Here is a 55,432-nt window from a genome sequence, read left to right as displayed (position 1 = left end):
GCGGGGGCTCTGGCGGCCAGCTCCAATTCCGAGGCGTGCGACTCGAGGATGACGCGGCGCTGATGCTGGCCGCCGAACCGACCACCAACGGTGGCTACGTCGCGTTCAACGACGGCGTCACCTACACCGTCACACCCGCCGCACTCACCGTGGCGTCGGGTGCGGACACCGTGATCCGGCAGCCGATGGTCGACTACCGCGGCGCCGGCGAGGCCGATTAGCAGCAGCCTGCCCGTTCATCGATCTCGATCGACATCCGGTCTGGTGTGGCGCCCCGTCGTTATGTAGGTTTACATACATAGCGGCGGAAGGAGCCGGTGTGACGAGTCCTCGCGAACGCATGGTGGCCTCCGCGGCGCTGCTGATCCGGGAGCGGGGCGCGCACCCGACGGCCATCGCCGACGTGCTCGCCCACAGCGGCGCGCCCCGCGGCTCGGCCTACCATTACTTCCCCGGCGGGCGGAATCAACTGCTCTGCGAGGCGGTCGACCACGCCGGTCAGTACATGGCGGACCGGATGTCCCGCGCCACCAGCGCGGTGCAGATGCTCGACGCCCTGATCGCCGGATACCGCAGACAACTCGTCGACAGCGACTACCGCGCCGGATGTCCGGTCGTCGCGGTCACCGTCGAGGCGGGCGACCCCGAGCAGCCGGGTCCGCAGCGGGCGGTCATCGAGCGCGCCGCGGCGGCGTTCACCCGCTGGGCCGACCTCATCAGGGCTCGGCTGGAACAGGACGGCGTGCCTGCGGCGCAGTCGGAGGAACTGGCGATGCTGGTCCTCACCGCCTTTGAAGGCGCCATCGTCGTCGCCCGCGCCGGCCGCGACGTCACACCGCTGGACATGGTGCACCGCCGGCTGCGGGCACTGCTGGAGACCGCGACAGGAGACCACCGTGACGACGACTGAATGGCAACCGACCGCCTGCATCCTCTGCGAATGCAACTGCGGCATCGTGGTGCACACCGAAGACCGCACACTGGCCAAGATCCGGGGCGACAAAGACCACCCCGCATCACAGGGCTACACCTGCAACAAGGCGCTGCGCCTTGACCACTACCAGAACAACGCCGGCCGGCTGACGTCGCCGATGCGACGGCGCGCCGACGGCAGCTACGAGGAGATCGACTGGGACACCGCGATCTCGGAGATCGCGGACGGTTTCCGGCGAGTCCGGGACGCCTACGGCGGCGAGAAGATCTTCTACTACGGCGGCGGTGGGCAGGGCAACCACCTCGGCGGCGCCTACAGCGGCGCGTTCCTCAAGGCCCTCGGGTCGCGTTACCGCTCGAACGCACTGGCACAGGAAAAGACCGGCGAACACTGGGTCGACGCGCAGCTCTACGGCGGGCACACCCGCGGGGAGTTCGAGCACGCCGAGGTGGCGGTGTTCGTCGGGAAGAATCCGTGGATGTCGCAGAGCTTCCCACGGGCGCGTGTGGTGCTCAACGAGATCGCCAAGGATCCCGGCCGCGCCATGATCGTCATCGATCCCGTGGTCACCGACACCGCGAAGATGGCCGAGTTCCACCTACGCGTCCGGCCCGGCACCGACGCCTGGTGCCTTGCTGCGATGGCCGCCGTGCTGGTGCAGGAGAATCTCTGCGACCAAGCATTTCTCGCCGAGCACGTCGCCGGAGCGGATCCGGTGATCGCGGTGCTGCGCGATGTTCCGGTGACGGAGTACGCCGCCCGCTGCGGTGTCGCCGAAGAATTGTTGCGCGAGGCGGTGCGGCGCATCGCCGCAGCCGACAGCGTCTCGGTGTTCGAGGACCTCGGCATCCAGCAGGCGCCCAACAGCACGCTGTGCTCCTACCTCAACAAGATGCTCTGGATACTCACCGGCAACTTCGCCAAGCGCGGTGCCCAGCATCTTCACTCGTCGTTCGCGCCGCTGTTCGCCGCAGGCGGTGTCGGCCGCACGCCGGTCACCGGTGCGCCGGTGATCGCCGGGCTGGTACCCAGCAACGTCGTGCCGCAGGAGATCCTGACCGATCATCCGGACCGCTTCCGCGCGATGGTCGTCGAGAGCAGCAACCCGGCCCACTCGGTGGCCGACTCCGCTTCCTGCCGTGCTGCTTTCGAGGCACTCGAATTGCTCGTGGTGATCGACGTGGCGATGACGGAGACGGCCCGGCTGGCGCACTACGTGCTGCCCGCCGCCACCCAGTTCGAGAAGCCGGAAGCCACCTTTTTCAATCTCGAGTTCCCGCACAACACCTTTCACCTCCGTCATCCACTCTTCCCGCCGCTGCCCGGCACGCTGCCCGAACCGGAGATCTGGGCGCGCCTGGTACGCGCGCTGGACATCGTCGGCGAAGACGACCTGCGACCGCTGCGGCGCGCAGCCGAACAGGGGCTCGAACCCTATAGCGAGGCGTTCCTGGCGGCCGTCGGCGCCAACCCGGCGTTGAGCCGGGTGCTGCCGTTCGTGCTCTACGAGACGCTCGGGCCGACGCTGCCCGACGGCCTCGCCGGCGCCGCCGCCCTGTGGGGACTGGCACAGAAGACGGCGATGGCCTACCCGGAGGCGGTCCGGCGCGCCGGTCACGCCGACGGCAATGCGCTGTTCCGTGCGATCCTGTCCGGCCGATCGGGTGTCACCTTCACGGTGCACGAGTACCCCGACGATTTCGCCCTGATCGGTCACCCTGATCACCGGATCGCCCTCCAGATCCCGGAACTGCTCGACGAGATCCGGGGTCTGCGTCCCGACCGGAGCCCGCTGACGTCGGTCGACTTCCCGGTCGTGCTGTCCGCCGGGGAGCGCCGCGCCTACACCGCCAACGACATCCTGCGCGACCCCGCGTGGCGCAAACGCGACGCCGACGGGGCGCTGCGCATCAGCCCGCAGGACGCCGAGGCGTTCGGCCTCGCCGACGGCGGACGGGCGAGGATCACCACGGCGGCAGGCACCGCCGAGGCCGGTGTCGAGGTGACCGACATGATGCTGCCGGGGCACGTGTCGCTGCCGAACGGCTACGGCGTCGACTACCGCGACGAGGGTGGCGTCCGGGTCCCCGGCGTCGCGCCCAACGCCCTGACCTCCACCGACTGGCGCGACGCGTTCGCAGGCACGCCATGGCACAAGCACGTCCCGGCCCGGATCGAGCCGGTAGCCGAAGCGGTCGCCGCGGCCGAGTAGGCGTCTTGAGGGTCAGGGCAGCGGCGGCGGCACGGGTGCTGGAGCGGGCGGCGGCGGGGCCGGCGCCGGCGGTTGCGGACCGGCGGGCAGGTTCGGCGGTGGTACCGCGTTGGGATCGAGCGGGCGCTGGGTCAGCAGGAGCAGTGCGTCACGGCCGCTGACCTCCTGCGTCTGCATGGCATGCCACAGGTCCTGGAGGTAGGACAACCCGCGCCCCGGCGCCGGGCCGGCGGGGACGTCGGACGTGCCCGGCGGCAGGTTCTCGGGACTCGGCAGGTGCGGTACGCCCGCGGCGGGCGGGGCCCCGGCCGCCGCCACCGGCTGTGCCTCGACGCCCGGCGGCGGTGGCCCGGGCGGCGCCGGCGGACCCGGTTCGGCCGTCGCCGGCGCCGACATCAGGATGGCGAACGCCGCACCGGCCGCGGCGAGCACTGCCCCACGCTCGAAAAGACCCATACCGACCGCCCTTTCCCTGCGTCCCGGTGTTATCCCATTGTCTTCCTTCCCCGTGATTTTGTTACCAAAGTGGCCGATGTTCTCCGACGGACCGCGGGAGCACCCGTACGCGGTGGGTGCCCGCCGGATTCCCGGAACCACGGGCGACCGCCGCATGCGTGGTGTAGCAATGGATTACCGGCCTGCAGACGATGTCGTTTCCGAGGGAGCCGCCCGTGACCATCAGCGTTCCCGTCCCCGGCCTGCCCCCCGGGTTCGACTTCACCGATCCCGACCTCAACCGCGATCGACTCCCGGAGCAGGAGCTGGCGGCGTTGCGGCGCACCGCGCCCATCTGGTGGAACGCGCAGCCCGACGGGATCGGCGGATTCGACGACGGCGGTTACTGGGTGGTGACCAAACACCGGGACGTCAAGGAGATCTCCAAACGCAGCGACGTGTTCTCCAGTCTCGAGAACACGGCGCTGCCCCGGTATCCGGCGGGGTCGACCGGCGAGCAGCGCGAGACCGGCAAATTCGTGCTGCTGAACATGGACGCACCGCACCACACCCATCTGCGCAAGATCATCTCGCGTGGCTTCACCCCGCGCGCCGTCGAACGACTCCGCGAGGACCTCGCCCAGCGGGCTCAGAACATCGCCAAGAACGCCACCGCCCAAGGCACGGGCGACTTCGTCGAGCAGGTGTCCTGCGAGCTTCCGCTGCAGGCCATCGCGGGTCTTCTCGGCGTACCGCTGGACGACCGCAAGAAGCTGTTCGACTGGTCCAACCAGATGGTCAGTGACTACGATCCCGAGTTCGCCCACCACGACAATCGCAATGCCGCGGTCGAACTCATCATGTATGCCATGCAACTGGCCGCCATGCGCGCGGAACAACCCGGCGAGGACATCGTCACCAAGCTCATCGAGGCCGACGTCGACGGGCACAAGCTCACCGATGACGAGTTCGGGTTCTTCGTGGTGCTGCTGGCGGTCGCGGGCAACGAGACCACCCGCAACTCGATCACCCACGGCATGATCGCGTTCACCGAGTTCCCCGAACAGTGGGAGCGCTACAAGAAGGAGCGCCCCGCCACCGCGGTGGACGAGATCGTCCGGTGGGCCACGCCCGTGACGTCGTTCCAGCGCACCGCCCTGGTGGACTACGAGCTGTCCGGCGTCCGGATCCAGAAGGGCCAGCGGGTCGTGATGTCCTACCGGTCGGCGAATTTCGACGAAGAGGTGTTCGACGACCCCTTCTCCTTCGACATCTTCCGCGATCCCAATCCGCACGTCGGGTTCGGTGGCACGGGCGCGCACTACTGCATCGGCGCCAACCTGGCCAGGATGACCATCGACCTGATGTTCAACGCGATCGCCGACCACCTGCCCGACCTCCGGCCGGTCTCACCGCCGGAACGGCTGCGGTCCGGATGGCTCAACGGCATCAAGCACTGGCAGGTGGACTACACCGGGGGCAACGCCGGCGTCCGCTGACGAGCCGGCGCGGCCGCGGGGTAGTCGATGATCGACCGCCAGTACTCCTCGGGGATCTCGGTGTTCGACCGCAGCACCATCGCCAGGCCGGTGGCCATCGCGATGCCGAGCAGTCCGAGCCACAGGCCCGCGAGACCGATGACCACCCACAGCGCCGTCGTGACCGCAGGCCACGGCGACACCAGCGTGAGTGCGGGCGCGAAGAAGAAGCCGGCGCCGATGTACCACGCGGAACCCGCGCGGTCGCAGGCCAGCACGAAGCGCAGCCACCGCGGGATGGGTCGGCGGGCGTCGGTGGGCTGGGGCGTCAGATCTCGCATCGGTGCTCCTCGGCTCGACGGGGACACTGTCAACGGTGCCGCTTCGGGGTAAGCGGGGCAATTACCTCCGAGGTAGTCGCGGCCGACCGGTTCTGCGGCGACACTGTGGTGATGACGAGCGCGCACACCTCGACACCGCCGTTCGGGACGCTGCTGCGAAGCTGGCGTGAGAGGCGCCGGCTGAGCCAGCTGGATCTGGCCATTCACGCCGACGTGTCGGCACGGCACGTCAGCTTCGTCGAGACGGGCCGTTCGGCGCCCAGCCGGGCGATGGTGCTGAGACTGGCCGACGCCCTCGACGTCCCGCGCCGCGAGCAGAACCAGCTGCTGACCGCGGCCGGCCTGGCGCCGGTGTACACCGAGCGCGCGCTCGACGACCCCGACATGTCGGCGGTCCGCGCAGGCATCACCCGGGTGCTTGACGCCTATGACCCCTTCCCGTGCGTGGTGGTCGACCGCGGGTGGAACATCCTCCAGGCCAACGCGGGCGCCGGTGTACTGCTCGACGGGGTGGCGCCACACCTGCTCGCCGAACCGAACGCATTGCGGATCGCCCTGCACCCCGACGGGCTGGCGCCCAGGATCCGCAACCTGGGTCAGTGGCGGCACCACCTGGTGTCCCGGCTGCGCCGGGAGGTGGCCGCAGGCGGCTCCGCCGGCCTGGCCGCGCTGCTCACCGAAATCGAGTCCTACGGCGCGGATTCGGCGCAGGCAACCGATCTCGGCGGCGTCGCGGTGCCGTTCGAGCTGACCACGCCGAAGGGCCTGCCGCTGACTTTTCTGAGCATGGTCACCACCTTCGGCACCGCCCTGGACCTCACCGCCGCCGAACTGAGCATCGAGGCGTTCCTGCCCGCCGACGAGCAGACGGCCGCCGCTTTGCGCTGACCGAGGGGTTTGTGCGGCGACTGTGCCGGGAAAGCGCCCGTGCGAACGGGACGACGTGGATAAGGTGACGACGTGGACAGCCGGATCATCGCAGTTGCTGGAGCAGTACTGGTCGCCGGAGTCGGCGCGTGCTCGACGCCGCCGGCGGCGGTGGGCACACACACCGCGCGGGTGAGCATCAACGGCAAGAACATCAATCCCCCGCCGGCCATCCGGTGCATCCAGCAGGGCTGGAACTGGCTCGTCGAGACCCCCGGCAAGGAATCCGGTTTCCGAGCCGCGATCTCGACCGGTGACAAGGTCACCGCGCAGTCGGTGGAGATCCGCGGCCTCGAAGGTTTCACCGGCGCGTTCTGGGAAGGCACGAACGGCGACGGCAAGGCGACCGTCGACAACGGCCGCATCAAGATCACCGGCACCGCACAGGGCGAGTTCGAGGGCAACTCGGACGAGGCGACCGCGACGTTCGACATCGAGACGAAATGCTAACTGGTCTGACCACTTGACCTCTGGCCAATAGCCGTGTCAGGCTGACAGCATGCCGCTGCAGCCTGTTCACCGCCGATCCGTCCCCGAGGACGTGTTCGACCAGATCATGTCGGGTGTGCTCACCGGCGAGATGGCGCCAGGAGACGCCCTGCCGAGCGAACGGCGGCTCGCCGAGGTACTCGGCGTGTCCCGGCCGGCCATCCGCGAAGCGCTCAAACGCCTCGCCGCGACCGGCCTCGTCGAAGTGCGGCAGGGCGACACCACCACTGTGCGCGACTACCGCAGACACGCCGGCCTGGACCTGCTCCCCCGGCTCCTGCTGCATGGCGGCGACCTCGACGTCGCCGTGGTGCGCAGCATCATCGAGACCCGTCTGCACAACGGCCCGAAGGTGGCCGAACTGGCCGCCCGGCGCCGGCCCGACGACCTTCCGGACCGGCTCGACCAGGCGGTCCGGACGCTGGACGCCGAGCAGGACCCGGTCGACCGGCAGCGCCACGCGCTGAGCTTCTGGGACCTGGTGGTCGACGGCGCGGACTCGATCGTCTTCCGGCTGATGTACAACACGCTGCGCGCCACGTACGAACCGGCACTGCCCGCGCTCGCCACCCTGATGGCCGAAGAAGTCGGCCGTCCCGACGCCTATCGCGCCGTCGCCGACGCCGTCCGCCTGCGCGACCCGGCCGCCGCCGAGGAGGCGGCGCAACGGCTCCTCGAACCGGCTTCCACCGCCCTGCTGACCGCCCTCGACGCCCTGGAGGAGACACGATGAGCACCGCCACCGACCGCCGCCCGCGCAAGGGCTTCACCCTGTCCGACGCCGGGCAGGAGTTCATCCGACATCCCTCGCCGTGGATGATCTCGGCGCTGCTGCTGAGCGCCGCCGTCGCCCGCGTCGTGGCCGGCGACTGGCAGGTCACCGACGCGGTCGTGCCGGTGGTGATGCTCGCGCTCTTCCCGTTTCTGGAGTGGGTGATCCACGTCTGCGTGCTGCACTGGCGGCCAAGGCGCGTCGGCCGGCTCGTCGTCGATCCGCTGCTGGCGCGCAAACACCGTGAGCACCATGTCGATCCACGCGACATCCCGGCCGTCTTCATCCCCTGGCCTGCGCTGCTGTGGGTGCTGCCGGTCGCCGTCGCCGTCGCCCTGCTGGCCTTCCCGCGGCTCGCGATGGGGCTGACGTTCCTGGTCTGCCTCGCGGTGCTGGGCATCTGCTACGAGTGGTGCCACTACCTCATCCACAGCGATTACAAGCCGAGAAGCGCCGCCTACCGGGCGGTCTGGCGCAACCACCGCCAGCACCACTTCAAGAACGAGCACTACTGGTTCACGGTCACCAGCACCGGCACCGCTGATCGCCTACTGGGAACGTACCCCGATCCGGCGGGCGTGCCGGCGTCGCCGACGGCGAAGAACCTGCACGCACAGCTTCCCGCGTGAGCGGGATCGTCAGGACTGCACGATGATCGGGTCGCCCACGCGAACCATGTCGAAGTACCATGCCGCGTTGTCCGGGCTGAGGTTGATGCAGCCGTGACTTACGTTGCTGTAGCCCTGCGATCCGACCGACCACGGAGCGGAGTGCACGTACACCCCGCCCCAGGTGACCCGGACGCCGTACTCACCCTTGATCAGGTAGCCCTCGGGATCGTCGAGCGGGATGCCGATCGTGCGTGAGTCGAACGTGACGTTGCGCTGCTTCTCCAGAGCTGTGAACGAACCGACGGGCGTTGCGAATCCGTACTTGCCCATCGACGCCGGCATCTCCCGCAGCACCTCGTCGTCCATGCTCACGGTGAACGTGTGCGCGTTGATGTCGGCCACTGCGACCACCTCGGCCGCCGTCTCGAAGCTCGTCGGCGCACCACCGACGGACAGCGAGATGGTGGAGTGTGCCGGCCAGAAGCCCTCCGGCTCCCAGGACACCACGCTGTTGCTCCGCCAGACGAATTCGCCCGCAGGTGTGCCGGGAGAGTCGAAGGTGATGGCGCGCTCCGCGGCGCGGCGGTCGGTGACCGGGGCGCTGAAGGACACGACCACCGGATGCGCCACGCCGACGACGGCGCCGGCAGCGGGTTCCACCTTCGCCACCCGCAACGAGGTGTCGACCGCCGCCGAAGCGACGGACACCGACCCCGCCAGGGCGGTGACCGCGATGCCGGCAATCACTGCGAATCGTCGGACCGCTCTGCGCACCGTCATGCGGCCAGTGTAGTTCGTCACGGTCGCACCGGCCGAGAAGCGCTGGCCCGCACGTGGGTACACGCCCGCGGCGCCGACGTCAGATTCATCCACGTCTCCTTCATCGGACGGCGCCGGCGAATCGTTTCACCCGGACCGCAACCGTGGCGGCGCAGACGTGCGTCCGAGCGCCATCACGCCGTACCCGAGTGCCAGGAAAACGGCGGCGAGCAGCGCGATGTTGGCGGCCACGGTGGGCAGCCCCACGCTCTGCGGGTCCAGGAAGTAATAGGGCGCGCGACGGCCTGCGTGGTTGAGCACCGCGAGGGCGACCACCACGTAGACCGCGGGATAGCCCAGCCAGAGCAGTGGCTGCCACCACCGGATGCCCGACCGGCGTGCCAGCAGCCATTCGGCGAGGACCAGCACCGGCACCACCACGTGCAACAGGAAGTTCGCCGGCGTGTAGCCCATGCTGTGATCGGTCAGCACGAGATTCCAGACCAGCCCTGCGACCACCACGTACACCACGACGGCACCGCGCAATCCGGCGCGCGCGTCGGCACGCGGGGACACCAGGGTGCAGAGGTAGAAGCCGGCGGCCAGCAGATTGGCCTGGTAGGTGAACGTGATCAACCGCCACAGCACACCCGAGCGCGACGACAGTTCGACGATGACCACCGCGGCCACCACCGCCGCCACGATGACCACCCGCAGGGCCAGCCGCAGCGCCTGCGCACTCCGTGTCCCGGTGTCCTTCACCCCAGCCAGGTTAGCGGCAGCCCGGCGCCACCCGGCGCCGCCCGGATACGGCCTCGATTACGGCGCCCGCCGGCGGACGTCGTGGCAGGGTGTCGGGATGACAGCGGTGGACGAGGCACAGGAGCGACCCGCCGGACGGACGCTCTTCGGGCATCCCGTCGGCCTGGCCAACCTGTTCGGGGTGGAACTGTGGGAGCGGTTCTCCTACTACGGGATGGTCACCATCCTGGGCTACTACCTGTACTACGAGGTGACCAAGGGCGGGTTGGGGCTGCCGCAGGCCACCGCGACCGGCATCGTCGGGGCCTACGGCGGGCTGGTGTATCTGTCCACTGTGCTCGGCGGCTGGGTCGCCGACCGGCTGCTGGGCATGGAGCGCACCGTGTTCTACGGCGGTGTGGTGGTGATGCTGGGGCACATCGCGCTGGCGCTGCTGCCCGGTCTCGCCGGGGTCGGGACCGGTCTGGTCCTGGTCGCACTCGGGTCGGGTGCGCTCAAGGCCAACGCCTCGTCGCTGCTCGGCACGCTGTACGCGAAGGGCGATCCGCGCGCCGACGGCGGGTTCACCCTCTTCTATCTGGGCATCAACCTCGGCGCGTTCATCGGCCCGCTCATCACCGGCCTCCTGCAGAACAGCCTCGGTTTCCACTACGGCTTCGGAGCCGCGGCGATCGGGATGGCCCTCGGGTTGATCCAGTACGTCGTCTTCCGCCGCAACCTGGGCACGCACGGACGTGACGTTCCGAACCCATTGCCACGCAGTAAGATCGGCGTCTTCGTCGGATTGTTCGTCGCGGCGGCGGCCGTCGTCGCGGTCGCCCTCGGCACCGGACTGGTGACGCTGGCGAATCTGTCCCAGGTCACCACGGTGGTGATCGTGGCTGCATCCATCCTGTACTTCGTGGTGATGCTGACCAGTAAGAAGGTCGAGCCCATCGAGAAGACCCGGGTCCGGGCCTTCATTCCGCTGTTCATCGCCAATGCGGTGTTCTGGTCGCTGTTCCAGCAGATCTTCACCGTGCTCGCGGTGTACTCCGACGAACGCATGAACTGGTCGATCTTCGGGTGGACCGCACCGTCGAGTTGGATCGGCTCCATCGAGCCGGTGTGGATCATCCTGCTCTCACCGGTGTTCGCGGTGATGTGGACCCGGTTGGGCACCCGCGCGCCGACCACCCCGCGCAAGTTCGCCTACGGCGTGATGGGGATGGGCCTGGCGTTCCTGTGTTTCCTGCCGATGGCAGGCACCACGGGCCGGACGGTCCCGGCGCTGTTCGTGGCCGGAGTCCTCGCCGTGTTCGCCGTGTCGGAGTTGCTGCTCTCGCCGATCGGCCTGTCGGTCACCACAAAGCTTGCGCCTGAGGCGTTCCGGGCGCAGATGATGGCGCTGTACTTCTTCTCCGTCGGGCTCGGCACCGCGATGTCCGGCGTGCTCGCGGGATACTACGATCCGGCACGCGAGTTCGCGTACTTCGGGATCCTGGGTGTCGTGGCGATCGCGATCGGAGCCGTCGTGTTCGCGGTCTCAGGACCGATCAGCCGACTGATGGAAGGTGTGCACTAGCGGTCAGCCGGCCAGGATCCGTTGCAGCGCAGCCGGTTCGATGTTGCCGCCCGACACGATCACGACCGTCCGGCCCGGCGGTGTCACGCGGCGGCGATACGCGGCCAGGCCCACCGCCCCGCTCGGCTCGGCCACCAGGTGTGCCCGGAACGTCAGTTCCCGCACGGCGTCGGCGATCTCGTCCTCGGTGACGGTGTACACGTCGTCGAGCACCTGCTGCAGGTGGGCGAAGGTGAGTTCGGAGGGCTGAGAGCGCAACCCGTCGGCGATCGTGCGGTTGCGTCGCTCGATGGGCCAGTCGACACGGTGGCCGAGTCGCAGCGCCTCGGCCGTGTCGGCGGCCAGTTCCGGTTCCACGCCGAACACCTTGGCGTGCGGGCAGAGTGCCTTGATCGCGGTGCCGATGCCCGACGCCAGTCCGCCGCCGCTGACCGGGACGAGCACGTTGTCGACGTCGGGCAGGTCCTCGGCGATCTCCAGCCCGATGGTGCCCTGGCCGGCGATGATGTCCGGGTGGTCGAACGGCGGCACCAGCACGCCGCCGGTGCGCTCGACCAGTTCGGCGGCGACCGCTTCGCGCCGGCCCGGCCCGCACAGCACCACCTCGGCACCGTGGCCGCGGGTCGCCTCGACCTTCACCGCCGGTGTCTCCTCCGGCATGACGATGTGCGCAGGGCAACCGAATCGGGCCGCGGCGAACGCGACCGCCTGGGCGTGGTTGCCGCTCGAGTAGGCCACCACACCACGGGCCCGCACGTCGGGATCGAGGCGGCCGATGGCGTGGAAGGCGCCGCGGACCTTGAACGCCCCCACGGACTGCAGGCTCTCGGGTTTGAGCCACAGTGGGCGGTCCGGATCGCCGGCCCAGCCGGCCGCCACCAGCGGGGTACGCAGGACGGCGTCACGGATCCGGTCGGCCGCGGCGCGGATGTCGTCGATGGTGACCAGTTGCACCCGCCCAGTGTGCCCTGTGACCCGGGTCAGGCGGTGCGGCGGGCGCTGAAGCCAGTCGGACCACGCGGTTAGGGTGAGCACGTGTCGACCGATCCTTCGCCACCGAGCTTCTCGTTGCCGATCGTCCCGCGCTACGCGGAGGTGGACCAGCAGGGCGTGGTGTTCAACGGTCACTACCTCACCTGGTTCGACGAAGCCTGTACCGGCTTCCTCGACCACCTCGACGCGACGGACTCCGCGTTGTTCGGGACGGGTCACGACCTACAGGTCGTGCACAGCGAGATCGACTACCTCGCGCCGGTCCGGTGGCGCGACCACGTCCGGGTCGCGGTGCGCTGTGATCGCATCGGGACGACGAGTTTCACGCTGGCCTTCACGGTGTTGCACAGCCGCCCGGGTCTGGCCGAGCAGCCCGCCGTGCAGGGCCGCACGGTCTATGTCGTGGTGGCGAAGGAGGATTGGGCCAAGCGGCCGGTGCCCGACGAACTGCGTGTCGCGCTGACGGGATCGGGCGCAGGCGCGCCGTCGTAGCGGTACCGTCGTCGAATGGGTGATGCCGGTTCGGATGACGGGCCACGGCGCGAGTTGCCGCCGGGGATGGTCGAACAACTCGAACTCGCCTACGCGGGCATGGTGTCCTTCGGTCAGCGGCCGGTGCTCACCGAGACCGGTCAACTCGACTCGTGGCAACCCGACGTGGCCATCGTCGGGGCGCCCTTCGACATCGGCACCACCAACCGGCCCGGTGCCCGGTTCGGCCCGCGCGCCATCCGCTCCACCGCCTACGAACCCGGCACCTACCATCTGGATCTCGGGCTGGAGATCTTCGACTGGCTCGAGGTGGTGGACTTCGGGGACGCGTACTGTCCGCACGGCCAGACCGAGGTGTCGCACAACAACATTCGGGAACGGGTGCACGCCGTCGCGTCCCGCGGGATCGTACCGGTGGTGCTCGGCGGCGACCATTCGATCACCTGGCCGGCGGCCACCGCGGTGGCCGACGTGCACGGCTACGGCAACGTCGGCATCGTGCACTTCGACGCCCACGCCGACACCGCCGACGACATCGAGGGCAACCTCGCGAGTCACGGCACGCCGATGCGCCGCCTGATCGAGTCCGGCGCGGTGCCGGGCACGCACTTCGTCCAGGTGGGCCTACGCGGCTACTGGCCGCCGCAGGACACCTTCGAGTGGATGCTCGAGCAGGGCATGACGTGGCACACCATGCAGGAGATCTGGGAACGGGGGTTCAAGGACGTCATGCGCACGGCGGTCGGCGAGGCACTGGCCAAGGCCGACAAGCTGTACGTGTCGGTCGACATCGACGTCCTGGACCCGGCACACGCGCCCGGCACAGGGACTCCTGAACCGGGCGGCATCACCAGTGCCGACCTGCTGCGGATGGTGCGGCAGCTCTGCCGCGAGCACGACGTGGCGGGTGTCGACGTGGTCGAGGTCGCGCCCGCCCACGACCATGCCGAACTCACCGTCAACGCGGCCCATCGGGTGGTCTTCGAGGCACTCGCCGGAATGGCGGCCCGCCGCCGTGACGCCGCCGGCGCGACGCCGGGCCCGCCGTCGAGGTGAACCGGTGGTGACCGTGCGTCCGGCGGTCGAATCCGACCTCGCCGCCATCGCCGGGATCTACGCCCACCACGTCCGCACCGGCGTCGCGACGTTCGAGCTGAAACCACCCGACAGCGCCGAATGGCGCCGTCGGCTGGAGGCGGTGCGCTCCGCCGGCCTGCCCTTCCTGGTGGCCACAGTTTACGGCGAGGTCATCGGCTACGCCTATTGCGCTCCGTGGAAACCGCGTCCGGCCTACCGGCACACCGTCGAGGACTCCGTCTACCTCGCGCCGGACGCGACCGGCCGCGGCGCCGGCGGCCTACTGCTCGACCAGCTCCTCGCCGGATGTGCCGACGCGGGTGTCCGCCAGGTGATCGCCGTCATCGCCGACGCCGACGCAGCGGCTTCGCTTGCACTGCACCGGAAGCGGGGCTTCGTCGAAGCCGGCAGGTTGGCCGCGGTGGGCTACAAGCACGGCCGATGGCTCGACACCCTGCTGCTGCAGCGCAGTCTCGACTAGCCCTTGGTCAGCGTGAACTGGCAGACGTCGGTGTAGCCCTCGCGGAACAGGTCGGCGCACCCGGTGAGGTACTTCATGTAGCGCTCGTAAACCTCTTCGGACTGGATGGCGATCGCCTCGTCCTTGCGGGACTCGAGTGCGGCCGACCAGATGTCCAGTGTGCGGGCGTAGTGCAGCCGCAGCGGCTGCACCAGCTTGACGTCGAAGCCGGCCTTGCGGGCCCGCTCCTCGACGGCGCTGACCTGCGGCAGGTCCCCACCCGGGAAGATCTCGTCCATGATGAACTTGAAGAACCGCAGCTTGTTCATCGTGATCGGCAACCCGCGCTCGGCGAATTCCTCGTTGCTCGGCTTGACGATGGTGTGCAGCATCATCACGCCGTCGGCGGGCAGCGCCTCGTAGGCCATCTTGAAGAACTCGTCGTAGCGGTCGCGGCCGAAGTGCTCGAACGCGCCGATGGAGACGATCCGGTCCACCGGCTCGTGGAACTGCTCCCAGCCCTGCAGCAGCACGCGCCGGTTCCTGGGGGTGTCGAGACCGTCGAGCACCTTCTGCACGTGGGCCTGCTGGTTCTTGCTCAGCGTCAGCCCGACGACGTTCACGTCGTAGCGCTCGATGGCGCGTTTGATGGTGGTGCCCCAGCCGCAGCCGACGTCGAGCAGCGTCATGCCGGGCTCCAGCCCGAGCTTGCCCAGCGAGAGGTCGATCTTCGCGAGCTGCGCCTCTTCCAGCGTCATGTCGTCGCGCTCGAAGTAGGCGCAGCTGTAGGTCTGGGTCGGGTCGAGGAACAGCCGGTAGAACTCGTCGGACAGGTCGTAATGGTGCTGGACGTCCTCGAAGTGCGGCTTCAGGTCCTGAGTCTCACTCGGTGTTTCTGGCAAGGTCCAACCTCTGAACGTATTGGTCTTCGTGATGTTGTCCGGCGCTCCACTTGTCTCGAGAGCCGCCCCCGTTGACAGCGCAGTCTACGCACAGCACCCGCGGCGACCTGCATCGGTGAGTCGTCACACTATCGTGGAGACACGTCAGAGCAGACCGTTCGCAAGGTGAAGGGGGAACTGACCATGACCGATCCCGCATTCGACCGCGACGCCGCCGAAGCCGACGTCGCTGAGCAGCTGATCTCGGTCGAGGTGAGCGAGGACGATCCCGATCTGGCAGAAGCGCGGACGGCGATCTCCAGGGACCACGACGGCAGCGAGGCCGATCTGCTGGATCAGGCCATCGCGGTCCCCCTCACCGACGACGAACCGGACTTCGACCGCTGACCGGCATCCCGGGCGCAGGTCGCGCCGTCCGGTCGGCCCTGTATGCGGTCACCGCCCTGACGGCGGTCTGCGGACTGCCCGTCGCCGGGGCATCGGCGGACCCCACGTCGCCGCTTACCGCCCTGGTGGACACCGCGGCGCAGCGGCTGGCGGTCGCCGAGCCGGTGGCCGCGAACAAGTGGCACACCGGTGGGCCGATCACCGACCCCGCCCGCGCGCAGCAGGTGCTCGACCAGGTCGCCGCCGACGCCGCCGGCCGGGGCATCGACGCCGAGCGGGTCCGCCGCATCTTCACCGACCAGATCGACGCCACCGAGGCGATCGAGTACAGCCGCTTCGTCCAGTGGAAGCTCGACCCAGTCGCCGCGCCCGCGCACAGCCCCGACCTGGCGGCGTCGCGCGCCACGATCGACGGCTTCAACCGCACGATGGTCGCCGAACTGGCCACGCACTGGACGTTGCTGCGCTCCCCGGACTGCGCCGCCCGGCTCAACGAGGCCAGGTCCGGAGTCGGGGAAGCCCGCGCGCTCGACGTGATGTACCGGCAGGCGCTCGACGCCGCCACCCGGTCGTACTGCGACCGCTGACGGCCTGGAGGCCGCTCAGCTCAGCGAGCGGGTGCCCGTGACGTCGTACTCGGCCACCGACGCGGACAGGATCGCCGCGCCCTGCTCGTCGCTCGGGCCGCTGCCGCGGAACGCCTCGACCGCGCCCTGCGACTCCCAGCGTTCGTAGACGTTCACCCGGCCCTCGTCGACCAGGTCCGCCGAGATGACGAAATCCAGGCAGCCCGGCGCGCCGCGCGCCTGGCGGACCACCTCGACGCAACCGGCCAGGTAGGCGTCGCGCTGCGCGGGCTGCACCGCCAGCTGTCCTGCCACGATGACCATGGGTCCTCCTGTGTTGTCGTTGCATGTGCTGACCACGCCGCCGCGGCCGACTCATCGGTGCCAGGATGATCTCCGACAACGAGGTCGACACGGCGAGGAGCGGGCAGATGCCGTCAGCGGAGAAGTCGATATTCATCACCGGCGCCGGTAGCGGGATGGGCAGGGAAGGCGCGAAGCTCTTCCACGGCAGGGGCTGGCGGGTGGCCGCGGTGGACCGCAACGAGGCCGGTCTGGACTCGCTGCGCGACGACCTGGGCGGTGACCGGCTCTGGACCGCTCGGGTGGACGTCACCGACCGGTCGTCCCTGGACGCGGCGCTGGCCGAGTTCTGCGGCGGCAATACCGGCGGCGGGCTCGACATGATGTGGAACAACGCCGGGATCGGCGAGTCCGGGTGGTTCGAGGACGTGCCCTACGACGCCGCGATGCGGGTGGTCGACGTCAACTTCAAGGCCGTCCTCACCGGCGCCTACGGCGCACTGCCGTATCTGCGGAGACGACCGGGCAGCCTGATGTTCTCGACGTCCTCGTCGTCGGCCACCTACGGCATGCCCCAGATCGCCGTCTACTCGGCGACCAAGCACGCGGTCAAGGGCCTGACCGAAGCCCTCAGCGTCGAGTGGCAGCGCCACGGTGTCCGGGTCGCCGACGTCCTGCCCGGGCTCATCGACACCGCGATCCTCACCGAGACCCCCAACCACTCCGCCGACGGCCGGACATCGACTTCGACGGACATCACGGCTGCGGCGCCGAAGAAGGGCCTGTTCCGGCTGATGCCGGCGTCCAGCGTCGCCGACGCGGCATGGGCGGCCTACCGGCATCCGCGGCGGTTGCACTGGTACGTGCCCGACAGCATCCGTTGGATCGACCGCCTGAAGGGCCTCAGCCCGGAATGGGTGCGCGGCCGGATCGTCAAGGAACTGCCCACGATCACCGAACGCTGAGTGTCGCGTGACCCTGCAGGCCCGGCTGTCCGCGGTGTTCGGGCTGCGCGGGCCGGACTCGTGGCGCAGACATGCCAACCCGTGGAGCGTCTACACCAGGATCCCCATCACCGTCGCGCTCGCGCTCGCGGTGTGGAGCCGGGTGTGGCTCGGCTTGTGGGCGCTCGTCCCCATCGCCGCCGTGGTGGTGTGGACGGCGGTCAACCCGCGGGTGTTCCCGGCGCCACGGACGTTCGACAGCTGGGCGTCGCGGGCGGTACTCGGCGAAACATACTGGGGCGAGCGAAAAGTCGGGCCGGTGCCGCGCAGGCACCGGACGGCGCCGCTGGTGCTCGGTGCGCTCAGCGCCGCCGGGGTGCCGTTCCTGGTGTGGGGGCTGGTGGTGTACGACCCGTGGCTGACGGCCTTCGGCGTCGCCGTCCAGACCGCAGGCAAGCTGTGGTTCATGGACCGGATGGCGCTGCTGTGCGACGACATGGCAGACACCGACCCCGACCGATGACGTCGCTCAGTTCTGCCGGGGCAGCAGCTCGGCGGCGAACCGGTCGACGAACGACGCGAGGTCACCGCCGCCCGTGGGCCGGATCACGAACTTGCTCAGCCCGGCCGCCACGTAGTCGTCGAGCTGGCGGTGCAGCTGCGGCCAGTCCGCGGCGATGAGCTCGGCGGGGTCGACGTCGGGCCTGCGCCTGCGCACCACCGCCGCCACGTCGTCGGGGATCGCGCCGTCGCACACCGCCAGGCTGATGCCGAAGTGGTCGGATTCGACCTCACGGCCGGCTTCGGCAGCGGCCCGCTCGATCTGTTCGCGGGCTCCGCGCGCCTCGGACGCGGTCACGAAGCTGCCCAGCCAGCCGTCGGCGAGCCGGCCGATGCGCCGGAAGGCCGCCGGGGCCGAGCCGCCCAGCCAGATGTCGAGCGGCGGGTCCGGTCGGGGCGCCACCGCCAGTGCGCGCACCTTGTAGTGCTCGCCGTGGAAGGCGCCGTCTCCTTCGAGCGCAGCGCGCAGCAGCCGCAGCGCCTCGTCGAACACCTCGGCCCGCTTGCCCTCGGGCACGACGAACAGGTCGCGCTCGGCGGGAATGGCCGACGTGAGGCCGAACACCGGCAGCACCCGCTTCGGCGCCACGGCCGCCAGCGACGCCAACTGCTTGGCGACGAGCACCGGGTGACGGCCGGGAAGGATGGCCACCGACGTGCCGACCTTGAGCCGTGTGGTCCGCCCCAACGCGTAGGCCATCCCGACGAACGGGTCGACGGCCGGGGTGTAGACGAGTTCGGAGAACCACAGGGAGTCGATCCCGACGGCCTCCAGGTGGTCGACGACGCCGGCGAGCCGGTCGGGGCCGGTGTCGGCACCCAGCCCGACGCCGAAGCGGATCTTCACAGCCACCTCGCCGATGCTACGGAGACGGCACTGGGTCGTCTGGCACGCTGACCTCAGAACCGTTGACGAAGCGACTGGGGGAAGTCATGCACGCTGCCGTGACCGTGACGATGTCCGCACCTGCCGACCGGATCTGGGAACTGGTCGCCGATGTCCGCAACACCGGCCGCTTCTCCCCCGAGGTGATGGAGGCCGAGTGGCTCGACGGGGCCACCGGCCCGGCACTGGGGGCACGCTTCCGCGGGCACGTCAAGCGCAACGAGATCGGCCCGGTGTACTGGACCGTCTGCCGCGTCACCGCGTGTGAACCGGGCCGCGAGTTCGGTTTCGAGGTGCTCATCGGCGACCGGCCGGTCAACAACTGGCACTACCGGTTCGACCCGGTCGACGGCGGCACCGACGTCACCGAGTCGTTCCGGATGACCGAGGGACTGCTGGCGACGGTGTTCGGCATCTTCGGCGGCCAGCTCCGCACCCGGCGCAACAAGCGCGACATGCGCAAGACGCTGGAACGGATCAAGGCCGTCGTCGAAGAGCCCGCCGGCTGACGCGATTAGCGGATGCGCTCACGGGTACCTGTGACCCTGTGAGCGAGCAGAACGACACCCCCGCAGACATCGACCGCAGGCCGTCCGGGGTCAGCGACGACACGATCGAAGCGGTCGGGTCGGTTTCTGAGGCTTTGGAATGGGTCGAACGGGCGCGCGGACATCTCTATGAGTTCCACCAGTTGATGGGGCGCGCGGACCTGCTGCTCGGCGAGGCGTGCGACAAGCTGCGCGACGCCGGGCACGACGAGGTGGCCGACCGGCTGGGCACCGACATGGTGGGCCGCAACGTGCTCTACGGCAGGTGGACGTTCCAGATCGTCGAGGACTTCGACGACAACTACTGGTCGGTGTTGCGAGACCACGAGCGCCGGGTCCGCGACGAACTCCAGCAGGGCATGCGGCACGTCTTCGAGGCCAGGATGAAGGAGGAGCGGCGCACCCACGGCAGATCCGGTCACGAGGGCCGTCCGCAGGACTAGGCTCGGTGCGGCACTCCTTCATCGAGCGGCGGACGATGTGAAACTGGGCGAAGCGCGGGTACCGGAGCGGGTGAACGGCGCGGCGCCACCGGACATCCCGCTGGCCGACGTCGACCTCGGCTCATGGGATTTCTGGTCCTACGACGACGATATTCGTGACGGCGCCTTCGCTACGCTGCGCCGCGAAGCACCGATCTCGTTCCATCCGTCCTTCATCCTGCAGAACGCCGACCCGATCGCCGGTCACTGGGCGTTCACCCGCCACGACGACGTGTTCCACGCGAGCAGGCACCCCGAGATCTTCAGTTCTGCGCGGGGCATCACCGTCGGCGACCAGTCGCCGGAACTCGCCGAGTACTTCGGTTCGATGATCGCGATGGACGACCCGCGTCATACCCGGCTGCGCAACATCGTGCGCAGCGCGTTCACCCCGCGGGTGCTCACCCTGATCGAGGACGCGGTGCGCGACCGTGCGCGCCGGCTGGTCGAAGAAATGGTCGCGGCCCATCCCGATGGCGAGGCCGATCTGGTCACCGCGTTCGCCGGTCCCCTGCCGCTGCAGATCATCTGCGACATGATGGGCATCCCGGAGACCGATCACCAGCGGGTCTTCCACTGGACCAACGTGATTCTCGGGTTCGGTGACCCCGACATCACCAATGACTTCGACGAGTTCGTCCGCGTGGCGATGGACATCGGCGCCTACGCCACCGCACTGGCCGACGACCGGCGCGGTCATCCTGGAGACGACCTGACCACCAGCCTGGTGCAGGCCGAGGTCGACGGCGAGCGGCTGACGTCGAGTGAGATCGCGTCGTTCTTCATCCTGTTGGTCGTCGCGGGCAACGAGACCACCCGCAACGCCATCAGTCACGGCGTTCTGGCGCTGAGCCGGTATCCCGAACAGCGCCGGATTTGGTGGGACGACTACGAATCGGTGGCGCCGACGGCGGTCGAGGAGGTGGTGCGGTGGGCATCGCCGGTGGCCTACATGCGGCGGACACTCACCCAGGACGTGGAGATGCGCGGTGTGCGCATGGCCGCCGGGGACAAGGTCACGCTCTGGTACGGCTCGGCCAACCGCGACGAGTCAAAGTTCGCCGACCCGTTCCTGTTCGACGTGCGCCGCCATCCCAACCCGCACGTCGGCTTCGGCGGTGGCGGCGCCCACTTCTGTCTTGGCGCCAATCTCGCGCGGCGTGAGATCACCGTCGCGTTCGAGGAGTTGCACCGTCAGGTCCCCGACCTCATCGCCATAGCCGAACCGGACCGCCTGCACTCGGCATTCATCCACGGCATCAAGCGGTTACCGGTGTCCTGGACGCCCAGCCGCTGACAGAGTTCGGCGAGTTCGGTCTGCGTCGGCCCGTCCGGGACGTCGGGGCGCCAGCCTGCGGCGAAGATCTCCCTGGCGCGCGGCTCCACCCGCGTCAGCGTCGCGGGCAGCGCGCGCATCGACTGATACGGCACGACCACGTCGCGCAGCCGCGGGTCGGCGTCGGCGGCGGCGGCGATCAGATCCGACGGCAGCGGGCTACCCAGATCGACGTCGCCGCTCCTCCAGCGGCGCACCCGGGCGGCGTCGCAGTGCCGGTGGTCCTCGAACCACGGCCTGATGTGCTCGGTGCACCAGCTATCGAAGTCGACTGTGGCGGAATCGATGTCATCACCGTGCCGGTCGATCGAGGCGGCCAGGCGCCGAGCCTGCAGCATCGCCAGGGCGACACCGCGCCCGGCCAGCGGCGTGGTGGTGCACACCGCGTCGCCCACCGAGACGAGGCCGGGCAGGACCGGACGGCCGGCGTCGTCGAGCTGGCCGCGATAGGCGTTGTACAGCCGGCCGCCCGCCAGTGCCGGTGAAATGGGTTGTGCACGTTCTTCGTCGATCCACTCTGCGAGTAGAGGGATGGCGCGCACCCCGCGTTCGAACACGGCGTCGTGGCGGAGCAGCCGCAGCCGCCGGTCGCCACCGTCGTGGGTGACGGTCACCGAGAACGTGCGGTCGTCGTGGACGAAGGCGATGGCGAAATGGGTCGGGAAGCTCAGCGACAGCCCGATCGGCGAGTTCGTCGGGCCGGGCGGGGCCCCGTCGCGCAGCCGGTACTGCCGGGTGACGTAGACGGCGCCGCAGTCCTCCCCCTCGGCGGGTGGGCGGATGCCTTCGGTGACGCGACTCGTCCGACCCGACGCGTCGATCACCACGTCGGCGGGCATTGGGCGACCGTCCACGACGGCCCCGGCGGCGCGGCCCGCGGGGCGCCACACGGTGTCGACGTGCCCGGTGCGCACCGTCACGGCCGGCTCGGCGACGGCGTGGCGGCGCAGTGCCCGCTCGAAGGTCGAGCGTCGGCATCGCAGTGCGGCCGGACGGCCGTCGGCGTCTCCGGGCACCGAGGCGCCGGCCGTCAGGAGGGTGGTGAGCACGTCCGGTGACTCGGCCGAGAGCGCCTCGACGACCTGGGGCCGGAAGGTGTGCGCGTGGTCGAACTGCATCACTCCGCGGCGGCGCCACGGTCCCGAGGCCGGCGGCCCGGGATCACGGTCGACGACCGTCACCTCATGGCCCCTTCGGGCCAGCGCCAGGGCGGTGAACAGACCGGTGGGCCCGGCCCCGATCACGAGGGCGTGCATGGCGCCTCCTATTGAGGTAACGTCTGGTGTAATGAATACACATAGAGTCACCTGAAATGGACGGTGCTGTCAAGCGCGGCTATCGCTCGGAGGTCCGCGCTGCCCAGGCCCGGGACACCCGCCGCGCCGTGATCGCCGCCGCTGAACGGCTCTTCGTCGAGCGTGGCTACGGGGCCACCCCCGTCGACGCCGTCGCCGCGGCGGCCGGGGTCAGCCGCAAGACCGTGTTCACCGCCGTCGGAGGCAAGCTCGACCTGCTCAGGACGGCGATCGAGTGGGCGGTCGCCGGGGACGACCTGCCAGTGGCCGTCGCCGACCGCGCCGGTCTGCGCGATGTGTTGAACCAGGCCGATCCCGTTGCGCTGCTGCGCGGGTGCGCGCGGGCGAGCGCACAGATCAACGGCCGGGTGGCCGCGCTGAGCCTGGTGCTCGACGGCGCGGCAGGGGTCGACCAGGAGGCGCGGGCACTCGTCGACGAGGGCCGCGCACATCGCCTGCAGGAGGCACGGACCATCGTCGAACGGCTGCGGACGCTCGGCGCGCTGACGGGACGCCTGGAACCCGACGAAGCGGTCGACGTCGTGTGGCTGGCGATCGATCCCGCCCTGTTCGACCGGCTGGTACGGCTTCGCGGCTGGGCGCCCGACCGGTTCGAGAGTTGGCTGGCCGACAGTCTTGTGGCAGCCCTGCTCGACCGTTGACGGTTTGCCGCACGGCGTCGCGGGCACCCCAGATCCGGAACGAACAGGACGGAGGACCATGCACGCCGAGAGTTTTCGCACACTGACAGAGTCGAAGGGCCCGTTCGCGTCGGTCTACTACGACGACTCGCACGACACCGAGGACGCAGCCGCACAGCGTGAGCTGAAGTGGCGCGCGATCCACGGTGAGCTCGAACAGCAGGGCGCGTCGCCCGACGTGATCGATGTGCTGCAGCGCGCCATCCTCGACACGCCGCCCGCCGTGGGCCGCAGCGGCAGAGGTCTGGTGGCCAGCGCCGACGGGGTGCTGCTCAACGAGCACCTGATCCGCCCGGTCGAGACACCGGCGGTGAGGGTGTCGACGCTGCCCTACGTGGTGCCCGTGGTGGAGCACGGGGCGCTGCACCCGACCTACGTCATCGTCGCGGTCGACCACGCAGGCGCCGACATCGCCGTGCACCGCGATCGGAAGGTGCAGTCGGACTCCGTCGACGGCGGTGGGTACCCGATCCACAAGGCGTCCGGCGCCGAGACGCCCGGATACGGGGACCCGCAGCGACGGAGCATGGAGGCCGGGCGCAAGAACCTGCGCGCGGTGGCCGAGCGGCTGGCCACTCTCGTCGACGAGCTGTCCCCCGACGTGGTCTTCGTGGTCGGTGAGGTGCAGTCCCGCTCCGACCTCACGCCGACCCTCGAGCAGCGGGTCGCCGACCGGATCGTCGAACTCGAGATCGGCGCCCGGCACAGCGGCTTCGACGATGCCGAGCTGCACCGTGCCATCGACCAGGAGTTCCTCAAGCGCCGCGTCGAGGTCATCGACCATGCGGCGCAGCAGTTCTCACAGGCCACCGGACAGCAGTCCGGCCTGGCCGTCGAAGGACTTGCGGGGGTGTGCGCCGCGCTGCGGGCCGGTGCGGTGGAGACCTTGATCATCGGCGATCTCGGCGACGTCACCGTCGTCGCCGGAGAGGAACTGCTCACCGTCGCACCGAACGAGAACGTGTTGTCCGAATTGGGCACCGCGCCGACCCAGACGCTGCGCGCGGACGAGGCACTGCCGATGGCGGCTATCAGCACCGGAGCGGCGCTGATCCGCACCGACGAACGGATCACACCGGACGACGGCGTCGGCGCGGTACTGCGCTACCCGCTGCCCTGATCCGTCAGTGCGGCGATCGGGCTCCGGCCGATCTGCGCGAGCAGGTCGGCCGGATTCTCGAAAACGGCACTGGCGCCGGAGTTCTCGAGTTCCTCCCTGGAAACCCCACCACTGAGCAGGCCGATCGCGGTCACCCCCGCACGTTCGCACGCCACGATGTCCCACACCGAGTCGCCCACGAACACCGCACGGTCGGCGTGGACGCCTGCCCGCTCGAGCGCCACCGCCACGATGTCGGGCTTGGGCTTCGCGGTCTCGACGTCCTCCGAGGACGTCACCGCGGACACCACATCCTCGCTGTCGAGGACGTCGCGCAGGATCTCCAGTTCGTCCTCGGGCGCCGACGTCGCCAGCACGACCTGCAGCCCGAGCGCTTCCACCTGGTCGAGCAGGTCGCGGGTGCCGGGCAGCATCCGCAGTAGCCCGGTGGTCTCCTTGTAGTACTTGGAATGCAATTCCTTCGCGCGCTTGCGCGTGTCGTCGTCCTCATCGCCGGCCAGGGACTCGAGCAGTGTCGACCCGTCCATGCCGATGCACCGGTGGATCCGCCACGCCTCCACCTCCACCCCGGCTTCGGTGAAGGCGCGAATCCACGCGTGGACGTGCAGGTAGTTGGAATCGATCAGCGTGCCGTCGATGTCGAAGAGCACCGCAGGCGCGTTGCCTCCCGCCGTCACCGGGGACGGTGTTCCGCGGGAGCGCGGCCCTGGTCGGGCTGCGCGAACCGGTCCCCGTGGGTGGGCCCGTCATGGTGCGGGCCCGCGGTCGTCGGATCCGCCTGGTTCCAGGTGTCGGGCTGCTTCTCGCCGGCCGGGGCGTCGGGCTGCATGTCCTCGGCCTTGGGGGTGTGCGGGTCGAGCGCGTCGGCGTGTTCGCGGCGGGCGTCGAGCTCCTCGCGTGACGTCGTCACAGCATCGCGGTGCGACGAGGCGACGTCGCGCAGACGGGCGGCTTCCGCGGCCTTGGCCTCGGCTTCGGCGGCGGCCGCACGGGCCTTCGCCTCGGCCTCGTCGGCGACGATGGCGCGCTTCTCCACGCGCTGGCTCTTCTCCGCGACCTCCTCGCGGATCTGTTCCGCCTGCAGATGCCGCCGTTTGTGACTTTGCTTGCGGGCCAGGACCGCGAGCAGCGCGATGATCGCCACGGCGACCACCACGGCGACGACGATCCAGATGACGGTGTTGGTGGCCACCACGGGCTCCTTCGTTCGGTGCGGGCGTGGTCACCAGTTTTGACGATCCCGCTATTTCGCCGGAATGCCCTCCGCGGGGGCTGACTAAACCGGCGCGGCCGTCAGGAGACGATCAGAGAGCCCGTCATGTTCGGGTGGTAGGTGCAGAAGAACTCGTAGGTTCCCGGCTCGGTCGGCGCGGTCAAGGTCGCCTTCTGGTTGCCGTCGACATGCACGTCGAACAGGGCCGGCGTGCGGGAGGTCACCGAGTGCTCGGCCCGGTCGGTGTTCGCCACGGAGATCAGCGCACCGGGCGGGACGGTGATCGGGTCGCCGAACTCCATGCTGCTGATGGTGATCGTCGGCGCGGTGCCTGCGCTGGCCTCGCTGGTCGCCGTCGCACTCGCCGTTCCCGGGTCGCGTTCCGCGGTGGAGGTGTTGCTAGGGCTCTCGGACTGCCCGCACGCCGCGGTCAGTGCAATCAGGCACCCGATCAGCAGGATCTTGATGGTCTTCATCTTCATGGTCCGCCCCTCACTCGTGGGCACTGATTGTCCTCGTCGTGGAGGGAGCCCGGGCGGATTCGGCCGATCAGCCCCGTGCGCCGAGCGCGTCGAGCATCCCCGCCGCGGCCCGCGGCCAGGTGAACTGCTCGGCGCGTCGCCGGGCGTTGGTGCGGCGCAACGGTTCCGGTGTGTCGATCACCGAGGAGACCGCGGCGGCGATGGCATCCGGGTCGTTGTCGGCGGTGGCGCCACTGTCGGAGGTGAGGATTTCGGCGAGTGCGGAGGTGCGCGACACCACGGCGGGGGTTCCGCACGCCAGCGCCTCGAGTGCGGCGAGCCCGAACGTCTCGTGCGGTCCGGGCGCCAGCGCGACGTCGGCGGAGGCCAGGATCGCGGCGACGGTGTCGCGGCAGCCGATGTAGCCGGTGAAGGCGACCGGTAGCCGCGCGGCCTGGCGTTCGAGCCGCGCCCGCATCGGTCCCTCCCCCACGACGACCAGCCTGGCGTCCACGCCGGAACTCCGCAGCGACGCGACAGTGTCGATGCTGCGGTGGGCGTGCTTCTCCACCGACAGGCGCCCGCAGTGCACCAGCAGAGTCTGCTGCGGATCCGCCCACTGCCGGCGGACCTGCAGCGATCTGCGGCTCGGGTGGAACTGGTCGAGATCGACGCCAAGGGGAACCGTGACGACATTGCGGGCGTCGATGCGGTCGAACTCTTTGCGCGCGAACGCCGTCGTGCACACCACCGCGTCGTAGCTCGCGGCCGTCCGGCGGTTGGCGATGTTCGCGACGGCGCGGGCCATCGGGCCGGGCAACAGCTGGCCGACGAGCCGGTCGAGCCGTTCGTGGGAGATCATCACGCTGGCGACGTTGTTGCGCCTGCCCCACCCGCCGAGCGAGCGCAGTGTGAGCCGGTCGGACACCTCGATCGCATCGGGCTCCAGTTCGCGAAGCAGGGCGGTGACAGGACCGGGGAGCACCGCCCGATAGCCGCCGGTGAACGGGATCAGCCGCGCGGGCAGCGATATCCGGGTGACGCCCGACGGCAGCGTGTGCTGTTCGGGATGGCGTCCGGGCACGACGAGATACACCTCGTGGCCCGCGGCGCTGTACTCCGCGCCGAGCCTGTCTATCGCGGTGCGCAGCCCGCCCGACCGCGGACCGTAGAAGTTCGCCACCTGCACAACCCGCATGGCACCGATGGAAACCGCAGCGCATGTGCGGTCAACAACGGCGCCGCAACCGGTGTCTTAACGACCCGTGAACCTCGGCACTCGGCGCCAGGGGCGCAGGCTCAATCCACGTAGCGGGTGAACCAGTCCTGCACCCTGCTCCAGGCATCCGCTGCGGCCGCGGGGTTGTAGCGGTCACCGGTGTCGTTGAAGAAAGCGTGGTTGGCATCGGGTTCGGTGACGAGCTCGAACACCAGCCCGGCCTTCTCGAGGGCGGCGCGGGCAACCGGTTCCGTCGCGTTGACCCGCTGATCCTGCGCGGCGTAAAGGCCCAGCACCGCAACGTCTTTGGAGCCTGCGAAATCGGGTTTGTCCGGCGTCGGCCCGTAGAACGGCACCGCCGCGGCGAGTCGGGGTTCGCCCGCGGCCAGCAGCCGCCACACCATGCCACCGCCCAAGCAGAAGCCGACGGCGGCCAGCTTCTCACCCGGCACCCGGCGGGCGAGCTCGTCGAGTCCGGATCTGAGGTCGGCGACGGCCTCGGCCGGCGGCAGCTTGCTCAACGCGGCCGTCGCCTCGGCGGGATCGGCGAACTTTCCGGTGCCGCCCTGCCCGGACAGCAGGTCGATCGCCAGCGCAGAGTAGCCGATGCCGGCGAAGCGTCCCGCCACCGAGCGGATGTAGTCGTTGAGGCCCTTGTTCTCGTGGATCACCAGCACGGCGCCGCGGGCAGCGGGCGCCTCGGCCCACGCCGCCTGCAACTCGCCGCGCGGCCCCGCCCAGGTCACCGGCGTGGTGGGTACGGCGGTGTCGGCTCCCGGAGGTGGCGCACTGGCGGTCACCGCTCCGCTCGAGGTGACCGGGGCCTCGGCCGTCGGCTCCTTGTTCTCGCTGCACGCGGCGATCAGCGAGGTCGCCGCGGCGGTGCTCAGGCCGAGCAATCCGAGCCTGCGCACGGCTTCACGCCTGGACAGCAGGCCGTCGACGTGGTCGGTGGCGATTTCCTCGGCGATGTAGCGCTGCAGTGGAGTCACCCTGGCGAGTATGCGCCTGTGATGCCGGCGGCGGCAGTGAGACCCGCCGCGCGCATACTCGGCTCATGAGCGCCTGGACGCCCGATCCCGATGCGCTGCGCGGCCGCGTCGCCGTGGTCGCCGGTGCGACCCGCGGTGCAGGGCGCGGGATCGCCGCGGCGCTGGGCGAGGCCGGCGCCACGGTGATCTGCACCGGTCGCAGCAGCAGGTCGGGATCTGCTGGTCCCGGCGGCATCCGGTCGGACTACGACCGCCCCGAGACCATCGAGCAGACTGCGGAACTGGTCACCCGACTCGGCGGCACCGGTGTCGCCGTCCAGGTCGACCACCTCGACATCGCGCAGGTGCGCACCCTCGCCGACCGTATCGCCGGCGACTACGGAACCATCCACATCCTGGTCAACGACATCTGGGGCGCGGAACTGCTGAAGGGCCCGCCGCCGAGCTGGAACCGGCCGGTGTGGGAGCACTACCTCGACGCGGGACTGCGGATCCTGCGCCTCGGTCTCGACACCCATCTCATCACCTCGCACTGCCTGTTACCGCTGCTGGTCCGGGCACCGGGCGGGCTGCTCGTCGAGATCACCGACGGCACAAGCGAACACAACGCCGACCGATACCGTCTCTCGGTGTTCTACGACCTGGTCAAGACGGCGGTCAGCCGGCTGGCATTCTCCCACGGCCACGAGTTGTCGCCGTTCGGCGCCACCGCCGTCGCCGTCACACCCGGCTGGCTGCGGTCGGAGATGATGCTCGACAACTACGGCGTGACCGAGGACGACTGGCGGAACGCGCTGGAACCCGACCGCCCCGCCGGTCGACCGACCGCACCGCCGGGCTTCGCGGACTCCGAGTCGCCTCGCTTCGTCGGGCGCGCCGTGGCCGCCGTCGCCGCGGACGAGAACCGGGCGCGGTGGAATCAGCGCTCCGTCAGTGCGGCCGGGCTGGCGCGCGTCTACGGGTTCACCGACCTCGACGGCCGCCGGCCCGACCCGTGGGACAACGCATAACCGCAGCTCCAGGCCGCTTCAGCCAGATCAGTAGACAAATATCCGAATCTGTTCACTCATTTCGTTGACACTGCGATGCCGCGGGCGGTTCTATGTCGAGGTGACCTACGACACGATCATCCGCAACGGCCGCTGGTTCGACGGCACCGGCGCCGCCTCCGCGGTGAGGAACATCGGCATACGGGACGGCCACGTCGTCGCGATCTGGCCGGACCCGCTCGACGATGCGGGCTGCCCGCAGGTCATCGACGCCACCGACCGCTGGGTGCTGCCGGGCATGCTGGACATCCACACCCACTACGACGTGGAGGTGCTCGACGGTCCGGCCCTGTCCGAGTCACTGCGGCACGGCGTGACCACCGTGATGCTCGGGTCTTGCTCGCTGTCGACCGTCCACGTCGACGGCGAGGCGGCGGGCGACCTGTTCGGCAGGGTGGAGGCGATCCCCCGCGATCACGTGATCGCGGCGGTCAACCGGCACAAGACCTGGTCGTCGTGCGAGGAATACGTGTCGGCCCTGGAGTCGCGGCCGCTCGGCCCCAATGTCGCTGCGTTCCTCGGCCACTCCGACATGCGCACCGCGGTGATGGGGCTCGACCGCGCCACCCGCAGCGACGAACGTCCCAGCCGGGCCGAGCAGGCCGAGATGGAGCGGATGCTCAAGGCGGCGCTCGACGCGGGGTTCGTCGGAATGTCCTCGATGCAACTGCTCTTCGACAAGATCGACGGTGACACCTGCCGCTCGCGCACCCTGCCGTCCACCTATGCCAAGCCACGCGAACTGCGCAGGCTCAAGTCGTTGCTGCGCCGAACCGGGCGGATCCTGCAGTCCGGCCCCGACATCCAGAATCCGCTCAACCTGGTGTCGCAGCTGGCCCAGTCGCTGGGCGTCTTCCGCAATCCACTCAAGACCAGCCTGCTGTCGGCCGCCGACGTGAAGTCCAACCCGTATGCCATCGTGGCGCTCGGGCCGATGGCGCGCGCCGTCAACGCCCTCGGCGGCGACTTCCGCTGGCAGCACCTGCCCGTGCCGTTCGAGGTGTACGCCGACGGCATCGACCTGGTGGTGTTCGAAGAGTTCGGATCGGGTGCGGCCGCACTGCATCTGCGCGACGAGGTGGAGCGCAACGAGCTGATGCGCGACGAGTCCTACCGCAGGCAGTTCCGCAAGGACTACGAGAACAAGATGGGCATGCGGGTGTGGCAGCGCGACTTCTTCGACGCCGAGATCGTCGGCTGCCCGGACGCCTCGCTCGTCGGCAAGTCCTTCGGTGACGTAGGGCTCGAACGGGGTCTGCACCCGGTCGACGCGTTCCTCGACCTGGTCCTCGCCCACGGCACTGCCCTGCGCTGGCGCACCACCATCTCCAACCACCGGCCCGACGTGCTCAAGAAGCTCGCGCGCGATCCCGGCATCCAGATGGGCTTCTCGGATGCCGGCGCACACCTGCGGAACATGGCCTTCTACAACATGGGCCTGCGGTTCCTGCGCCACGTCCGCGCGGCAGAACAGGCCGGGCGGCCCTTCATGACGGTCGAGGCCGCGGTGCACCGGCTGACCGGCGAGCTCGCCGACTGGTACCGGCTCGACGCCGGGCACCTGCGCATCGGTGACCGGGCCGACGTCGTCGTTCTCGACCCGGCGCGGCTCGACGACACCCTCGACGCCTACGCCGAGCATCCGGTCGACCACTACGGCGGCCTGTCGCGCATGGTGAACCGCAACGACGACACCGTCACCGCCGTCCTGGTGGGCGGCAACACGGTGTTCCGCGACGGAGCGCCGACCGACCTCGTCGGCACCCGACGGACGGGTCGCTTCCTGCGCGCCGCCCACCGGGCTCCGGCACCCACCCCGACCGAGAAGGAGTTGTCCAGTGCCCGTTGACGAAACGGTGCTCGGAATGTGGAAGGCGCTGTCGGCGCGCGACTGGGAGCTGCTCAAGACCCACCTGGCCGACGACTGCATCTATGCGGACATGCCGGTCGGCCCGGCACTGGCGGCACGGGGCCCCGACGACATCGTCAAGCGACTGAAGGTCGGCCTCGAGCCGCTGGCGAGCTATGAGAACCACGACGGCACGCTGGTCAGCAACGGCGCCGACGTGATGTACGAGCATTCCGAGACCTGGGGATGGCACAGCGGGGAGACCGCGGTGCTGCGCTTCGTGACGGTGCACCGCGTCGAGAACGGCAAGATCACGGTCTGGAAGGACTACTGGGACATGTCCGGGCTGACCGCCACCGCGCCGCCGACCTGGATGGAGGAGCTGATGAGCGCCGACACGTCATGGGTGTTCGACGCCACCGGGCTCATCTAGAACCTAGACGCTCCACGCCATCCGGAACTTGTCGCACCGTTCCTCCGGTGACAGGTCCCCGAAGTTCTCCTGCTCGTAGCGCCGGACCGCCAGCACGGAGTCGACCACCTCGTCGCCGAGGATGCCGCGCAGCAGGGCGGACCGGTCCAGCCTGTCCAGCGCGGTGCCCTGCTCGGCGGTCAGCAGCACGGTGCCGTCGCTGTCGCGCTGTTCCGCGCTGAGCGTCGCGGGGTCGGCGGTGGTCTCCGGCGGCAGCGCCAGTTCACGCTCGATGCCGTCGAGTGCCAGGCCGAGGATGGCCGCCGACGCCAGGTAGGGGTTGGCCGACGGGTCGATCACCTTGACCTCGACGTTGCCGCCGTGCGGGTTGCCCGGTCCGCCGGTGAGGAAACGCACTGCGGCTTCCCGGTTCTCGGCGCCCCAGCAGACATAGGCGCCGGACCAGTGGCCGGGTTGCACACGCAGGCCGGACACCACCGAGCCGCACAGCGTCGCCTGCGCCTCGGGCAGACCCGCGACGAGCCCTGCGACCGCGGACTCCCCTGCCGGTGTCATTCCGTGTGCGCCTGCCCCGCCGGAAAACACCGGGATCTGGTCCTTCAGCAACGAGAAATGCTGATGCGCACCGGATCCGACGCTGTCTGCGAACGGCACCGGCGACAGGCTGACCCGCAGCCCGTACCGGCGGGCGACCCGGCCGACGATGATCCGCATCAGTACGAGGTGGTCGGCCGCGGCGACGGGCGACTGTGGGGCGAGCGAGATCTCGAACTGATTCGGTCCGTACTCGGCGTGGAACTGTTCGATGGCCACCCCGGAACCGGTGGCGGCCTCGGTGACGTCGCGGACGAACCCCTCGTACTCGAGCACGCCCGCCAACCCGTACTGCGCCCAGGAGTGCGTCGGCAGCCGGGAGCCGTCGGGCCCGACCAGCAGGAACTCGAGCTCGTGTCCGACCGCCGCGGTGAGCCCGGCGTCGGCCAGTCGCTGCTCGACGCGGCTCAGCGCACCCCTGCAGCAGTAGGGGTCCGGTGAGCCGTGCTGATCGAAGAACGCCCCTGGCGCCCAGGCCAATCCATCGCCGAGGATGCGCAGTGCGCCGAGGTCGATACGGATCCGCTGGTCGCCCACCGGGCCGATGGCGTCGCTGACCGCGATGCCGACCTGATCAATGGTGAAGGCGTGCCAGACCGGGCTGGCGCCGAGCCCCGGATCGGCGAATGCGCCCATCCGGCGCAGCGGCACCGTCTTGGCGTGCGTCAGGCCGGCGGGATTGACGACGGTTCCGATCAGGGTGGCCACCCCGTCGGACTCGAGCTGGGCGATGGCCGCTGCGGCCAGCGGTTTGGCTGCCATGCCCGTCATTGTGCATGGCGCGGGCTCACAGCCGCGGCGGGAACCGCGCCGCGGTCAGAACTGGGGAGCGTCCTCTACAGGGTGATCTTGCAGGACTGGCCGATGTCGAGGGTGCGCAGCACCCGGCCCATACCCAGCCACATGGCGCACGAGATCGCGAGATCGGTGATCAGGTCGCCGTCGAAGTGCTCGCCGGCGCGCTGCCAGAAGTCCTCGTCGTCCCGCAGGCCGGTGTGGTCGGTGACGAACCGGTGGGCGAACTCGGCGGCGATCCGTTCGGCGGGGCTGTAGCCGGGCCACGTCCGCCACTCCGACGCGTGGGTGTAGAGATCCTCGTCGACGCCTGCGGCGGCGCCGTCGGAGTCGCGGGTGTTCAGGCAGACGACGCACTCGTTCGAGTCGGCGATCACGATCCGCGCGAGTTCCCGCACGCGCAGCGGCAACCGGCCTTTCGCGTAGACCGCCTGGGTGAAATTCGCCATCGCCGAGCCGAGGTCGGGTGACCGGACGGCGAAGGCGGTGACGTCATCGTCGGCGAAGTCTCCGATTCGGCTCATGGACGGATCGTACGGCGGATCGGCCGGAATTGGAACACGTTCTAGTTTGTCGGCGCCGCGGGCGCGGCGGCGGTGAGTTCGCCGCGCTCGTCACCCCAGTCGCGCTGCACCAGCATGCGGTGGGCGATGCGCTCCAGCGCGGCCTCGACCTGCAGCCGGTCGGGCCGGCCCTCGAACGTCGGGGACTGCGCCAGCTTGTCGACGATGAGGCTGACCAGGGCGGCGGAGGCCGCGTCGACCTGTCGTGCACCGCGCTGCGTCAGCCACAACCGATTGCCCGTCCGCAGGGCATATCCCGTCTCGACGAGCCGGCCGAAGATCGGTTCGATCACCTCGCACGGGATGCGCAGCCGGTCGGCGATCGTGGTCAGATCGGCGATGCCGAAGGCCTGGTTGTGCCGGTAGATCTGCAGCAGTGCCCACAGCCGGGCGACGTCCAGTTCACAGCCCGGGCAACCGGCGACGTTGCGCAGCCGGATGTCCGGTGAGTTGCGCATGAGCCTGCCGATGGTGGTCTCCAGCAGCTTCTCGGGCGTCTCGGTGCTCGGCATGCCGAAGCCCTCGCCGAGATCGACCGCGACGCCGGTCTCCATCTCGCGCAGTGGCACCTCCTTGAGCAGCAGGGCGACGAAGAACCCGACAAGTGCCACCGGTGCTGCGCACAGGAAGACCAGCCCGAGTGAGTCGGCGTAGGCGGTGACGATCGGGGCCGCCTGCTGCGCCGTCAGCTCGTGCAGCGCCTGCGGCGACTCCGCGGCAGCCGGCGGTGCTCCGCTGGCGATGACGGCCGCGCCGATGCGGTCGTCGAGGAAGTTGGCGAACAGCGAGCCGAAGATCGCCGCGCCGAACGAGCTGCCGATGGTCCGGAAGAAGGTGACCCCCGAGGTGGAGACGCCGAGATCGGTGAAGGCCGACGTGTTCTGCACGGTCAGCACGAGCACCTGCATGCACAGCCCGATGCCGGTGCCGAGCACGAGCAGGTACAGGGACTGCAGCAGCAGCGGGGTGGTGGCGTCCATCCGGGACAGCAGCACGAAGGCCACCGCCATCACGGCGGTGCCGACGACGGGGAAGATCTTGTACCGGCCGGTGCGGCTCACGAGGATGCCGCTACCGGTCGACGTGATGAGCAGACCGGCCACCATCGGCAACGTCCGCAGGCCCGACTCAGTGGCCGACACCCCGTCGACGAACTGCATGAAGGTCGGCAGGAACGTCAGCGCGCCGAGCATCGCGAATCCCACGATGAACGACAGCACACAGCAGACCGTGAAGACCGGGCTGGCGAACAGCCGCATCGGCAGGATCGGCTCGGCGGCCCGCCACTCGGCCCACACGAAGGCGGCCAGCGCCACGGCCGAGCCGACGAACAATCCGATGATCACCGGCGAGCCCCAGGCGTACTCCCCGCCGCCCCAGCTGGTGGCCAGTGTCAGGCCGGAGGAGCCGAGGCCCACGAGGACGATGCCGGCGTAGTCGATCGCCGGCCGTGCGCCGCGGGCCAGGGCCGGGATGGCGGTGGCGGCGACGATCAGCACGACGATGGCGACCGGCACGTTGATCCAGAAGGCCCACCGCCAGGTCAGGTGGTCGGTGAAGAAGCCGCCGAGCAGCGGTCCCACCACCGTCGTCACGCCGAACACGGCGCCGAGGGCGCCCTGGTAGCGGCCGCGGTCACGCAGCGGGATGACCTCGCCGATCAGCGCGGTCGCGGTGACCATTATCGCGCCGCCGCCGATGCCCTGCAGCGCACGGGAGGCGACGAGCATCGTCATCGACTCCGAGAGCCCGCACAGCACCGAGCCGGCCAGGAAGAACAGGATCGCGACCTGGAACACCAGTTTGCGCCCGAACAGATCGCCGAGCTTGCCGACGATCGCGGTGGCGATCGTCGACGCCAGCAGATAGCTCGTCACCACCCAGGACTGGTGGCCGGCGCCGCCGAGGTCCGCCACGACGGTGGGCAGAGCGGTGGCGACGATGGTCTGGTCAAGGGCTGCCAGCAGCATCCCGAGCAGCACGGCGACGAACACCAGGTTCCGGCGCCGGGCGCCGAGCATCGCGCTGCGGTCCTCGGGATCGGTGGCCGTTGCCTCCGGAGTCGTGGTCGCCATGCCTGCCTTTCTCGCCGCCTGACCGTACATCGTTAGCTAGGCTAGAAAAGTTACGGCCGACGCAGAACGGCCGCAGGACGGGGCTTCTCGATCCTGCGGCCGGCTACCCGGACAACCCGGTGCGAATATGCGCGGGCGGCGCGCTACTCCTCCGTGCTGCCCGGCGGGCGGGATACGCACTGCGCCGCGTAGAGCTGCTCCCCGAGCTTGTCCATCAGCTGCAGCTGGGTCTCGAGGTAGTCGATGTGCTTCTCCTCGTCGGCCAGGATGTACTCGAAGAGGTTGGCGGTGGTGTGGTCTTCCTTCTCCCGGCACAGCGTGATCCCCGGCTTGAGCCGTGCCATCACCTCGTACTCGATCGCGAGATCGGCCTCGAATTGTTCGCGCAGCGTCTGTCCGACGCGCAGGGAGAAAAGCCGCTGGTAATTCGGCAACCCGTCGAGAATGAGAATTCGATCCGTGATGGACTCGGCGTGCCGCATTTCTTCGAACGATTCCGCCCGAGTGTGTGAGGCCAATTCCGTGAAGCCCCAATTATCCTGCATCTTGGAATGCAGAAAATACTGATTGATCGCTGTCAATTCACTCGTCAACTGCTCGTTGAGCAATTTGAGGACTTCGGCATCGCCTTGCATGTTCGCTCCTAAACACCTCGGGGCTGACCAACGTGTCGCCATCTGCGCCGCCTCTCCAATCTAATGCAGAAGTGGCCGGATGGGCACCTCATTACGCCTGTCAGAGGCGTGTTTTCGGACCGAACGGCGATTTTCGTAAGACAGCCTCACCTTCCAAGTGGGGGCACTCTGGACTGCCTGTCCTAAGTAAGGTTAGACTGCGCTAACGCATCGACCGGGAGCTCGGACAGGTGGAAAACAATGGGTGAGTACGACCTCCACTCGCTCATTCTCGCGTGCGATTTCCGCGTGGACGACGTCGATCGAATGTGGCGTTGGCTCCAGAAACACGAATCCGGTCTCGACGCGATCGGCGCGCATCACGTCGTTCTCTACCGGTCGATCTGGGAGCCGGGGCGTGTGCTGGTCACGATCGGCCTGCGCAACCCCATGTCGATACGTGAGATATTGCGTTCACCGACCATTTTCGAATGGTTCGACATCTCCGGTGTCGAGGACATCCCGCCGATCTTCGGCGGCGAGGTGGTCGAGAAGATCGACCTCTGCGGGCCGACCTCGGAGGAACACGTCGGCCGCACCGTCGTCGGCGTCATGTCGTCCGTCGACGACGTGGCAGCCCTGATGGCCAAGATCCACGACGGCATCGACCGGTTCAAGCGTGGCGGTGTCCGCAAGATCTGGGTGTACCGGGCGCTCGACGACGGGCAGGAAGTGATGATCCTGCAGGAGATCCAGGACGAGGCCAGCGCGCGGAACTGGATAGAGCATCCCGACGCCGCGGCCGAGTGGATGTCGCACGCCGGCCTCGGCGCCTACCCCACCCAGTTCGTCGGGCGCTTCGCGCACCTGATGAGCATCGACGGCGGAACGAACGGGTGAGCTGATGTTCGTCTGCCTGTGCCACGGCGTCACCAGTCATGTGGTGGACGAGGTGGTGGCCGCGGGCGCGAGTACGACGAAGCAGATCGCCGAAGCCTGCGGCGCGGGCAGCGAGTGCGGCCGGTGTCGGCGCACCCTGCGCGCCATCATCGCCGCTCACCAGGTCAACGACTCCGCGACCCCGGCAGGGCGCTGACTACTCCCCCTGGTCGCGTCGATCGGCGAAGGCCGCCAGCGCCTCGGAGTTGGCGGCGGAGCCCAGCAGTTCGGCGAACTGGGCGTACTCCCTCGCGATCGCGTCGCGGATCGCGTCCCGCGTGGGCTCCACCATGGTGTGCTTGACCGCCATCAGGCTCGGCAGCGGGCGCGACGCGAGCAACCCGGCGTGTCTGTGGGCCTCGGCGAGCAGGTCCTCGGGCTCACAGACCCGCCACGCCACGCCCATCCGCTGCGCCTCGGTGGCGTCGATCCATTCCGACGACAACAGGATCCACGCCGCGTTCTGCCGGCCGATCAACTGCGGCAGCAGGTAGGACGAGGCCGCCTCCGGCGCCACACCCAGGCTGGTGAACGGACACTTCAACCGCGCGGCGCTCGACATGAACACCAGATCGGCGTAGCCGAGGATGGTGGTGCCGATGCCGACGGCCAGCCCGTTGACCGCGCACACCAGCGGCTTGCGCAGGTCGAGCAGCGCCTCCATCAGACCGGGGAAGCCGTACTCGCCCGGCTGGTAGTCGGGATCGGTGACCCGGGCTGCCATGTCGTTGAGGTCGTTGCCTGCGCTGAACGCCCGGCCCGCCCCGGTCAGCACCACCACCGACACCTGCGGATCCGCGTCCGCCTCGCGCAACGCGATCGTGGTCGCGTCGTACAAAGCCTCGTTGAACGCGTTGAGCGATGCCGGACGGTCGAGGGTGATCGTGCGGACCGCGCCCTCGTCACTGATCTGCAGTGTCACGGCCAGCAGCGTACGCAACGGCGCGGCGCGTGGGTGCGCTCAGGTGGTCGGTGCGAACGGCGGGCGGAACACATAGCGGCTGCTGGGCACGGTGTCGACGTCGCGATCGGCGCCGAACCGCCCGGTGCTGGCGAGCATGCGCCGCATCCGGTCGCCGAGATCGGCGTCGTCCGCGGCGCCGAAGAACGCGTGCAGGTCGGACACCGCCTCGAGCGGGAACGTCTCCTCGACCAGCGCGGAGAGCTCCGGCGCCGCCGGCGTGAGGGCCCGTACGACGGTGTTCTGCACGTAGCCCGACGTGGCCTGGGTGGCCAGCGCCACCGGGGTGTGGTCGACGTGCCAGCGCTCCAGCCAGCTCGCCTCGTCGAGTTCGGCCGGGCGGCGCAGCAGCGCCACGTTGACCAGCCCCGCGGCCCGCTCGCCCGGAGCCGGCGTCGGCGGCGCCAACGGCACCGATTCGGTGACCAGATAGGCCGCCGCCTCGGCGCACTCCCGCGCCAGCCGCTCGACGACCGCGCCGACCTGGCCGCCGTAGTACTGCTGGGTCCACACGCTGACGACCGCCATCACCGGAGGGTCCAGCGTGGTCAACGTCATGAGCGAGTCCCGCACCACCGAGTCGCGGACATTCACCGCGAGACCGGGCACACCCGTCGCCAGGAGCTCCGCCGCGACCTCGCCGCGCAACCGCTCACACCAGGCGTCGTCGACCTCGTCGGACCGCAGCGTGATCATGACCTTCTCCACGGGGTGAACCTACATATCGTTTCCGAACCGGTGTCGCGGCCTGCCGCGCGATGTACGGCCTCCGGGTGAGAATGGGCGGGTGCAACTTCGGCCCCTGACGCTCGAGCGGGCGGCGCCCAGGTGGCCGCTCGACCTCGGGGCGGTGCTGCGCAGTCTGGCCGGTGTGCTGTTCGTGGCCGCGGTCGCGCTGCGATTCGGCGCCGTCGGCGCGGCGACCGCGGCGGCCGGTGCGGCCGCAATAGCCGGCGGCACCGCCCTCCAGGACGAACCGCGCGGCCCCGGTCCGCGGGTCGTGCTCGTCTCCCTCGCGATGGGCGTCGCGGTCGGCCTTGGCGGGTGGGCGTCCGGGATGCCGGTGGTGTTCGTCGCTCTCGTCGCCGTGTGGTGCTGGCTCGCCGGGCTGATGTGGACGTTCAGCGCGAACACCGGGCTGCTCGCCACGGCGACAGCGGTGCTGCTGGTCGTCGCGCCGCCGACCCCGCCGGTGGACGCGGCGGTGGCGGCCGGGCTGGCCGTCGGGGGCGGGCTCGTGCAGGCCGTACTGATCGCCGTCCGGCCGCGACGGCGGTGGCGGACACAGCGGGCGGCGTCGCAGCGGGCGTACCGCTCGCTCGGTGAGAACTCCCGCGCGCTCGCCGACGATGCAGGCGCCTGCGTCGACCCCGCGCCGCTGCGCCACCTGCGCGACGCCTTCACGCTGTCGGACTACCAGGCGCGCCGCCGCCCCTTGGCGTACCGGCAGTGGTACGGGCTGCCCGAGCGCATCGCCGCGGCGGTCACCGCGGCGGCGAAGGTCACCGACCCCGGCGTCCGCAGTCGCCTGCTCGCCGCGGCCGCGGACACTCTCGAGGCGATCGCCGTGCGCGACCGTGACGACGCCGTGCACGCCCTGGCGGCGGTTCTCGCCGCCGCGGACACGGCCGTCGGGCCCGACAGAGCCGCGGCGCAGCGCCTCGTGTCGTCACTGCGCGAGGCCGTCGCCGCGCAGTTCAGTGAGATCGCCTCCACGACATCAGATCTGCGCCGGCTGACTCGTGCCGACGTCGCGGGGGCGGCGCGCACCCGGATCAGGGCGGTGCAGGGTCAACTCGACCGGACCTCGTCGATCCTGCGGCACGCGATCCGGCTGGCCGCCGCCGCAGCGGCCGGGACGGCGTTCGCGCGCTGGGCGGAGCTCCCGCACGGGCACTGGGTGGCGCTCGCCGTGCTGTTGGTGCTCCGGCCGGAGACGGCGCACACCTACACGCGCTGCGCGGGCCGCATCGCCGGGGTCCTCGCCGGTATCGGCGTCGCGTCGGTAGTCACGGTGATGTGGCACCCGACGGGTCTGGTGGCCGCAGCGCTGGCCGTGCTCTGCCTCGGACTCACCTACGCGATGTCGGCGTACGGGTACATCGCCGTGAGCGCCGGGCTGGCTGCGGCGCTGGTGTTCCTGGTCGACGTCTCGGCCGTCGCCGGCACGGCGGCGCTGACCGACCGGTTGACCGCCGCCGTGATCGGTGGTGCGCTCGCCGTGCTCGGCCACGTGCTGCTGCCCGACGACGGGCTGGTCCGGCTGCGGCAGCGAGCCGGCGAGCTGCTGCGGGCCGAGGTCGACTACGCCGCCGCGGTGATCCGGGCCTTCGTGCACGACGTCGACCGGCCCGCGGACGCGGTGTCGGCCGCCTGGCAGCGGGCCTTCCGGTCGCGCGCGGCGTTCGAGGCGGCGTGCGGCACCACCCGTGTCGCGGCGCGCGAACTGCGGCTGTGGCTGCGGACGTACCGGTCGGCGCTCAATGCCGTCACCGCCTCGTGCACCGCGCTGGAGAACAACCTGCCCGGCCAGTTGCCTGCGACGATGACCATCGAATTCGTCACGGTCGTCGACGATTACGTCGACGTGCTGCGCGGCGGGTTCCCGGACCCCACCGCGGCGTGGACGGTCGACGGCGAGGCGCTCGCCGCCGCGAACGCCAGGGTCCGCGAGGTCGCATCGACGTTGCCGTCCGATCTCGCGGCGGCCCGCGTGCTGGTCGCCGAGATCGCTGTGATCACCGCGCAGCTCGCCAGGTTGTCCGGCGGTGCCAATGCGCTGCCCTGACGGTCAGCCGCGCGCCCACCTCGGGAGGATGAACACGCCTTCGGCCTCCGCGGTGACACCGTCGGCGTCGGCGATGTGCCCGGTGGCGTAGGCCTTGATGCCGTCGATCCGCGACACGCTGCCCTCGGCGCGCAGCGGTCCGAGCGGTGTGGCGCGCCGGTACCGGACGCTGATGGTGCCGGTGAACCGCGGGCTCTCGGGATCGTTGGCGGCGACCTCGCCGAGGACGTGGTCGAGCACCATCGCCACGACGCCGCCGTGCACGTGTCCCGGCGGCCCTTCGTAGGCGGCCCCCAGGTGGAAGTCGGTGCGGACCGCGCCGGAGTCGTCCCGCTCGATCACCAGCGGCGGTGCGATGGGGTTGCGGACGCCGATCACCGGGTTGCCCCACGGCATCCGGTCGCCGTGCGAGGTGATCTGGACGCCGAACGCGCCGTCGACCTGGCGCGACCGCAGCAGCGCGGTGGCGGCGTCGATCTGGGCGCGTGCGGAGGCCACCGCTTCCGCGTCGACCTCGGTGCGGATGGTGGCGTCGACGAGGTCGCGGACCGAGTCGGCGAGCCCGCCGTAAGTGTCTCGCAGCTGCGCCACGTCGTCGGGCGTCAGGTGCTCGACGCGGGTGAAGCGCGGCATCCCAGAACTAGAACACGTTCTCATCGCCGGTGTCGAGTCACGCGCCGGGCGCCGGGCCGGTGAGGATCGCGCGCACCACCGGGGCGGCCCAGCCGATCAGCTCGTCGCGGCGCAGGTCGGCGACCGCGGGGTTGGCCAGCACATAGCGGGTGGTCGCCAGCCCGATGACGAACGCCCCCATCAGTCCGGCGCGTTGCGCCGGGTGGTCCGGCACGGCGGTCGCAAGCACCGGCGCGACCTGGGTGGCGAACACCCGGCGCATCGTCTCGGCGGCCGACTCACTGGTCATCGCGGCCCTGAGCAGGGCGACGAAGGTGGAGTCCTGCTCCCAGACCGCGAAGAACGCCGGCAGCAGCACCTCGGCGACGTCCTCGGGGCGGGTCCCGGTGAGGTCGGGCAGGTTCAGCGTGAAGTCGGCGGCGGCGGCGAACAACGCCTGCTTGGTGCCGAAATAGCGGATCACCAGTGCCGCGTCCACACCGACGTCGGCGGCGACGGCGCGCAGGGTGGTCCGCTCATACCCGTCGACCCCGAACCGCCGCCGCGCCGCGGCGAGGATGTCCGCCCGGGTCGCCGCTGCATTGCGTTGCCGTGTGGCTGCCATCGCACCAGCTTAAGTCATCGACTGTTGACTTGATCGCGGGGCGCGGCCTACGGTCTAAGTCATCGATTGTTGACATGAGGAGTGGTGGACATGAACGACCCAGCAGTGCTGATCGCCGGCGCGGGCCCGACCGGACTGACCGCCGCCATGGAACTGTCGCGACTCGGCGTCGACGTCCGCATCGTCGACAGGGCGGGCGCGCCGTCGGCCACCTCGCGGGCGCTCGGCATCCAGGCCAGGACCGTCGAACTGCTGCGGCCCCGCGGCGTGGGTGACGAACTGCTCCGGCTCGGCAACCGGGCGAACGCCACCGCGCTGTACGCGACGGGCGGCAAGCTCACCGAAATCGAATTACACCGGATGGCAAGCGATTTCAACTATGTGCTGCTGCTCGATCAGTCCGAGACGGAACGCGTGCTGACCGAACAGCTCGGCCGCCAGGGCGTCAAGGTCGAGCGGGGCGTCGAGGTGACGGCGCTGCAGCAGCACGACGACTCCGTCGCGGTGCACCTTCGCGCGGGCGACGGGCAGTCCGAGATCGTCCGGCCCCGCTATGTCATCGCCGCCGACGGCGCGCACAGCGTCATCCGCAAGGCGACCGGGGTGAGCTTCGAGGGCAGGCAGCTGTCCCACTCCTACGTGCTCGGTGACCTGTCACTCACCGGCGACGTGCCCGAGGATCAGCTGTCGATCTTCCTCGGCCGACGCGGGTTCCTCGCGGTGTTCCCGATGGGCGCCGGGCGGTTCCGATTCATGGCCACCGACCCCGACGGCCTCACCGGCGACGCCGGTGACCCGACACTGGCCGGCATCCAGCAGCTCTACGACCGGACGGCCGCCCTTCCGGCGCGGCTCGCCGGGCTGCGGTGGAGTTCCCGCTTCCGGATCAACAGCAGGCACGCCGCCCATCTGCGCGCGGGGCGGGTGTTCCTCGGCGGCGACGCCGCCCACGTGCACAGCCCGGCGGGCGGGCAGGGGATGAACGCCGGCATCCAGGACATGGTCAACCTCTCCTGGAAGCTGGCACTCGTGCTGGCCGGCCGGGCCCGGCCCGAACTGCTCGACACCTACGAGTCCGACCGGCTACCCGTCATCCGCGACCTCGTCACGATGACCGAGCGCGCCACCGCCGCGTTCAACTCGACCAGTCCGCTGGCGCACGCGGCGCTCACCCGCCTGGCGCCTCTGGTGCTCGCGCGGATCCGGTTGCAGCGCAAGGCCGCCGACCGGCTCGGGCAGCTGAGCGCCGGCTACCGCGGGGCGCCGCTCAGTGCCGACGGCGGCCGGATCGGGAAGCTGCGCGCGGGCGACCGGATCCCGGACGCCGCGGTGGTCACCGTCGACGGTGAGCACCGGCGCCTGCACGACCTGCTCGACCTGTCCGGCCCGACCCTGTTGGTCTTCGGCGACGACGAACCCCTGCGCACCGGCCTATCGACCGCCGTGACGGTGCGGCGGTTGGCCTCGGCCCCCGCGCTCACCGCCGATCCCGCCGCCTGGTTGCTGGCCCGCCCGGACGGCTACCTCGCCGCGGCAGGCACCGCGGCCGACGCCGACCGGCTGCGCCGGTGGGTGAAGCGCTGGTTGACCCCCGACACACCCTGACCGCTGATCAGAGCGCCACGCGCGCTGCGGCAGAAGCAAATCCCAGCCAGGTGTGCCGGTTGCCCGCCCAGCACCAGCCGACCTTGGGGGCATCGCGGTGAGCGGGGCCGTCACGGCCGGTGCCGTTGCTGATCCACAGCGCCGGGGTGCGCGCGTCGAGCCGTCCGTCCGGCTTGCGACGGCGCGAGCCGACGGTCATGAAGCAGCGGCCACGCTGCAGCGCCTCGGGCTGCTGGATCAGCCAGTGCAGTCCCTCGGCCAGGGTCAACGGTGTGCGACCGGCCGCCTCGATCGCCGGAAGCGCCTCGTCCGGACTCCAGTTCGCCATCTCGTCGCCACGGTCGACACCGCTGATCGCGTATACCGGTCCGCCCGGCGGTGCCACGGTGGGCAGCGGCGCGAACTCGTCGACGTCGGCCATGTCGGAGACCACGAACCCCACCTTGTCGTGCCTGCGGAGCAGCGGAGCCAGCGCCGAGGGCGGCAGCCGCACGGGGTCGACCGCCAGCAGGACGGCGTCGCCGCCTGCGCGGTCGGCCGCCTCGTGCAGGACGTCCGCGGACAGGCCGGCCAGTTCGTGTGCCCCGACGGCGATCAGCCGTTCGGCCTGCACACGGGGTTGCGGAAGGGTGGCGGTGAGTGTCGGCATGGGGGCACAACGAAGCAAACCCGGCGGCGAGTTCCGGCGGAGCGTGATGCGCAGTGCCACAACCGATGCGGCAATCGCAACCGGTCACTGATGCCGGACGGTCAGTCGGCGACGAACGCGACCTCGGTGCTGTCGGCGAGCACGACGTACAGCCGGCGCCACGGCTCGGAGCCCTCGAGCCGCCACTTGTGGCCGGATCCGGCGGTGTCCTCGGCCAGCAGCACATCGCCCGCGCCCAGCGTGAACTCCTCGCCGTCGCGGGTGGAGAACACCAGGCTGCCCGCCAGCGTCACCACCAGTTGACGCACGGGCGCGGTGTGCCAGGCCAGCGCGGCGCCGGCCGCGGTCTCCTCGACCGTCACGTGGGTGGACGGCATCACTGCCGACACCAGGTCGTCGTTGCGGCCCGGGCGCATCTCCAGCCGCCCGATCTGGAACTGCGACGCGTTGTCGTCGCCCGTCCACAACCGCACACACCGGATCATCTGGTCACCGTAATGGTGTTCGTGCAGCTCCGCGCGTCCAACCGGCCGACCGTCATCGGGAACTCGCGCGCTGCGTAAACTGCGCGTGGTGATCAGTGACGACGACCTGCGCAGGTTGCACCGCTGCGTCGAACTCGCCCGGACCGCGCTCGACGCCGGTGACGAACCCTTCGGCTCACTGCTCGTCGACGAGGCAGGCGAGATCCGCTTCGAGGACCACAACCGCGTGAAGGACGGCGACGCCACCGCCCATCCCGAATTCGCCATCGCCCGCTGGGCCGTCGACCACCTGAGCCCGGCCGAGCGGGCGCGCGCGACGGTGTACACCTCGGGCGAACACTGCCCGATGTGCGCGGCCGGCCACGCCTGGGTCGGACTGGGCCGCATCGTCTATGCGACGTCGTCGGCCCAGCTGACGGGCTGGCTCGCCGAGTGGGGCGCCCCGTCACCCCCGGTGGCCACACTGCCGATCGCCGCCGTGGCGCCCGCCGTCGTCGTCGACGGGCCGGCGCCCGAACTCGCGGACACCATGCGGGCGCTCTACGAGGCGAAGTTCCGCCCGGCGGGAAGTCCCGCATGAGCGGGCCGGACTGGGTGCGCCACGCCATCTGGTGGCAGGTCTACCCACTGGGATTCGTCGGCGCCCATCCGGCCGACCCTGCGCCGGGACCCGACGAGCACCGGCTGCGGCGCATCGTCGACTGGCTCGACCACGCGATCGCCCTCGGCGCCTCCGGCCTGGCGCTGGGCCCGGTGTTCGCCTCGCGCACCCACGGCTACGACACCACCGACCACTACCGCATCGACCCGCGCCTCGGCGACGACGCCGACTTCGACCACCTCGTCGCCGAGGCACACCGGCGCGGGCTGCGGGTGCTGCTCGACGGCGTGTTCAACCACGTCGGCACCGACTTCGATCGCTACCGGCGGGCCGCCGACGGCGATGCCGACGCCCGGGCCTTCTTCCGAACGCGCGGCGGCGATTTCGGCACCTTCGAGGGCCACGGCGAACTGATCGCGCTGGACCACCGCAACCCTGAGGTGGTCGGCTACACCGTCGACGTGATGCGGCACTGGCTGGCGCGCGGCGCCGACGGCTGGCGACTCGACGCCGCCTACGCGATGCCCGACGACTTCTGGGCGCAGGTGCTGCCCGCGGTCCGGGAGTCGTTCCCCGAGGCGTGGTTCGTCGGTGAGGTGATTCACGGCGACTACGCCGCCCACGTGTCCGGCGCCGGGTTCGACTCGGTGACGCAGTACGAGCTCTGGAAGGCCGTCTGGAGCAGTCTCAACGACGGGAACTTCCACGAGCTGGATTGGGCGATGCAGCGCCACAACGACTTCCTGTCGTCGTTCGTCCCGCTCACGTTCGTCGGCAACCACGACGTCACGCGCATCGCCAGCAAGCTGGACGACCCGCGCCACGTCGAGCACGCGCTGGTGTTGCTGTTCACCACCGGCGGCACCCCCAGTGTCTACGCCGGCGACGAGCTGGCCTATCGGGGAGTCAAGGAGGAACGGTTCGGGGGCGACGACGCGATCCGTCCCGAATTCGGTTCTCCGCCGGCGCTGTCCGACGACGCCGCGGGCGACTCGTTCCGGCTGCACCAGCACCTCATCGGCCTGCGCCGGCGCCACCCGTGGCTGCACGAGGCGACGACCTCCGCGCTGGCGCTGACCAACACCCACTACGTCTACCAGAGCGCGCGCGACGGGGAGCGGCTGCTCGTGGCGCTCAACGTCGACCCGGCCAAGCCGCTTCGGGTGTCGTTGCCCGAGCTCGGATTCGGACGCGGCCGGGTGGTCGCCGGTTCCGGCGCCCCGCCGCAGGACGACATCGAGCACACCGAGGTCGGCCCGAACGGATGGGTGGTCATCGCACCGGGCTGATTGGTGGGCCGGGATGCGCTCAGGTCAACAGCTCGACGGTCGCCGGGTCCTCGCCGTCGTAGAACTTCTCCAGCACGCCGGCGAAGTCGGCGTCGTCGGCGGCGGCGCGGGCGAACAGCGTCATCGACGACCGCACCTTGAGCACGTCGGGAAAGCCGAAGACGTCCTCGGCCGACCGCCCCTCGAGCCGCTGCACCAGGCGCGTGCACTCCCGTAGCCGCGCGCCGAGCACCGGGTGCTCGAGGTAGGCCCTCGCCTCGGCGAGCGATGCGATACCGAACCGGTCGGCGGTGGCACTGCGCCCGAGTCCGCGCAGCTGCGGGAACACGAACCAGATCCAGTGCGTGCGCTTGCGGCCCGCCCGCAGTTCGGCCAGCACCGTGTCGTAGACGGGCTCCTGCGCGGTCACGAAGCGCTGCAGATCGAAGGGGTCGTCGGTGGTCATGTCAGCCACGGTGACACATGTCCGCCGCCGGGCCGGCGACAATTTGCCCACAGCCCCCGCATCGGGTGCCCGGGCCAGCTAGCCTTCTAGTCCCGATGACCTCTACCGCGGAGCCGGACTCCTCTCACCCCACCGTGCCGGCTCCCGCCCGGCGAAGCCTGCGGCGCCGCGTGCTGTCGCGCATCAGTATCCAGTCGAAACTGCTGGTGATGCTGCTGTTGACCAGTGTCCTTTCGGTGGCGGTGATCGGGTTCATCGGCTATCAGTCGGGACGCTCGTCGCTGCGGGAGTCGGTGTTCGACCGGCTCACCGAGATCCGCGGCTCCCAGTCCCGCCAACTCGAGGCGCAGTTCACCGACCTGCAGAACTCGCTGGTGATCTACACCCGCGGCGCCACCGCGATCCAGTCGATCGAAGCGTTCACCGCGGGCTTCGACCAGTTGGCCGATGCGCCGCTGAGCCCGCAGCAGTCCCAGTCGCTGACCGACTACTACAGGAACCAGTTCGCCGTCGCCAAGCGGGAGCAGACCGGCGAGGAACTCGACGTCGCGGGACTGCTGCCCACGTCCAACGCCGAGCGCTACCTGCAGGCGTACTACACCGCGCCCTTCGACGATTTCGAGAAGGCGATCAAGTTCGACGACGCCCGTGACGGCAGCGCGTGGTCGGCCGCCAACACGCGGTACAACGACTTCTTCCGCGAGATCGTCACCCGCTTCGGATTCGAGGACGCGCTCCTGCTCGACACCCGCGGCAACGTGGTCTACACCGCCTACAAGGGCGTCGACCTCGGTACCAACATCCTGACCGGGCCCTACCGGGAGGGGCAGCTGCGCGACGCCTATCAGAAGGCGATGGGCTCCAACGCCGTCGACTACGTCGGCATCACCGATTTCGGCGACTACCTCCCCGCCGACGAGCCGACGGCGTGGATGGTCTCCCCCGTCGGCCCCGGGGGCCGGGTCGAAGGTGTGCTGGCACTGCAGTTCCCGATCTCGAAGATCAACACGCTGATGACCGCCGACCGGCAGTGGGAGGCCGCAGGCATGGGCCGCACGGGCGAGACCTTCCTGGTCGGGCCCGACGACCTGATGCGGTCGGACTCCCGGCTGTTCATCGAGAATCCGGAGCAGTTCCGCGCCGACGTCATCGACGCAGGCACTCCGCCCGGGGTCGCCGACGACTCGCTGCGCCAGCGCGGCACCACTCTGGTGCAACCCGTCGCCAGCGACGCGACCCGGGAGGCCCAGCGCGGTCAGACCGGCACCGTCATCGAAGACGACTACCTCGGCCAGAAGTCGCTGCAGGCATACGCGCCGGTGGACCTGCAGGGCCTGAACTGGTCCATCATCGCCAAGATCGACACCTCCGAGGCGTTCGCGCCGGTGTCGGCGTTCACCCGCACCCTCGTGCTGAGCACCGCCGTCATCATCTTCGTGGTGTGCCTGGCCGCGATGCTGCTGGCCCGGTTGTTCGTGCGGCCCATCCGCCGCCTGGAAGCCGGTGCGCAGCAGATCAGTTCGGGTGACTACCACGTGACGCTGCCGGTGCGTACCCGCGACGAGTTCGGCGACCTGACGATCGCCTTCAACGACATGAGCCGCAATCTGGCGATCAAGGAGGAACTGCTCGCCGAGCAGCGCAGGGAGAACGACCGGCTGCTGCTGTCGCTGATGCCCGAACCCGTCGTCCAGCGCTACCGCGAGGGCGAGGAGACCATCGCCCAGGACCACCAGGACGTGACCGTGATCTTCGCCGACATCGTTGGCCTGGAGGAACTGTCGTCGGATCTGAACTCCGACGAGCTGCTGGTGATCGTGAACAAGCTGACCCGCCAATTCGACGCCGCGGCGGAGAATCTCGGTGTCGAGCAGGTGCGCACGCTGCACAACGGCTACCTGGCCAGCTGCGGTCTGTCGGTGCCCCGGCTCGACAACGTCCGGCGCACCGTCGATTTCGCCGTCGAGATGCAACGCACCGTCGACCGGTTCAATGCCGAGACCGGCCACGACCTCGAGCTGCGCGCCGGCATCGACACCGGCACCGTCAGCAGCGGACTGGTCGGGCGGGCCACCCTCGCCTACGACATGTGGGGGTCGGCGGTCGATCTGGCCTACCGGGTGCAGAGCGGGTCACCCAAGGCGGGCATCTATGTCACCTCCGCCGTGTACGACGTGATGCGCGACAGCCGGAACTTCAGCTCGGCGGGCGTGATCGCCGCCGACGGCGAGGAACAGCCGGTCTGGCGGCTGACGGAGCGGCAGCCGTGACCAGCATCCTGGCCGAGCCGTGGTTCTACTGGGCGCTGGGCATCGCGATCGGTTTCCCGGTCGCCCTGGTGCTGCTCACCGAGATCCACAACGCGCTGCGCCGCCGCAACAGCTTCCTCGCCGGACCCGTGTACGTGCTGCGCAATTATATTCTGCCGCTCGGCGCCCTGCTGATCCTGTTGGTCGGCGCCATGCAGATCTCCGGCGAGACCACCCCGGTGCGCATCGTCGCGACGGTGTTCGGCGTCGTGGTGCTGGTGCTCCTGCTGTCCGGGTTGAGCGCCACCCTGTTCCAGGGCGCGCCGGAAGGCACCTGGCGAAAACGGATTCCGTCGATCTTCCTCGACGTTGCGCGCTTCGCGCTGATCGCGATCGGCGCCGGCCTCATCCTGGCCTACATCTGGGGCGCCAACGTGGGTGGGCTGTTCACCGCGCTGGGCGTCTCGTCCATCGTGCTCGGGCTGGCGCTGCAGAACTCGGTCGGGCAGATCATCTCGGGGCTGCTGGTGCTGTTCGAGCAGCCGTTCCAGCTCGGCGACTGGATCCAGACGCCCTCGGCGAAGGGCCGGGTGATCGAGGTGAACTGGCGCGCCACCCACATCGACACCGGCGGCGGCACCCAGGTCATCCCGAACTCGGTACTCGCCGCGGCGTCGTTCACGAACTTCAGCAGACCGCCGGGGGCGCACTCGCTGTCCGTCACCACCGTCTTCTCCGTCGACGACCCGCCCGACGACGTGTGCGGCATGCTCAACCGGGTGGCGGTGGCGCTGCCGCAACTGCGGCCGGGCGCCACCCCGAAGAGCGTGCGGTCGGGCAGCCTGCAGTACACCACCGACATCCCGCTGCGTTCGCCCGCCGACGACTTCGCCGCCAGATCGCGCTTCCTGAGCTGGGTCTGGTACGCGGCGCGACGCGAGGGTCTTCACCTCGACGAGGCCGAGGACGAGTTCGGGACACCGGACCGGATGCAGCGCTCGGTGCGGATCATCGCGCCGACCCTGCGGCTGAACCAGAATGACCAGGAGGATCTGCTCACCCATGCCCGGCTGACCCGTTTCGGCACCGACGAGTACCTCCAGGTGGCCGGCCAGGTCCCCAAGCGGATGACGTTCATCGTCAACGGCAGGGTCAAGCTGGTGGCCACCGACGACGACGGCGGCGCGATCCCCATCCGTACCCTGGAGGCAGGCGAGTTCCTCGGGCAGACCACGCTCACCCGCGAGCCCGTGACCGCCGCCGCGTACGCACTCGAGGAGGTGACCGTGCTGCAGGTCGACCGTGAGCACATCGAAGAACTGGTGGCGCGAAAGCCGATGCTGCTGCAGGAGATCGGCCGCGCGATCGAGGAGCGGCGGGCTAGCCTGCGGCGCGCGCTTGCCGCCGCGGAGAAGTAGGCCCGCGGTGAAGCGGCACATTCCCAGGCCGGCCGAGCTCGCCCCGCTCATAGGCTTCCGCAAGCCGCAGCTCGACGCGACGAAGCGACGCCTCGACCGCGCGCTGACTATCGACGACCTGCGGCGGATCGCGAAGCGCCGCACGCCCCGGGCCGCCTTCGACTACACCGACGGCGCCGCGGAGGAGGAGCTGTCACTGGCCCGCGCGCGGCAGGCCTTCCGCGACGTCGAGTTCCACCCGTCGATCCTGCGCAACGTCGAGACCATCGACACGTCCGCCGACATCATGGGTGCGTCGTCGGCGCTGCCGTTCGGCATCGCGCCGACCGGTTTCACCCGGCTGATGCACACCGAGGGCGAGGTGGCGGGGGCCCACGTCGCCGCCCGCGCAGGCATCCCGTTCTCCCTCTCGACGCTGGGCACCAGCTCGATCGAGGACGTGAAAGCGGCGAATCCGAACGGCCGCAACTGGTTCCAGCTGTACATGTGGAAGGACCGGGAGAGGTCGATGGCCCTGGTGGAGCGGGCCGCCGCGGCCGGCTTCGACACCCTGCTGGTGACGGTGGATGTACCGGTGGCCGGCGCGCGGCTGCGTGACACCCGCAACGGCATGTCCATTCCGCCGACCCTCACGCTGCGCACCGTGCTCGACGCGATACCGCGGCCGCGCTGGTGGTTCAACCTGCTGACCACCGAGCCGCTGTCGTTCGCGTCGCTGGACCGCTGGCCGGGGACGGTGGCGGAGTACCTCGACTCGATGTTCGACCCGACCGTCACGTTCGACGATCTCGCGTGGATCAAGCAGCAGTGGCCGAACAAGTTGGTGGTCAAGGGAATTCAGACGCTCGAGGACGCCAGGGCGGTCGTCGACCTCGGTGTCGACGGCGTGTTGCTGTCGAATCACGGCGGGCGTCAGCTCGATCGGGCGCCGGTGCCGTTCCATCTGCTGCCGGTGGTGGCGCGTGAACTCGGGGCGGATGCGGAGATCCTGGTCGACACGGGCATCATGTCCGGCGCCGACATCGTCGCGGCGTTCGCGCTCGGCGCCCGGTTCACCCTCGTCGGCCGGGCCTATCTGTACGGCCTGATGGCCGGCGGTGAGGCGGGAGTGCAGCGCGCCGTCGACATCCTCGCCGACCAGGTGGGCCGCACGATGCGGCTGCTCGGCGTGACGTCGATGCAGGAGCTGACGCCCCGGCACGTCACCCAGCTGCGCCGCATGCGGCCCGTCGCCATCGGCGGCGATGGTCTCGAGCCCGAAGCGTAATCGTTAGCCAACCGCGACAACGCATGCGGGTGTTGGTACCAGTGTGACTGGTGAGGCCCGTGTTTCACTTTTCGAGCACAGCAACGGCAATTGCTTGTGGCATGCAAAACGAAAGGTGGGTTGGTTGCCGTTATGAAGTTCGTCAGAAGGTTTCGCGGTACAGCAATGTGGATGCGCAGGCTGGCGGTGGTTGCCGCGTCAGCGGCCATGCTGCCGGGCCTGATCGGCTTCGCAGGTGGATCGGCGACCGCAGGCGCGTTCTCCCGGCCGGGTCTCCCGGTCGAGTACCTGGACGTGTTCTCCCCGTCGATGAACCGCAACATCAAGGTCCAGTTCCAAGGCGGTGGTCCGCACGCGGTGTACCTGCTCGACGGCCTGCGCGCGCAGGACGATTTCAACGGCTGGGACATCAACACCCCGGCGTTCGAGTGGTACCACCAGTCCGGCCTGTCGGTGGTGATGCCCGTGGGCGGCCAGTCCAGCTTCTACACCGACTGGTACCAGCCGTCGCGGGGCAACGGGCAGGACTACACCTACAAGTGGGAGACGTTCCTGACCCAGGAACTGCCGGCCTACCTGCAGGCCAACAAGGGCGTGGATCCCAACGGCAACGCCGTGGTGGGTCTGTCGATGGCGGGCAGCACCGCGCTGACCTATTCCATCTACCACCCGCAGAAGTTCATCTACGCCGGCGCGCTGTCGGGTTTCCTCAACCCGTCCGAGGGCTGGTGGCCGATGCTGATCGGTCTGGCGATGAACGACGCGGGCGGCTACAACGCCGAGAGCATGTGGGGACCGTCCAGCGATCCGGCGTGGCGGCGCAACGACCCGATGATCAACATCAATCAACTGGTCGCCAACAACACCCGCCTCTGGATCTACTGCGGCACCGGCACCCCGTCGGACCTGGACACCGGGGCCAACGGCGGGAACCTGATGGCCGCGCAGTTCCTCGAGGGGTTCACGCTGCGCACCAACGTCACGTTCCGTGACAACTACATCGCAGCAGGCGGGCAGAACGGCGTGTTCAACTTCCCGTCGAACGGCACGCACAGCTGGGGCTACTGGGGTCAGCAGCTTCAGCAGATGAAGCCCGACATCCAGCGGGTGCTCGGCGCCCAGGGTGCCGTCTAGATCCACTCACACACCAGGGAGCCTGCCGTCACCCCCACGGCAGGCTCCCTGTCTGTGTGCCCCCGGGACTCCTGCGCCGTACGCGCAGAGTGAACGGGGAACAAAGGGACCGCCGCCAAGGTTGAGCGCAGCAGATTCAACTTTGGAGGATGGATGCCTGAATCAATCTCACTGCCCGTGCTGTTCGTCAGCGAACCGATCGTGCTGCCCGGAATGGTGGTGCCCGTCGAACTCGACGACGCGGCGCGCGCGGCGGTCGACGCCGCACAGGCCAGCCAGAGCGGCAAGCTGCTGATCGCACCGCGATTGGAGGACCGCTACCCCACCTACGGGGTGATCGCATCGATCGTGCAGGTGGGTCGCGTCCCCGGGGGCGGCGCCGTGGCAGTCGTGCGCGGTGAGCGGCGCGCCCACATCGGTTCCGGCACCACCGGGCCGGGTGCCGCGCTGTGGGTGACGGTGCAGGACGCGCTGGAGCCCGAGAGCTCCGAGGAGACCAGGGCGCTGGCCGCGGAGTACAAGAAGCTGCTGCTGGCGATGCTGCAGCGCCGCGAGGCGTGGCAGATCGTCGACGTGGTCAACAAGATCACCGACCCGTCGGCGCTCGCCGACACCGCCGGCTACGCGTCCTACCTTTCCGACGTCCAGCGCCGCGAGCTGCTGGAGACCGAGGACGTCGCGCGCCGCCTCCGGCTGCTGGTCGAGTGGACCGGTGAGCACCTGGCCGAGGTCGAGGTCAACGACAAGATCGCCGAGGACGTCCGGTCCGGCATGGACAAGCAGCAGAAGGAGTTCCTGCTGCGCCAGCAGCTGAACGCGATCCGCAAGGAACTGGGCGAGGGCGAACCCGAGGGGTCCGACGACTACCGGGCGCGTGTCGAGGCCGCCGACCTGCCCGAGAAGGTCCGGGAAGCGGCGCTGCGCGAGGTCGGCAAGCTGGAACGGTCCAGCGACCAGAGCCCCGAGGGCGGCTGGATCCGGACCTGGCTGGACACCGTGCTGGACCTGCCGTGGAACGTCAGCACCGAGGACTCCACCTACCTGAAGTCGGCCCGGGAGATCCTCGACGCCGACCACCACGGGCTGGACGACGTCAAGGACCGCATCGTCGAGTACCTCGCGGTGCGGGCGCGCCGGGCACAGCGCAACATGTCGGTCGTCGGCGGCCGCGGCTCCGGTGCGGTGATGGTGCTGGCCGGCCCTCCCGGGGTCGGTAAGACCTCGCTGGGTGAATCCGTGGCACGGGCCCTGGGCCGCAAGTTCGTTCGCGTCGCCCTGGGCGGCGTGCGCGACGAGGCCGAGATCCGCGGCCACCGGCGCACCTACGTCGGCGCGTTGCCCGGCCGTATCGTGCGGGCGATCGGCGAGGCGGGTTCGATGAACCCCGTCGTGCTGCTCGACGAGATCGACAAGGTCGGCTCCGACTACCGTGGCGATCCCTCGTCGGCGCTGCTCGAGGTGCTGGACCCGGCGCAGAACCACACGTTCCGCGACCACTACCTGGACCTGGATCTGGACCTGTCCGACGTCGTGTTCCTGGCGACGGCCAACGTCATCGAGAACATCCCGTCGGCGCTGCTGGACCGGATGGAACTCGTGCAGATCGACGGCTACACCGAGGACGACAAGGTCGCGATCGCCCGTGACTACCTGCTGCCCCGGCAGGCCGAACGGGCCGCGCTGACGGCCGAGGAGGTCAGCGTCACCGACGCCGCGCTGCGCAAGATCGCCGCCGACTACACCCGCGAGCCGGGGGTTCGGCAGTTCGAGCGGCTGCTGGCCAAGGCGCTGCGCAAGGTGACCACCAAGCTCGACTCGGCCCCGGCTCCGATCGTCGTCGACGAACCGGATCTGGTGGAGTACCTGGGCCGTCCGCGGTTCACGCCGGAGTCGGCCGAACGCACGGCGGTGCCGGGCGTGGCGACCGGGCTGGCCGTCACGGGTCTCGGCGGCGACGTGCTCTACATCGAGGCCGGCGCCACAGAGAACGGCGCCGGTGAGTCGAGCTTGGTCCTGACCGGTCAGCTCGGCGACGTGATGAAGGAGTCCGCGCAAATCGCGCTGTCCTACGTGCGGGCACACGCCGAACAGTTGGGCGTCGACCCGAAGGCGCTGGACCGCAAGATCCACGTGCACGTCCCGGCGGGCGCCGTCCCCAAGGACGGGCCGTC

Annotated in this window: 60 protein-coding genes (2 of these 60 running past the window's edge); 35 read left to right on the top strand and 25 right to left on the bottom strand. The window is 69.8% G+C overall.

All coding sequences use genetic code 11. The features are described from left to right. The 3 genes from O6P37_RS19650 to O6P37_RS19640 form a co-directional block, all read left to right on the top strand. Positions 1-221: the final stretch of a hypothetical protein gene (locus O6P37_RS19650; RefSeq protein WP_269895639.1), read on the top strand. The gene continues 226 nt to the left of window position 1, outside the view; the window shows 221 of its 447 coding nt (coding positions 227-447); its start codon lies off the left edge, out of view; the stop codon is at positions 219-221. Positions 222-319: 98 nt separating this feature from the next. Beyond that, positions 320-910, top strand: coding sequence for a TetR/AcrR family transcriptional regulator (locus O6P37_RS19645; protein ID WP_269895638.1), 591 nt, complete (start codon positions 320-322; stop codon positions 908-910). After that, positions 897-3,146, top strand: coding sequence for a molybdopterin-dependent oxidoreductase (locus tag O6P37_RS19640; RefSeq protein ID WP_269895637.1), 2,250 nt, complete (start codon positions 897-899; stop codon positions 3,144-3,146). Before O6P37_RS19645 ends, O6P37_RS19640 begins: the two co-directional genes overlap by 14 nt. Positions 3,147-3,158: 12 nt before the next feature. On the opposite strand, the gene O6P37_RS19635 is transcribed toward O6P37_RS19640, so the two are convergent. After that, a complete protein-coding gene (locus tag O6P37_RS19635) occupies positions 3,159-3,602 on the bottom strand; it encodes a hypothetical protein (RefSeq protein ID WP_269895636.1) in 444 nt (147 codons plus the stop codon). A gap of 215 nt (positions 3,603-3,817) precedes the next feature. Between O6P37_RS19635 and O6P37_RS19630 the strand changes: the two genes are divergently transcribed. Then, the gene (locus tag O6P37_RS19630) at positions 3,818-5,080 is read left to right on the top strand and encodes a cytochrome P450 (RefSeq protein WP_269895635.1); all 1,263 of its coding nucleotides are present in this window, start codon (positions 3,818-3,820) and stop codon (positions 5,078-5,080) included. Here the strand turns inward: O6P37_RS19630 and O6P37_RS19625 are convergent. Further along, the gene (locus tag O6P37_RS19625) at positions 5,050-5,400 is read right to left on the bottom strand and encodes a hypothetical protein (RefSeq protein WP_269895634.1); all 351 of its coding nucleotides are present in this window, start codon (positions 5,398-5,400) and stop codon (positions 5,050-5,052) included. The genes O6P37_RS19630 and O6P37_RS19625 overlap by 31 nt on opposite strands. A gap of 111 nt (positions 5,401-5,511) precedes the next feature. On the opposite strand from O6P37_RS19625, the gene O6P37_RS19620 reads away from it, so the two are divergent. The 4 genes from O6P37_RS19620 to O6P37_RS19605 all read left to right on the top strand — a co-directional run bounded on the left by O6P37_RS19620 (position 5,512) and on the right by O6P37_RS19605 (position 8,217). Next, positions 5,512-6,288, top strand: a complete 777-nt coding sequence (locus tag O6P37_RS19620; RefSeq protein ID WP_269895633.1) for a helix-turn-helix domain-containing protein — start codon at positions 5,512-5,514, stop codon at positions 6,286-6,288. Between the two features lie 72 nt (positions 6,289-6,360). Then, the gene (locus tag O6P37_RS19615) at positions 6,361-6,777 is read left to right on the top strand and encodes a lipoprotein LpqH (RefSeq protein WP_269895632.1); all 417 of its coding nucleotides are present in this window, start codon (positions 6,361-6,363) and stop codon (positions 6,775-6,777) included. A 49-nt stretch (positions 6,778-6,826) separates the two neighbouring features. Next, positions 6,827-7,549 (top strand): FadR/GntR family transcriptional regulator, encoded by a 723-nt coding sequence (locus O6P37_RS19610; RefSeq protein WP_269895631.1) that lies wholly within the window; start codon positions 6,827-6,829, stop codon positions 7,547-7,549. Continuing rightward, on the top strand, positions 7,546-8,217 hold the full coding sequence (locus tag O6P37_RS19605) for a sterol desaturase family protein (RefSeq protein ID WP_269895630.1): 672 nt from the start codon (positions 7,546-7,548) through the stop codon (positions 8,215-8,217). Before O6P37_RS19610 ends, O6P37_RS19605 begins: the two co-directional genes overlap by 4 nt. 9 nt (positions 8,218-8,226) lie before the next feature. Here the strand turns inward: O6P37_RS19605 and O6P37_RS19600 are convergent, their stop codons facing one another. Together O6P37_RS19600 and O6P37_RS19595 are read right to left on the bottom strand one after the other, a co-directional pair. Next, positions 8,227-8,979 (bottom strand): L,D-transpeptidase, encoded by a 753-nt coding sequence (locus tag O6P37_RS19600; RefSeq protein ID WP_269895629.1) that lies wholly within the window; start codon positions 8,977-8,979, stop codon positions 8,227-8,229. 126 nt (positions 8,980-9,105) lie between these two features. Continuing rightward, entirely contained in the window at positions 9,106-9,720 is a 615-nt protein-coding gene (locus O6P37_RS19595) for a Pr6Pr family membrane protein (protein ID WP_269895628.1), read from the bottom strand. A 97-nt stretch (positions 9,721-9,817) separates the two neighbouring features. Between O6P37_RS19595 and O6P37_RS19590 the strand changes: the two genes are divergently transcribed. Beyond that, a complete protein-coding gene (locus tag O6P37_RS19590) occupies positions 9,818-11,284 on the top strand; it encodes a peptide MFS transporter (protein ID WP_269895627.1) in 1,467 nt (488 codons plus the stop codon). Positions 11,285-11,287: 3 nt separating this feature from the next. On the opposite strand, the gene O6P37_RS19585 is transcribed toward O6P37_RS19590, so the two are convergent. Then, positions 11,288-12,238: a threonine ammonia-lyase gene (locus tag O6P37_RS19585; protein ID WP_269895626.1), complete on the bottom strand. Its 951-nt coding sequence runs from the start codon at positions 12,236-12,238 to the stop codon at positions 11,288-11,290. 81 nt (positions 12,239-12,319) lie between these two features. Here O6P37_RS19585 and O6P37_RS19580 point away from each other — a divergent pair, with 81 nt between their 5' ends. From O6P37_RS19580 to O6P37_RS19570, 3 genes are all read left to right on the top strand, one after another. Then, a complete protein-coding gene (locus O6P37_RS19580) occupies positions 12,320-12,769 on the top strand; it encodes an acyl-CoA thioesterase (protein ID WP_269895625.1) in 450 nt (149 codons plus the stop codon). Between the two features lie 66 nt (positions 12,770-12,835). Beyond that, entirely contained in the window at positions 12,836-13,825 is a 990-nt protein-coding gene (speB, locus tag O6P37_RS19575) for an agmatinase (protein ID WP_269895678.1), read from the top strand. A gap of 7 nt (positions 13,826-13,832) precedes the next feature. Continuing rightward, positions 13,833-14,327, top strand: coding sequence for a GNAT family N-acetyltransferase (locus O6P37_RS19570; protein WP_269895624.1), 495 nt, complete (start codon positions 13,833-13,835; stop codon positions 14,325-14,327). Here O6P37_RS19570 and O6P37_RS19565 read toward each other — a convergent pair. Beyond that, entirely contained in the window at positions 14,324-15,208 is an 885-nt protein-coding gene (locus O6P37_RS19565) for a cyclopropane mycolic acid synthase family methyltransferase (RefSeq protein ID WP_269895623.1), read from the bottom strand. The two genes, O6P37_RS19570 and O6P37_RS19565, sit on opposite strands and share 4 nt — an antisense overlap. 183 nt (positions 15,209-15,391) lie before the next feature. On the opposite strand from O6P37_RS19565, the gene O6P37_RS19560 reads away from it, so the two are divergent. Both O6P37_RS19560 and O6P37_RS19555 read left to right on the top strand, forming a co-directional pair. Continuing rightward, positions 15,392-15,595, top strand: a complete 204-nt coding sequence (locus O6P37_RS19560; protein WP_269895622.1) for a hypothetical protein — start codon at positions 15,392-15,394, stop codon at positions 15,593-15,595. Positions 15,596-15,633: 38 nt separating this feature from the next. Next, the gene (locus tag O6P37_RS19555; protein ID WP_269895677.1) at positions 15,634-16,182 is read left to right on the top strand and encodes a chorismate mutase; all 549 of its coding nucleotides are present in this window, start codon (positions 15,634-15,636) and stop codon (positions 16,180-16,182) included. Positions 16,183-16,197: 15 nt separating this feature from the next. Here O6P37_RS19555 and O6P37_RS19550 read toward each other — a convergent pair whose 3' ends face one another. Further along, on the bottom strand, positions 16,198-16,485 hold the full coding sequence (locus O6P37_RS19550; protein WP_269895621.1) for a putative quinol monooxygenase: 288 nt from the start codon (positions 16,483-16,485) through the stop codon (positions 16,198-16,200). A gap of 107 nt (positions 16,486-16,592) precedes the next feature. Here O6P37_RS19550 and O6P37_RS19545 point away from each other — a divergent pair, with 107 nt between their 5' ends. Both O6P37_RS19545 and O6P37_RS19540 read left to right on the top strand, forming a co-directional pair. Beyond that, on the top strand, positions 16,593-17,429 hold the full coding sequence (locus O6P37_RS19545) for an SDR family oxidoreductase (RefSeq protein ID WP_269895620.1): 837 nt from the start codon (positions 16,593-16,595) through the stop codon (positions 17,427-17,429). Positions 17,430-17,436: 7 nt separating this feature from the next. Then, on the top strand, positions 17,437-17,931 hold the full coding sequence (locus O6P37_RS19540) for a DUF6653 family protein (RefSeq protein ID WP_269895619.1): 495 nt from the start codon (positions 17,437-17,439) through the stop codon (positions 17,929-17,931). A 6-nt stretch (positions 17,932-17,937) separates the two neighbouring features. On the opposite strand, the gene O6P37_RS19535 is transcribed toward O6P37_RS19540, so the two are convergent. Further along, positions 17,938-18,816, bottom strand: a complete 879-nt coding sequence (locus O6P37_RS19535; protein ID WP_269895676.1) for a TIGR03854 family LLM class F420-dependent oxidoreductase — start codon at positions 18,814-18,816, stop codon at positions 17,938-17,940. 86 nt (positions 18,817-18,902) lie between these two features. Between O6P37_RS19535 and O6P37_RS19530 the strand changes: the two genes are divergently transcribed. From O6P37_RS19530 to O6P37_RS19520, 3 genes are read left to right on the top strand one after another with little or no spacing between them, the layout of a single operon-like run. Beyond that, on the top strand, positions 18,903-19,364 hold the full coding sequence (locus O6P37_RS19530; RefSeq protein ID WP_269895618.1) for an SRPBCC family protein: 462 nt from the start codon (positions 18,903-18,905) through the stop codon (positions 19,362-19,364). 38 nt (positions 19,365-19,402) lie between these two features. Then, positions 19,403-19,846, top strand: a complete 444-nt coding sequence (locus O6P37_RS19525) for a hypothetical protein (protein ID WP_269895617.1) — start codon at positions 19,403-19,405, stop codon at positions 19,844-19,846. A 37-nt stretch (positions 19,847-19,883) separates the two neighbouring features. Further along, on the top strand, positions 19,884-21,182 hold the full coding sequence (locus O6P37_RS19520; RefSeq protein ID WP_408633207.1) for a cytochrome P450: 1,299 nt from the start codon (positions 19,884-19,886) through the stop codon (positions 21,180-21,182). Here the strand turns inward: O6P37_RS19520 and O6P37_RS19515 are convergent. Further along, positions 21,080-22,477, bottom strand: coding sequence for an FAD-dependent oxidoreductase (locus O6P37_RS19515; RefSeq protein WP_269895616.1), 1,398 nt, complete (start codon positions 22,475-22,477; stop codon positions 21,080-21,082). The genes O6P37_RS19520 and O6P37_RS19515 overlap by 103 nt on opposite strands. Before the next feature lie 56 nt (positions 22,478-22,533). Here O6P37_RS19515 and O6P37_RS19510 point away from each other — a divergent pair, with 56 nt between their 5' ends. Together O6P37_RS19510 and O6P37_RS19505 are read left to right on the top strand one after the other, a co-directional pair. Continuing rightward, positions 22,534-23,178: a TetR family transcriptional regulator gene (locus O6P37_RS19510; protein WP_269895615.1), complete on the top strand. Its 645-nt coding sequence runs from the start codon at positions 22,534-22,536 to the stop codon at positions 23,176-23,178. Positions 23,179-23,236: 58 nt separating this feature from the next. Continuing rightward, positions 23,237-24,337: an Rv2629 family ribosome hibernation factor gene (locus O6P37_RS19505; protein ID WP_269895614.1), complete on the top strand. Its 1,101-nt coding sequence runs from the start codon at positions 23,237-23,239 to the stop codon at positions 24,335-24,337. On the opposite strand, the gene O6P37_RS19500 is transcribed toward O6P37_RS19505, so the two are convergent. The 5 genes from O6P37_RS19500 to O6P37_RS19480 form a co-directional block, all read right to left on the bottom strand. Continuing rightward, positions 24,322-25,014 carry an HAD family hydrolase gene (locus O6P37_RS19500; protein ID WP_269895613.1) on the bottom strand — a complete coding sequence of 231 codons (693 nt, stop codon included), beginning with the start codon at positions 25,012-25,014 and terminating at the stop codon, positions 24,322-24,324. The two genes, O6P37_RS19505 and O6P37_RS19500, sit on opposite strands and share 16 nt — an antisense overlap. Further along, on the bottom strand, positions 25,011-25,529 hold the full coding sequence (locus O6P37_RS19495) for a hypothetical protein (protein WP_269895612.1): 519 nt from the start codon (positions 25,527-25,529) through the stop codon (positions 25,011-25,013). Before O6P37_RS19495 ends, O6P37_RS19500 begins: the two co-directional genes overlap by 4 nt. A 101-nt stretch (positions 25,530-25,630) precedes the next feature. Continuing rightward, positions 25,631-26,032, bottom strand: a complete 402-nt coding sequence (locus O6P37_RS19490) for a cupredoxin domain-containing protein (RefSeq protein ID WP_269895611.1) — start codon at positions 26,030-26,032, stop codon at positions 25,631-25,633. A 67-nt stretch (positions 26,033-26,099) separates the two neighbouring features. Next, positions 26,100-27,209, bottom strand: coding sequence for a glycosyltransferase (locus O6P37_RS19485; RefSeq protein WP_269895610.1), 1,110 nt, complete (start codon positions 27,207-27,209; stop codon positions 26,100-26,102). 101 nt (positions 27,210-27,310) lie between these two features. Then, positions 27,311-28,222: a dienelactone hydrolase family protein gene (locus O6P37_RS19480; RefSeq protein ID WP_269895609.1), complete on the bottom strand. Its 912-nt coding sequence runs from the start codon at positions 28,220-28,222 to the stop codon at positions 27,311-27,313. A gap of 65 nt (positions 28,223-28,287) precedes the next feature. Between O6P37_RS19480 and O6P37_RS19475 the strand changes: the two genes are divergently transcribed. The 3 genes from O6P37_RS19475 to O6P37_RS19465 all read left to right on the top strand — a co-directional run bounded on the left by O6P37_RS19475 (position 28,288) and on the right by O6P37_RS19465 (position 31,553). Continuing rightward, a complete protein-coding gene (locus tag O6P37_RS19475; protein ID WP_269895608.1) occupies positions 28,288-29,232 on the top strand; it encodes an SDR family oxidoreductase in 945 nt (314 codons plus the stop codon). A 100-nt stretch (positions 29,233-29,332) separates the two neighbouring features. Continuing rightward, the gene (locus O6P37_RS19470; protein ID WP_269895607.1) at positions 29,333-31,120 is read left to right on the top strand and encodes an N-acyl-D-amino-acid deacylase family protein; all 1,788 of its coding nucleotides are present in this window, start codon (positions 29,333-29,335) and stop codon (positions 31,118-31,120) included. Continuing rightward, positions 31,110-31,553: a nuclear transport factor 2 family protein gene (locus O6P37_RS19465; protein ID WP_264011878.1), complete on the top strand. Its 444-nt coding sequence runs from the start codon at positions 31,110-31,112 to the stop codon at positions 31,551-31,553. The genes O6P37_RS19470 and O6P37_RS19465 overlap by 11 nt, the downstream gene beginning before the upstream one ends. A gap of 3 nt (positions 31,554-31,556) precedes the next feature. Here O6P37_RS19465 and O6P37_RS19460 read toward each other — a convergent pair whose 3' ends face one another. The 4 genes from O6P37_RS19460 to bfr form a co-directional block, all read right to left on the bottom strand. Further along, the gene (locus O6P37_RS19460) at positions 31,557-32,918 is read right to left on the bottom strand and encodes a type I glutamate--ammonia ligase (RefSeq protein ID WP_269895606.1); all 1,362 of its coding nucleotides are present in this window, start codon (positions 32,916-32,918) and stop codon (positions 31,557-31,559) included. Between the two features lie 65 nt (positions 32,919-32,983). After that, complete coding sequence (locus tag O6P37_RS19455; RefSeq protein ID WP_264011876.1) at positions 32,984-33,466, bottom strand: carboxymuconolactone decarboxylase family protein; 483 nt, start codon at positions 33,464-33,466, stop codon at positions 32,984-32,986. A gap of 41 nt (positions 33,467-33,507) precedes the next feature. After that, positions 33,508-35,580 carry an MDR family MFS transporter gene (locus O6P37_RS19450; RefSeq protein WP_408633206.1) on the bottom strand — a complete coding sequence of 691 codons (2,073 nt, stop codon included), beginning with the start codon at positions 35,578-35,580 and terminating at the stop codon, positions 33,508-33,510. Between the two features lie 143 nt (positions 35,581-35,723). Then, on the bottom strand, positions 35,724-36,215 hold the full coding sequence (gene bfr / locus O6P37_RS19445) for a bacterioferritin (protein ID WP_269895605.1): 492 nt from the start codon (positions 36,213-36,215) through the stop codon (positions 35,724-35,726). Positions 36,216-36,455: 240 nt separating this feature from the next. Here bfr and O6P37_RS19440 point away from each other — a divergent pair, with 240 nt between their 5' ends. Then, complete coding sequence (locus O6P37_RS19440) at positions 36,456-37,094, top strand: fatty-acid--CoA ligase (protein WP_269895604.1); 639 nt, start codon at positions 36,456-36,458, stop codon at positions 37,092-37,094. A 4-nt stretch (positions 37,095-37,098) separates the two neighbouring features. Beyond that, the gene (locus O6P37_RS19435; RefSeq protein ID WP_264011873.1) at positions 37,099-37,290 is read left to right on the top strand and encodes a (2Fe-2S)-binding protein; all 192 of its coding nucleotides are present in this window, start codon (positions 37,099-37,101) and stop codon (positions 37,288-37,290) included. Here the strand turns inward: O6P37_RS19435 and O6P37_RS19430 are convergent, their stop codons facing one another. Continuing rightward, complete coding sequence (locus tag O6P37_RS19430) at positions 37,291-38,055, bottom strand: enoyl-CoA hydratase/isomerase family protein (protein ID WP_269895603.1); 765 nt, start codon at positions 38,053-38,055, stop codon at positions 37,291-37,293. A 39-nt stretch (positions 38,056-38,094) separates the two neighbouring features. Then, complete coding sequence (locus tag O6P37_RS19425) at positions 38,095-38,802, bottom strand: hypothetical protein (protein ID WP_269895602.1); 708 nt, start codon at positions 38,800-38,802, stop codon at positions 38,095-38,097. A 79-nt stretch (positions 38,803-38,881) separates the two neighbouring features. Between O6P37_RS19425 and O6P37_RS19420 the strand changes: the two genes are divergently transcribed. Beyond that, positions 38,882-40,882, top strand: coding sequence for an FUSC family protein (locus tag O6P37_RS19420; RefSeq protein WP_269895601.1), 2,001 nt, complete (start codon positions 38,882-38,884; stop codon positions 40,880-40,882). 3 nt (positions 40,883-40,885) lie between these two features. Here the strand turns inward: O6P37_RS19420 and O6P37_RS19415 are convergent, their stop codons facing one another. Together O6P37_RS19415 and O6P37_RS19410 are read right to left on the bottom strand one after the other, a co-directional pair. Continuing rightward, positions 40,886-41,515: a PaaI family thioesterase gene (locus tag O6P37_RS19415; RefSeq protein WP_269895600.1), complete on the bottom strand. Its 630-nt coding sequence runs from the start codon at positions 41,513-41,515 to the stop codon at positions 40,886-40,888. Positions 41,516-41,552: 37 nt separating this feature from the next. Further along, a complete protein-coding gene (locus tag O6P37_RS19410) occupies positions 41,553-42,119 on the bottom strand; it encodes a TetR/AcrR family transcriptional regulator (RefSeq protein WP_269895599.1) in 567 nt (188 codons plus the stop codon). 90 nt (positions 42,120-42,209) lie between these two features. On the opposite strand from O6P37_RS19410, the gene O6P37_RS19405 reads away from it, so the two are divergent. After that, positions 42,210-43,724: an FAD-dependent monooxygenase gene (locus O6P37_RS19405; protein ID WP_269895598.1), complete on the top strand. Its 1,515-nt coding sequence runs from the start codon at positions 42,210-42,212 to the stop codon at positions 43,722-43,724. Between the two features lie 7 nt (positions 43,725-43,731). Here O6P37_RS19405 and O6P37_RS19400 read toward each other — a convergent pair whose 3' ends face one another. Further along, a complete protein-coding gene (locus O6P37_RS19400; RefSeq protein WP_269895597.1) occupies positions 43,732-44,373 on the bottom strand; it encodes a DUF5701 family protein in 642 nt (213 codons plus the stop codon). A gap of 101 nt (positions 44,374-44,474) precedes the next feature. Continuing rightward, entirely contained in the window at positions 44,475-44,858 is a 384-nt protein-coding gene (locus O6P37_RS19395) for a cupin domain-containing protein (protein ID WP_264011862.1), read from the bottom strand. A gap of 85 nt (positions 44,859-44,943) precedes the next feature. On the opposite strand from O6P37_RS19395, the gene O6P37_RS19390 reads away from it, so the two are divergent. Next, entirely contained in the window at positions 44,944-45,438 is a 495-nt protein-coding gene (locus O6P37_RS19390; RefSeq protein WP_269895596.1) for a nucleoside deaminase, read from the top strand. Then, positions 45,435-46,748 (top strand): alpha-amylase family protein, encoded by a 1,314-nt coding sequence (locus O6P37_RS19385; protein ID WP_269895595.1) that lies wholly within the window; start codon positions 45,435-45,437, stop codon positions 46,746-46,748. The genes O6P37_RS19390 and O6P37_RS19385 overlap by 4 nt, the downstream gene beginning before the upstream one ends. Before the next feature lie 19 nt (positions 46,749-46,767). Here the strand turns inward: O6P37_RS19385 and O6P37_RS19380 are convergent, their stop codons facing one another. Next, positions 46,768-47,193: a DUF1810 domain-containing protein gene (locus O6P37_RS19380; RefSeq protein ID WP_269895594.1), complete on the bottom strand. Its 426-nt coding sequence runs from the start codon at positions 47,191-47,193 to the stop codon at positions 46,768-46,770. A 95-nt stretch (positions 47,194-47,288) separates the two neighbouring features. On the opposite strand from O6P37_RS19380, the gene O6P37_RS19375 reads away from it, so the two are divergent. From O6P37_RS19375 to lon, 5 genes are all read left to right on the top strand, one after another. Beyond that, positions 47,289-49,463: an adenylate/guanylate cyclase domain-containing protein gene (locus tag O6P37_RS19375; RefSeq protein WP_408633205.1), complete on the top strand. Its 2,175-nt coding sequence runs from the start codon at positions 47,289-47,291 to the stop codon at positions 49,461-49,463. Further along, the gene (locus O6P37_RS19370; RefSeq protein ID WP_269895593.1) at positions 49,460-50,860 is read left to right on the top strand and encodes a mechanosensitive ion channel domain-containing protein; all 1,401 of its coding nucleotides are present in this window, start codon (positions 49,460-49,462) and stop codon (positions 50,858-50,860) included. The genes O6P37_RS19375 and O6P37_RS19370 overlap by 4 nt, the downstream gene beginning before the upstream one ends. Continuing rightward, positions 50,841-52,127: an alpha-hydroxy acid oxidase gene (locus O6P37_RS19365; RefSeq protein ID WP_269895592.1), complete on the top strand. Its 1,287-nt coding sequence runs from the start codon at positions 50,841-50,843 to the stop codon at positions 52,125-52,127. Before O6P37_RS19370 ends, O6P37_RS19365 begins: the two co-directional genes overlap by 20 nt. 132 nt (positions 52,128-52,259) lie before the next feature. Continuing rightward, positions 52,260-53,261: an esterase family protein gene (locus O6P37_RS19360; protein WP_269895591.1), complete on the top strand. Its 1,002-nt coding sequence runs from the start codon at positions 52,260-52,262 to the stop codon at positions 53,259-53,261. Between the two features lie 153 nt (positions 53,262-53,414). Further along, positions 53,415-55,432 carry the 5' portion of an endopeptidase La gene (gene lon / locus O6P37_RS19355; protein WP_269895590.1) on the top strand. 313 nt of this gene lie beyond the right edge of the window, so the window shows 2,018 of its 2,331 coding nt (coding positions 1-2,018); the start codon lies at positions 53,415-53,417; the stop codon falls past the right edge of the window.

Origin of the sequence: Mycobacterium hippophais (genome assembly GCF_027529605.1) — a bacterium.
Taxonomy (GTDB): Bacteria; Actinomycetota; Actinomycetes; order Mycobacteriales; family Mycobacteriaceae; genus Mycobacterium; species Mycobacterium arseniciresistens.
The sequence above is the reverse complement of the archived record's forward strand: the minus strand, read 5'-3'. Positions and strand labels throughout refer to the sequence as shown.

Excerpts from the sequence above, each read along its gene's own strand:
- O6P37_RS19635 (WP_269895636.1), bottom strand. The coding sequence starts at position 3,602 with ATGGGTCTTTTCGAGCGTGGGGCAGTGCTCGCCGCGGCCGGTGCGGCG.
- O6P37_RS19440 (WP_269895604.1), top strand. The coding sequence starts at position 36,456 with ATGGGTGAGTACGACCTCCACTCGCTCATTCTCGCGTGCGATTTCCGC.
- O6P37_RS19405 (WP_269895598.1), top strand. The coding sequence starts at position 42,210 with ATGAACGACCCAGCAGTGCTGATCGCCGGCGCGGGCCCGACCGGACTG.
- O6P37_RS19610 (WP_269895631.1), top strand. The coding sequence starts at position 6,827 with ATGCCGCTGCAGCCTGTTCACCGCCGATCCGTCCCCGAGGACGTGTTC.
- O6P37_RS19410 (WP_269895599.1), bottom strand. The coding sequence starts at position 42,119 with ATGGCAGCCACACGGCAACGCAATGCAGCGGCGACCCGGGCGGACATC.
- O6P37_RS19510 (WP_269895615.1), top strand. The coding sequence starts at position 22,534 with ATGGACGGTGCTGTCAAGCGCGGCTATCGCTCGGAGGTCCGCGCTGCC.
- O6P37_RS19530 (WP_269895618.1), top strand. The coding sequence starts at position 18,903 with ATGCACGCTGCCGTGACCGTGACGATGTCCGCACCTGCCGACCGGATC.
- O6P37_RS19545 (WP_269895620.1), top strand. The coding sequence starts at position 16,593 with ATGCCGTCAGCGGAGAAGTCGATATTCATCACCGGCGCCGGTAGCGGG.
- O6P37_RS19360 (WP_269895591.1), top strand. The coding sequence starts at position 52,260 with ATGAAGTTCGTCAGAAGGTTTCGCGGTACAGCAATGTGGATGCGCAGG.
- O6P37_RS19450 (WP_408633206.1), bottom strand. The coding sequence starts at position 35,580 with ATGGCGACCACGACTCCGGAGGCAACGGCCACCGATCCCGAGGACCGC.
- O6P37_RS19505 (WP_269895614.1), top strand. The coding sequence starts at position 23,237 with ATGCACGCCGAGAGTTTTCGCACACTGACAGAGTCGAAGGGCCCGTTC.
- O6P37_RS19485 (WP_269895610.1), bottom strand. The coding sequence starts at position 27,209 with ATGCGGGTTGTGCAGGTGGCGAACTTCTACGGTCCGCGGTCGGGCGGG.
- O6P37_RS19380 (WP_269895594.1), bottom strand. The coding sequence starts at position 47,193 with ATGACCACCGACGACCCCTTCGATCTGCAGCGCTTCGTGACCGCGCAG.
- O6P37_RS19385 (WP_269895595.1), top strand. The coding sequence starts at position 45,435 with ATGAGCGGGCCGGACTGGGTGCGCCACGCCATCTGGTGGCAGGTCTAC.
- speB (WP_269895678.1), top strand. The coding sequence starts at position 12,836 with ATGGTCGAACAACTCGAACTCGCCTACGCGGGCATGGTGTCCTTCGGT.
- O6P37_RS19400 (WP_269895597.1), bottom strand. The coding sequence starts at position 44,373 with ATGCCGACACTCACCGCCACCCTTCCGCAACCCCGTGTGCAGGCCGAA.
- O6P37_RS19415 (WP_269895600.1), bottom strand. The coding sequence starts at position 41,515 with ATGCCGCGCTTCACCCGCGTCGAGCACCTGACGCCCGACGACGTGGCG.
- bfr (WP_269895605.1), bottom strand. The coding sequence starts at position 36,215 with ATGCAAGGCGATGCCGAAGTCCTCAAATTGCTCAACGAGCAGTTGACG.
- O6P37_RS19395 (WP_264011862.1), bottom strand. The coding sequence starts at position 44,858 with ATGATCCGGTGTGTGCGGTTGTGGACGGGCGACGACAACGCGTCGCAG.
- O6P37_RS19435 (WP_264011873.1), top strand. The coding sequence starts at position 37,099 with ATGTTCGTCTGCCTGTGCCACGGCGTCACCAGTCATGTGGTGGACGAG.
- O6P37_RS19620 (WP_269895633.1), top strand. The coding sequence starts at position 5,512 with ATGACGAGCGCGCACACCTCGACACCGCCGTTCGGGACGCTGCTGCGA.
- O6P37_RS19455 (WP_264011876.1), bottom strand. The coding sequence starts at position 33,466 with ATGAGCCGAATCGGAGACTTCGCCGACGATGACGTCACCGCCTTCGCC.
- O6P37_RS19605 (WP_269895630.1), top strand. The coding sequence starts at position 7,546 with ATGAGCACCGCCACCGACCGCCGCCCGCGCAAGGGCTTCACCCTGTCC.
- O6P37_RS19600 (WP_269895629.1), bottom strand. The coding sequence starts at position 8,979 with ATGACGGTGCGCAGAGCGGTCCGACGATTCGCAGTGATTGCCGGCATC.
- O6P37_RS19625 (WP_269895634.1), bottom strand. The coding sequence starts at position 5,400 with ATGCGAGATCTGACGCCCCAGCCCACCGACGCCCGCCGACCCATCCCG.
- O6P37_RS19375 (WP_408633205.1), top strand. The coding sequence starts at position 47,289 with ATGACCTCTACCGCGGAGCCGGACTCCTCTCACCCCACCGTGCCGGCT.
- O6P37_RS19475 (WP_269895608.1), top strand. The coding sequence starts at position 28,288 with ATGAGCGCCTGGACGCCCGATCCCGATGCGCTGCGCGGCCGCGTCGCC.
- O6P37_RS19560 (WP_269895622.1), top strand. The coding sequence starts at position 15,392 with ATGACCGATCCCGCATTCGACCGCGACGCCGCCGAAGCCGACGTCGCT.
- O6P37_RS19490 (WP_269895611.1), bottom strand. The coding sequence starts at position 26,032 with ATGAAGATGAAGACCATCAAGATCCTGCTGATCGGGTGCCTGATTGCA.
- O6P37_RS19590 (WP_269895627.1), top strand. The coding sequence starts at position 9,818 with ATGACAGCGGTGGACGAGGCACAGGAGCGACCCGCCGGACGGACGCTC.
- O6P37_RS19460 (WP_269895606.1), bottom strand. The coding sequence starts at position 32,918 with ATGACGGGCATGGCAGCCAAACCGCTGGCCGCAGCGGCCATCGCCCAG.
- O6P37_RS19550 (WP_269895621.1), bottom strand. The coding sequence starts at position 16,485 with ATGGTCATCGTGGCAGGACAGCTGGCGGTGCAGCCCGCGCAGCGCGAC.
- O6P37_RS19515 (WP_269895616.1), bottom strand. The coding sequence starts at position 22,477 with ATGCACGCCCTCGTGATCGGGGCCGGGCCCACCGGTCTGTTCACCGCC.